This is a genomic window from Acinetobacter sp. TY1, from assembly GCF_048551395.1.
GTDB lineage: Bacteria > Pseudomonadota > Gammaproteobacteria > Pseudomonadales > Moraxellaceae > Acinetobacter.
This window is the reverse complement of record NZ_JBLYZK010000021.1, coordinates 1-53,614: the sequence shown is the minus strand read 5'-3', so window position 1 is coordinate 53,614 and position 53,614 is coordinate 1. Positions and strand designations below refer to the sequence as shown.

The window sequence follows — 53,614 nt, the reverse complement described above, 5'->3', positions numbered from 1 at the left end:
TGCATTCTACAGTATTTTTTATACCACGCAATACCTTTTTTAAATTATTTTCTTAATTCGTGTTTGAGTGGTTGTTTATTAGGCAAAATACAACTTTTCATCTATTTTTAAGTGCAATTGGGGCAATATTAGCAATTTTATTGTTATTTTTTTCATCATCATTCTGTTCTTGCCAGAGTAATGGTCGCACATCGATATATTCACAATAGCCCGCACTACCCTCCTCCACTTCATTATTGATCGTTAATTGGTAACAAAAGCTTCCAACATAGCCTGCACCTAAACCAAATTTAAAATCTCCACGGCTTCGGCCATATAAGTGAATATCATATTCAGCATGTTTCACTTCCCATTCAAATTCACGAGGGAGATACATTTCTTGTCGATTTGGTGTAGTTACTTTCGGATAAACCCGATGAACATTGAAGCTAACCTGTTCATCAATAAAAATAGGGGATTTATGATCTGCTGATCGTAAATACATACGCGACTGAATGATCTGATTAAATTGATTTTTTAATTGAATCAAAATAAGTTGCTGTTGATTTTTCAAATGAATCATTTGGTAGGTATAAAAGCATATCGGTAAATAAAGCACATTGATTGCACGCGCATATTCAAATGCACCTTGATGGTTAATCTCAAAAATTTGATTTTTATATCGAATAGAACCCTGACATTGACAAAGCAGTGACCAGTGATCATAAATACCAATTTTTAAACGATTGAACTGATGAATGATCGGCTGTGTTTCGATATTTAAATTGACCTGTAACTCATCATCATTCCGCTGTAAATGAAATCTAGGAAATGCACCACTTAATTGTTGTTTTTCGCCAAATTGAAAAAGTGTGTCCTTAAAGTGGCATTCATTCTGTTGAGAATAATTATGGATATGTCCTGTCATTTGTGGACTACTACTACTCAACACAAAAACAGTATCTAAGGGATTTGTAGAAATAGCGCTTTGATTACGCAAAATAGGAATATTGGGTTGCCCCGTGAGTGCTTTAAAATTGAAATAGTGTAATGGTGATGGTAAATCGGGAAGTATTAATCCTTGGTAAATAATTTTGTACCACCCCTTAACAGGATGGTAAGCGAGATCAAGCGGGAACCGCTCTGACTTAAGCTGCTTAGATTCATTGGATGGATGCATAAACAGCTTCATAATCAGGCTCCTTTTATCCCGCCCTATATTTCAAAATCTCTGATCTCATTTTTAGATTTTATTTATGCTGATTTTCGTGCCATAAAGGTTGTTACAAATCCTGATAATGCATAAATAATTGAAATAACCAAAATTCCTACAGGAATGTTATACGTCATTGCAGCAAGAATAAATACAATAATAGGTAAAACGAAAAATGGCACACGACTACGATCGACTGTTTTAAATGAGTAGTACTTGATATTGGAAATCATCAATAAACCGACTGCAACAATAATCACAGCATTTACAGTTTGAATAGCAACATCTTTTAAATCGAAAATAAGCGGGAAATCTCGCCCAACCCAAACTAATGATACAATCATAATGGCGGCAAGCGGACTTGCAACACCAATAAAGTAGCGTTTATCGACCACACCAATTTGCACATTAAAACGTGCTAAACGAAATGCAGCACAAGCTGTATAGACAAAACATGCAGCTAAGCCAATACGACCTAAATCATGCAAACTCCAACTATACATAAGAATAGCAGGTGCAACACCAAATGCTAACAAGTCAGACAATGAATCAAACTGCTCACCAAAGGCACTTTGCGCACCAATCGCACGTGCAACTCGACCATCTAAACCATCAAGTAACGCTGCAATAAAAATAGCATAAATTGCTTGCGTATAATCGCCATTCATACTGGCAATAATCGAGTAAAAACCTGACAACAACGCTGAGGTTGTAATCAGGTTCGGCCACAGATAGATACCACGACGCTTCACTTTATTACCTTCTTGCGTATGCTCTTCTTCTTCCACTTCAAACGTAATGCCATCGAAACTCGTTTGCGCTTCTGAAGCTTGATCGCTTTCGGGTTTATTTGTATTTGTCATTTTCGGATCCTACATGTGACCTTATTGCTTTTATTAAAAATTACTCACCAACCAACCAACGAACAGCGGCATGTCCACCCGTATCCTGCATACGTAAATGCGGGAATAACCATTGTAATGCTTCGTCAGCGTCTTGAGAGAATTTCCATGGTGGATTGATCACAAGTAAGCCACAGCCATTTAAACCAACTGGCGTATCATCTGGCCATACGCAAATTTCACATACCAACTGACGGCGAATACCCGTTTTGATCATTTTTTTCTCAAAACGTTCAATCATGGCACGGTCTTTAATTGGATACCAAACTGCAAAAACACCCGTAGGCCATTTTTTGTAAGCAGCAACCATCAACTCAACAAGTTGTGGGAAATCTTTACGTTCTATTTCGTAAGGTGGATCAATCATCACCAAACCACGTTTTTCCTTCGGTGGAATCACACCAAGTAAGCCTTCATAAGCATTACGTTCATGTAAGCCTGCACGCTTATCACGAATATTATAGTAGAGCTGTTGAAATACATCGCGCTGCATTTCAAAAATAGTCGCTTTATCAATATCACGCATGCCTTCAAGCGCAAACCATGGTGAACCTGGGTATGCACCTTTACCTGAACATGCACGCATATCTTCAACAACCTTAAGATATTGCTTTACGCCTTCAGGAGCATTACGTTTAATAGAATCATCAAGTTTTACAAGACGATGAATACCATTTAAAAACTCACCCGACTTTTGTGCTTCTGCTGTTGATAGATCGTATTTGCCCGCACCACCATGCGTATCGATATAACGATAAGGTTTATCTTTCGTGTTAAGACGCGAGAGTAGCTGTAGCAACAATACATGCTTCATGACATCGGCAAAGTTGCCCGCATGGAAATGGTGACGGTAATTCATGTTTCAATTATTCCTGAGTTCAACCGCTATTTTAGCACGAAAAAACATTTCTTCATCTTTCCACATTTGTTCTAAACTATTAGCTTGAATTTTTCTGTTGTTTTATTGGAATTTTATGGAAGCTACACTCCTCCCAGAGTCTTGGAATGTTGATCAAATTCTCGATGATCTTGATCAGCATGGTTTTACTTTTATTGACAATGCTTATCCATTTAGCTATACCCAACAACTTGTTGAAGAATGTACTTCAAATCTTAATCTTTTTCGTGAAGCTGCCATTCAAAATGGTGTCGTTAGCAATATTCGTAGTGATCACATTCTTTGGATTAATGAAGAATTAAAGATCGCTCAACAACATATCAATGCCCTTCAAGCACTTTCTCAAGTCTTAAATAGAAGTTTTTACTTAGGTATTCAAGAAGTCGAAGCTCATTTTGCCTGTTACAACGCAGGTGAATTTTATGCCTTACATCGAGACAATCCTCAAGGTAAAAATGGTCGTATTATTTCAACTGTTTACTATTTGCATGAAGCATGGCGAGCAGAATGGGACGGACAATTACGTTTACAAGACAAAAATAATCAATGGCATACCATTGTTCCGAAACCAAATCGTATTGCGATCTTTCAAAGTGACTTATTGCATGAAGTAATTGAGGCAAAAGAACAACGCCTATCAATTACAGCATGGTTACGTACTCAAACCATTTGAGTTCAATCAAAATTTATTTGATCAAGCCACACAAATAAATCAAGGAAATATTGATGAAGTTTAAACCAATATTTCCTCGCATTTTAATATTTTGACCTCGAAAATATTCAATAGCACTTATATTTTCGTACAGATTTTAAAAATTTGCTGCTTGTTCATCTACAAACTTAAATTTATATTCATGTTGAATACTCGCCATTGGCATTCGTATTTGCATGTTTTTATGATTTAATGTCGCCTCTTCAAAAATATATTGAAAGACGTTAGGCTGTGTCCAGGTAAATCCATTTCATCCATATGCAAAAACATGTTATCACCAGCTTTAAACTCTTCATCAAGCTGAGTCTGAATCATATTATGGAAATCTTTAAACTTACCTACTCTTTGTCCACTTTTAGTCACTTGACCTTGTGTTTCTTGTAAAATAACTTGAGTTACATCAGAACCTTTTAGTGCACCAACAAGCGTATTTGTCATTAAACTCACGCCTTCTAAACTCGGTATAGCCGTTGCAGTTTTAGCAATAACAGCAATGTCACTCACTGCTCTTTTCAAAGAAAACTCTTTTAAATTTGTACGCTTTAAAACCTGCTCTAGCCGACCATTGGTCATGGGCTTATATTCACGGTCATTAAAAGTTAAACGAACCTCATTTGGCTTAAATTTTATTCTTTCACTTGAGTGGTTACGCACCACAACAAAAAAGGGTAAGCCTTTTCCTTGTAAGCGTTGATATTGAACAGTATTTTCATTCGCACGTCGCACAATAACTTCAACCCGATTTGCTTCCTTGCCAACCGTATCTTTCAAAGTCACCGTATAACCTTGAGCAACTTGATTATTCATCATGGTTGCAAACTCAGGAACCTTCTCTGTTAAAATTTGATTAATATTTTCTGACTCCAATGACACCCCCGCATTGCCTCATAAACATCATTCGCCATCGTATGCCCACTACAAAGCAACAACCAGCCCATCCCTAAGCCATAAATATTCAGTTTCATTTTTTTGTTCATAAAAACCCCACTACAAAAATAAAAAATAAATAACACAAGGAAACAAAATACTACATCAATCATATTTTTTGTTTGTTTTTTAAACACAATCACTTGATATTTAGTAACAAATTAATTTTTATTTTTTAGAAAAAATTACTATTAAACTGATAATCGCTAAAATATTAAACACACTTAAAATACAGTTTCTGATTGACAAGGGGTTTAAATCACAGACATCAGCCTTATTATAATGAGCAGAACTAAAGAGGATTCGGACATGTCTGTAAATACAACAAATATCATCTCGCGCATTGGTGAAACGGATCAATTGTATTTGACAAACAATTCACCCGAACTTGCACTTGAACGTGGGGATTTACGCTTAGAGCTTGCAACAATAAGCCATTCTAAACAGGAACAAATCCACTTCCTGCAAGAAGCGATTGTGTTACTTGAAACAGCTCGAGTTGAATACGAAGAAATGCCAATGGCGTTGTATGTAAAACTTTCTTTGCATTTGGTAAAGGCCTATATGATCTTTTTCGAAATTACTAAAGAAACGCGTTATGCCTTAATTACACAGCAAATTTTAAAACCATTAACCGTGAATGAAGATGCAGATATTTATTTTTTCTTGGCTTATGCTGCTGTGAGTAAAAATGAAATAGCTATGACTCGTCATTGGATTGGTAAATATTTAAAAAATCCTGCACATGATCCTGCATTGTTGCAGTCACACTCAGCATTTCACTCTGTACGTGGTGCCGAATGGTTTCCAAAAGTGCTTCCAAGTTAATCAATATAGAAATGTGTAAAGTTTAAAAATAGAAATGGCTCAGAAATGAGCCATTTTTTGTTGCGCTTGGGGAAAGTTAAACAGGTTGGAGTTTATAAGCATCCATATGTAATTGCTGATTAAGCTCATCAACCCAAATCGCCCAATCATCATCTTGTACCAAATGACTAATTAATAATGCACGCTGACTTTTATTCCAAAAAGGTGCGTCATGTAATGAAACATTTGCAGGAAGTTGATGTGTACGAATGTACAATTCAATTGCTGCGGGACTGTTTGCTAAACCGAGTTGTGAAAACAGTAAATCCAAGGATGGTTTTTGTTGTGTGAGCATCCTACGCCCTCCTTATCAATTGTTCTGTATTTTCATATTATCCTAACTGATAAATTGATTAAAAAAAAGCCCAATTTTGATTGGACTTTTTTTGTATTTTTACCACTTATTTTCTTAAATTTTTAATACGTTCAGCTTTAATATCTTTATTTAATAACTCGTTTAAATTATCAATCACGATGGACCACTCATCATCTTTTTGCCAATGACTCGATAAAAATTGCTTTTGGTTTTCTGTCCAAAATGGCGCTAGATGCATCAAAGTACCTTCAGGCAATTGATGTTCCTCAATAAACTGATCAATTGCATCTGATTCAGATGATAAGCCCAATTGCTCAAATAATAATTCTAGAGTCGGTTGCTGATCAAACATATCAAGTATTCCTCTTTCTTTTCAAATTATTCATTGTGATCTTTAAAATATGAAGCTTTGCCTAATTTGTCTGCTCAGTTCGCTGTCTATTCTTGTAATTTTTTGTTGAATCCATTTTTAAAAAAGTGATTCGAAATAAAAAAGCACCCTAAAAGGGTGCTTTTTCTAACTCAATCTTTCAAAAGATTAAATTATTTAATCATGTCAGCAACTGCTGCACGTTCGCCTTCTAACTCATCTAGAGTGAAATTGATACGCTCACGGCTGAATTCATCAATTTCAAGACCTTGAACGATTTTGTATTCGCCATTTTCAGTTGTTACAGGGAAACCAAACATAACGCCTTCTGGAATACCATAAGAACCGTCAGAAGGAATACCCATTGTTACCCATTTGCCGTTTGTGCCAAGAGCCCAATCGCGCATATGGTCGATTGCAGCATTTGCAGCAGACGCAGCTGAAGACAAACCACGTGCTTCGATGATCGCAGCACCACGTTTACCAACAGTTGGAAGGAATACATCTTTGTTCCAAGCAGCATCGTTAATTTTGTCTTTTAAGCTTTCGCCGTTTACAGTTGCAAAACGGTAGTCAGCATACATTGTTGGAGAGTGGTTACCCCAAACTGTCATTGTTTCGATATCAGAAACTGCAACACCAGCTTTTTGAGCAAGTTGAGTCAACGCACGGTTGTGATCAAGACGTAACATTGCTGTAAAGTTTTTCGCTGGAAGATCTGGAGCAGATTTCATTGCAATGTAAGCATTTGTATTTGCAGGGTTACCTACAACAAGAACTTTAACATCACGGCTCGCAACTTCGTTGAGTGCTTGACCTTGACCAATGAAGATTTCGCCATTTACTTTAAGTAATTCAGCACGTTCCATACCAGGACCACGTGGACGTGAACCAACTAAAAGAGCGTAATCTGCATCTTTAAATGCAACTTTAGGATCATCAGTACCTACCATACCTTCCAATAATGGGAAAGCACAGTCGTCAAGTTCCATCATTACGCCTTTAAGCGCAGCTTGAGCTTTCTCAAATGGAACTTCTAATAATTGCAAAATAACAGGTTGGTCTTTACCAAGCATTTCACCGCTAGCAATACGGAATAATAGGCTGTAACCAATTTGACCTGCGGCGCCAGTAACGGCAACACGAACTGCTTGCTTCATCTAATTATCTCCAATTGAGGATATTCAATGCGATTAGATAGTTAGTCTATCCAATCCAATCATCTTAAACGTCCAAGATTGTACTCCAATCTTTTCGGTTATGCATTTAAAAGAAAATGATTTTCAACAAAAGTATAATAAAAAAATCAACAGTTAATTTATCATCGATAAACTCAATATGAGCCTTGAACGCTAAATGAGCTTGGACAATTTGAAACGACATGACTAGAGCATTGCTTAAACTGACCATTCACCTTATAACAAACCTGTACTTCTGTAAGTACAGGAGTTGAACGCAAATTTTGGCAATTAAAACGTATACCATTGACTGTTAAACCTGGATTTAAACGAATAAATTGAGCACGTAAAGCGTTGTGTTGTACTTGCTTATTTTCAGAACCCGTTAAATCAGCAGGAATCTTTAAACGATCTGCAAAATTAATCAATGTTCTAAAATACTGACTTGCATTAGAAGGAATACACCCCCCCACACTACGCCATAACTGAACACGTGCGCTTTCTTCAGGCATAACCCGTGCAACAACTTTAGCTTGTAATGGTGATAATGTTGCCGATGTATTGGTCGAACAATCTGCCTGAGTCGTTTCAGGCAACAAACCAGTAACAGTCAATGAATAACCTTCCAAGCATTTTCGTTGCTTCTTCTTGCTACTATCCATTGCACAGACCGCAGGTGTCATTTGCACCTGCATGACATATCCTTGAACAACAGGTGCAGCAACAACATTTCCAGCACTAAAACAAAAAAGACCTGTCATAGCATAAAGCCATGCATTAACCTTTTGCTTCAAAGACTTAAAAATGTTGTACTTCATTTTACGATTTCCAATATCTCAACTGTTGTCATCACATGATCAAAAATAATTTACTGAATGCTTCGCATTGGAATAGTCGGCATTCTACTTTCAATAATTTGTGGCCCTTGCCCAAGTAAAATGCCGTAATGCGTGGCATTAGTCATGACATTTTTTACATAGTCACGTGTTTCACTCAAAGGAATCGATTCAGTATATTGATCGGCAGATAAACTTTGATAATCGGGTTGCCATCTCTTGGCACGATTGGGTCCCGCATTATAACCTGCTGTTGCAAGTACGGGGTTACTACTCAGTTGATTTTGAATCATGGATAAATAAAACGTACCGTAGCGAATATTGGTATTGGTATCCGTCAATGCAGCAGGATTATAAGTTTCCCCCATTTGCTTCGCGACCAATTTAGCAGTGTTTGGCATAATTTGCATTAAACCGCCTGCTCCAACATGCGAACGTGCGGCACTCACAAAACGACTTTCTTGACGCATTAAACCATATGCCCAAGCAGGATCAATACCTACATTTCGACTATGGCTAACTACAGTTGCCTGATGTGGTGTTGCATAACGATAGGTATAGTTATGTTTTTTCTCGGTACGATCTGCTGCATAAATTGCACGATCATACCACCCCATATCACTTGCACGTTTCGCTGCCGCAAGTAATAAGCCATCATCATGTTTCAAATAAGCTTGACGAACTGCCCAGTTCCATTCACGTGTTGTATAGACCGCAGGTGCGTCAATATTTCGTAAAGCAAAAGCACGACGGAAATGAATATCTTGATTTAAACGTGTCTGATCACTCACAGAAGGTTGCTCTTGCGGTGCAGAAGCATTGTAACGTTGCCCAATTCGATCTTTTGCAAGCAAATTATGATAGTCCTCACCTGACATGGCAAGTCGTTTATAAATCTCTTCTGCCGCTTTTTTAGAGCCTTTATCGCCTCGCTGTTCAGATGCTCGAGCAAGCCAATACTGCCAACGATCTTCCTGCCGTTGTGTCATGCTCATACTATCAATAGCACGAATCACGCTCTCCCAAGAACCAAAACGAATGGCTTGACGTGCATAAACTTCTGCTTCTTCGGAGCTAAAAGGAACGCCATAACTTGCATCAAAGTTTTGTAAAACTTCACGGTTGAAATTATTTTTCATCACCGTTGTACCACCAATATAACCAACGGTTCTGTAAATATACTTTTGTACATCGGCAGGTATGCCCTGTACCAATCGTGGTACAGACTGCATTGCAGAAGTTAAATCTGTATCGGCAGCACGCCCGAGTGCAAATACTAAATACGCATAGTCTTGCACGTTATTTTTAGGCGCACTCCATAAGTAGTTCAATGGATTGGCTTGAATTTGATTAAACTGCGCCAAGGATAAAGTTACGCCTATACTCTGTGCTGTTGCAATTGCTTGCCCTGACTGCCCTGCACGTAACTGTGCATATAAACGTTGTTGGCGGTCTTGTTGTGTCATTAATGGACTAGTCAGCATTAAGCGCCCCAAGCCTATACAGGATTCGGGTTGTGAACTCGTATTGAGCCACACATCTTTAAACTCGGCATAGACCAATGAGTCGCCTGTTTTCGCACGGACTTGTGCAACGGCACAGCTTTCAGCCTGATCGGCATTGGTCACATAAGGTAATACAGGTTGGGCATTGACATAATCTGCTTGTTTTACTTTTTCTTCAACATAATCTGCAGAGAGCTTTTCTGCCATTGCCGATTGTGGATAACGCTGAGCGAAAGCGACAATGCTCGATGATGGTTGAAATGCCAAATTTGAATTCAATGACCAATATTCAGGATAATATCCGAGCGCATCATTTTGCATGGCATAACGATATTGCTCCAATGCTGAAGGGTTACTGGCATTACGTAAAGCATCATTAAATTGCTCTTCCGCTGCATGCGTAAGTTGAAATCCAGTACATGCCAATAAACCGAATGCATAAGACTTTAATTTTTTTTGATTGATTACTTCATTTAACATTGTTTTATTCACAACCATTCTTTCATTTTGCATGACTTGCCCATTATTCTAACTTGGCACGTATTTGTGCTTAGTTTAATTATTCTAATCCATTTCTACTGTTCTGTTATGTAACCTTATGATTCATATTTAATAATAGTCTTCATTTTTTATTCTTATTTTTCAATTTCAAAGCGATTTAGATAAAGCATAGGTCTTTGTGATGAAATGCTGTAAAATAATGCGCTTTTCGATGTTCACGAAAATATCACATCGAAACACCCGATTATTTTAAAGTTTAATTTTTCTGAAATTTAATTACAGTTATAGGATAAATACCTCCATGACGGTTGAAACCTTCATCCCTACCGCCCAAGCTGCCTCAGAAAACACTGTTATCCAGCCACAGCACATCCCACTCGATGGCTCAGTCAAAAAACTGTATATCGAAACTCAAGGGTGTCAGATGAATGAGTATGACAGTCATCGTATGGCAGATTTATTGGGTGATTCGCACGGTTATGTGCTGACCAAAGACCCTAAAGATGCCGATATTCTATTAATGAATACCTGTTCAATTCGTGAAAAAGCGCAAGAAAAAGTGTTTTCTGAATTGGGTCGCTGGCGCAAACTGAAAGAAAAAAATCCTGACCTGATCATAGGTGTTGGTGGTTGTGTTGCCTCACAAGAAGGTGACAACATTCAAAAACGTGCCAACTATGTCGACATGGTTTTTGGTCCTCAAACATTGCACCGTTTACCGCAAATGCTAGATCAACATTTTGATCAAGTTGAAAAGCCAAAGAAAGAAAAAATCAAATTAGTTGATATTTCATTCCCTGATATTGAAAAATTCGACTTCTTGCCTGAGCCTCGTGTTGAAGGCTATAAGGCCTTTGTTTCGATTATGGAAGGCTGTTCAAAATACTGCTCTTTCTGTGTTGTACCGTATACACGCGGTGAAGAAGTTTCTCGTCCACTCGATGATGTATTGGCAGAAATTGCGGTTTTGGCTGAAAAAGGCGTGCGTGAAATTTCATTGCTCGGTCAAAATGTCAATGGCTACCGCGGTGAAACCTTTGAAGGTGAAATTTGCACCTTCGCAGACCTCCTTCGCCTTGTTTCAGAAATTCCAGGTATTGGTCGTCTACGTTATACGACATCACATCCACTTGAATTTAATGATGAATTAATTCAATGCTACCGTGACTTACCACAAATGGTTTCACACCTTCATTTGCCTGTTCAAAGCGGTTCAAATGATGTATTACAAGCCATGAAACGTAATCACACGATTGATGTATATATCGAAAAAATTGCCAAACTACGTAAAGTCCGCCCAGATATGCATTTGTCTTCAGACTTTATTATTGGTTTCCCAGGTGAAACCGATGCGCACTTTGAAGAGACCTATCAGTTTATTCAAGATTTAGACTTTGACCATTCTTATAGCTTTATTTATTCAAAACGTCCAGGTACGCCTGCATCAGAGCTGCCTGACAGCACACCTGAAGATGTGAAAAAAGAGCGTTTGGCAAAAGTTCAACATTGGATCAAACAATCAAGTATTGCAAAAACAGATGCCATGCTCGGTACGGTTCAACGTGTCCTTATTGAAAATGTATCCAATAAAGATCCTAATCTTTTGGTTGGTACCGCAGATAATACACGTTTAGTTACTTTTGTCGGTGATGCCTCTTGGATTGGACGCTTTGCAGAAATTGAGATTACTGAAATTAAAACTTTAAATTTAGTTTACGGTGAACTCTTGAATCTTGAGCCTGACGTGACGTAATGTAAGAGCATAAACTTTTTTATAAAAAGGATATCTCTTGACGACAGCGATTCGACGTACGGTAGCTTTCCCGGGTATTTCACTTGACCGTTTACAAAGCATGCTCGGTGCTTATAACGGTCATTTGAAACAAATCGAACAACGTTTACAGGTCAATATTTCCAACCGTGGTGACAGCTTCTTTATTGATGGTGATTTAGAAGTTGTAGAACGTGCTGAAAACTTATTGCAACGCCTCTATGCAGAAGCCGAACTTTCACAGCCGATCAGTGCAGATACCATTCACTTAATGATTCAAGGCAGTCAAACTGAGCATGAATTGCAAGATGATCTTGTTGATGATGATGCACATTCAGGCTTAGATGACGTTTGGTTACAAACACGCAAAGGTCGGATTAATCCACGTGGTGCCAACCAAAAGCGCTACGTGCAACGTATTTTAAACAGTGATATTTCTTTCGGTGTTGGCCCTGCAGGTACGGGGAAAACCTATCTTGCAGTTGCAGCGGCAGTCGATATGCTTGAACGCAATGAAATTCAACGTATTCTTTTAGTCCGTCCTGCGGTTGAAGCTGGTGAAAAACTTGGTTTCTTACCCGGCGATTTAACTCAAAAGATTGATCCCTATTTACGCCCACTTTACGATGCCTTGTATGAAATGCTCGGTTTCGAGAAAGTGGCAAAACTGATTGAACGCCAAGTGATTGAAGTAGCTCCGCTCGCCTATATGCGTGGTCGTACCCTCAATCATGCTTTTGTTATTTTAGATGAAGCACAAAACACAACACCTGAACAAATGAAGATGTTTCTGACGCGTTTAGGCTTTGGTTCTCGTGCAGTTATTACCGGTGACATTACCCAAGTCGATTTACCACGTGGGCAACAATCGGGCTTAGCACATGCACTACGTGTAATTGAAAAGATTAAAGAAATTCATGTTACTCACTTCCATTCTCGTGATGTTGTGCGTCATCAATTGGTACAAAAAATTGTTGAAGCCTATGAAGGATGGGATAGTGAACAATATCGTTTAAGTGCTGAAGCACGTGCTGAACGTAAAGCACGTCAAGACGCCTTAATCTCCGACAATGATGCTAAAGCAGATCAGCAGCATCAAGATTAAACTTAAGGATGCATTTTGAAACTTAGTCTATCGCTACAACAAGATTTTCAAGCCGCTGAATTGGTCTTAAAACGTGGTGGTATCAAGAAAGTTGTAGAAACGACATTACGTTTTATTGGCACACAAAGCGACTGTGAAATGGGCATTGCCTGTGTCGATAATGCGGAAAGCCACAAACTCAATTTGGAATATCGTCAAAAAGACAAACCGACCAATGTTCTGTCTTTTCCAAGCGATCTACCCGATGAAATGGCACAGATTTTAGACACATTCCCAATTGGTGATTTGGTCATTTGTATTCCTGTCGTTTTACAAGAAGCTATTGAACAGCAAAAAACACCCATTGAACATTTCACTCATATGCTCGTACATGGCACATTGCATTTGATGGGCTATGACCACGAAACCTCAGAAGAAGATGCTGAAGAAATGGAAGCATTAGAAATTGAGATTTTAAATAAACTTGGCTTTGAAAATCCGTACACTGTAAAAGAAAATTGATTTTTAATATCAAATTTATTCATCGCTTTTCCTGTGCTAAACACATGCCAGAGTACATAGGAAAGCGATGAAGTTTCAACTTTACGCTGTAATCATCTACATCAATGCTGAATCATGTCGATGCACATGTGTGTTAGCTTAGTAATGCGGTGGACGATCTGAATTTGGATCAAAACTCGCAATACCTTCTGACAAATCAGATGATTCAATCCGTTGATAAATTAATTGCATTTGTTTCTTTAAATCAGCAATTTCCGCATTTTGTTTTGCAACCTGATCATTCAGTTGATCAACTAAATCGTCCAAAAATGCAATTCGGACTTGCAAATCTTCTATGGGTGCGGAAAATGACGCCTGATTATCTACACTTTTATCTTTAGTCACTTTTAGTCCTCATTGGGGAATTTTCAGGAAACAGTATGGCCTATATTACGTTAAGGGATGTCCAACTTGCATTTGGTGGACCAGCCCTGCTCGACGGCGCGAGCTTCAATTTAGAACGCGGCGAACGAGTTTGTTTGATTGGTCGTAACGGTGAAGGTAAGTCTACTTTACTCAAACTCATTGAGGGAAGTTTATTGCCTGATCGTGGTGAAATTGCACTACAAAATGGCATCACCATTTCCATGCTTGCACAGGATGTCCCAATGGACTCGGGCAAGGTGGCTGACATCGTTGCCGATGGTGCAGGCGAAGCTGCAACTGTACTTAGAGCATACCATGAAGCGAGTGATGCTTGTGTACTTGGCGATATGGATGCTTGTGATCGTATGGGCGAGCTACAGCATAAGATGGATCAGCTTGATGGTTGGGCACTTGAAACCAAAGTCAATTCTATTTTAAGTAAAATGGGCTTAGACCCTGATGCCGATCTTGCCGATTTATCGGGAGGTCGTAAACGTCGTGTACTTCTTGCTCGTGCACTTTTGACGCAACCAGACGTATTACTGCTTGACGAACCAACCAACCATTTGGACGTTGAAAGTATCGAATGGTTAGAAAAATTCTTACTTGATCAAAACAATTTAACTTTACTTTTCATTTCGCATGACCGTTCATTTGTAGACAGCATTGCAACGCGTATTGTAGAGCTTGATCGTGGAACTTTACGAAGTTATGAAGGTAACTATTCACGTTACTTAGAACTCAAAGCTATGCAAATGGAAGCTGAAGAAAAGCAAAATGCTTTATTCGATAAAAAGCTTGCAGAAGAAGAAGTTTGGATTCGACAAGGCATTAAAGCACGTCGTACCCGTAATGAAGGTCGTGTACGTGATTTAAAAGCATTGCGTGAAGAATCTAAAGCGCGTCGTTCACAGCAAGGTAAAGTGAACATGGCAACCCAAGATGCCAATCGTTCAGGTAAAGTAGTCTTTGAAATTAATAACTTGAGTGTGACTTTTGGCGACAATGCACCGATTATCAAAGATTTCTCTGCATTGGTACTTCGTGGCGACCGTATTGGTTTGGTGGGTGACAATGGTGTGGGTAAAACAACCCTTATCAAAGCCATTCTAGGTGAGCAAGAACATACTGGTACAGTCAAAACAGGTACACAACTTGAAGTGGCGTATTTTGACCAATTGCGTAATGCACTTGATCTTGAAAAATCAGTAAAAGATAACGTCTCTGAAGGTTCAGATTTTGTTGATGTAAATGGTGGCCGTCGCCATATTTACAGTTATTTGCAAGATTTCTTGTTCTCACCTGAGCGTGCTCGTACACCTGTAAAAGCATTGTCGGGTGGTGAACGTAACCGTATTTTATTGGCTAAATTATTGCTTAAACCATCAAACTTAATTGTGATGGATGAACCGACCAATGACTTAGATATGGTGACTTTAGAGTTACTTGAAGAAATGTTGGGCGGTTATAAAGGTACATTACTCCTCATCTCACATGACCGTGCTTTCATGGACAATGTCGTAACATCGACTTGGGTCTTTGATGGTAAAGGCCATATTGACGAGTACATTGGTGGTTACCAAGACTATTTAGAACAGCGCCCTGACCAAACTACAGTTGATCAAAAATCTGCTGTAAAAAAAGCCATTGCTAAAGCTGAAGCTGCTACAACTCCTGTTGAAGCCCCTGCGAAAAAAGTAAAGTTGAGTTATAAAGATCAACGTGCTTTAGAACAACTTCCTGCTGAAATGGAAGCGCTTGAAAAAGAGCAAGCTAAAATTAATGCACAACTAGCCGATGGTTCTTTGTTTGTATCTGACAATGATAAAGCCATGAAGCTGTCTGCACGTTTGGCTGAAATTGATGAGCAATTGCTTGAAAAAATGGAACGCTGGGAAGAATTGGAAGAAATGACCAAAGGTTAATTTTTCGTTATTTAAACCCTGCTATTTGAATGGAAAATGCTTTCGAGCATTTTCCATTTTATGAATATAAAAATAGTCACAATACATTCAATATGAATAGCCTCAAAAATTAGAAAAAAAAAGATAAAAAATTTTCTTCGGGCATCTTTCACTGCATTTTTTAACATTTAATTTAACCAAAATAAAAAGTTAAATTTCAGCCAAGTTTCTAGTAATTTTATTGGCTCAACAGTGGGTATTGCTATTTGGTTTGTAATGTCTAAGGCTAGCTTTCTTCATATGTACTATACCAATTTAGAATATTTATTTTTAGTATCGAGTATTTTTATGACCACATCAAATTGTGTAATCTTTAAAGCTTCAGAATATACGTGTATTGCTTGTTTAGCTTCTTGATCGTTACCGTTTATGACATCAATCATCATACAATTGACGGTGCAATATTATGCATGATTGATTGGTTGCTTGATGGCTTTTTTCATTGAATATACTTTAATAAAACTGGCACACTGAAAAGAACAATCTGAATAAAAGTGCAACTATTATCAAGCATTACATTAAAATGAACTTAAAAAAACAACCACATTACTATAGTCCTCATATTTACCTGATTTTATTCGCAATCTGATAATATTTTTCTACATTGACTCCATGATACTTTCACACAAATATTAGAATATGTATTTATCGAATCCAGTTCGGATTTCGAAAAATGAAGAGCAAAGATCATGAAAAAATTAACATCTGGTTTATTAATTGCATTTACTACCGCTATTTTCGCAGGCTCTGCAATGGCTTCAACTCCAACACAACATGCCACTGAAAAAACATCGAGTGTACAAATGACCAAACAGCATGAGTCAGCAATACACAAACACGAAGGTCACAAAAACATGAAACATACATCAGTTGCCGCAAAAAGTTCAGAGGAAAAAACCTTAGCTAAAAAATAATGTCTAGATATTTTGCTTTCACAATACGCTTCGCCACAGTTACTCCAGATTTCTGTGGCGGCGTTTTATTTTTATATTTAGTGCTTTAATATCTTATTTAATATCTAATTTTTCGGTCGGTTTGGTTAACCACAAAGACATTTTTCTCAGTAAATTATCAAAAAATGATTGTTGCAACAGCCAACACGTCAATATAGACAAGACCATGCAGATACCAATTTCAGCATAAATATTCAAATTGAGTTTCAGATAACGGGCAATCAGAATCACGACAAAACCATGCAACAAATATACAGGCAAAGTATTTTTCCCTAATTTGACCCAACGTGAGCCCAATGTTTTGCTTAGGGCAAAAATAGCAAACACTCCTAATGTAGATATCAACATATAAAAACTACGAATCAAAGTTCCATCTACGGCACTGACTTTCAATTGTGCATAGCTATAACTACCATATAGCCAAGAGGATTTAACCTGCGCAAAATATACTAGACTTGCAATCATCAATAAAATGATGAAACCCAGAATCCATACTTTATGAAACTGTTGGATTTTATGAATAAGCGTCTTTCCATACATCACTCCGATCATAAAAAATGGGAAAAATGTGAAAATCCTTCCTACCGAATATTGGTAGTTGTTCCAAGGGCTTAATCCAACCAATAAGCATAAAATAATCGATATCGGTACAGCAAAATGTTTAAGCTTCATTAAAAAATGTGCCAAAACCGTCCATACAATCATGCCTTGCAAATACCATAAAACCCAATATGGTCGTTCAAAAATATGCCAATTAAGCTGAAATTTACCTGACCAAAGTGCATCGAATAATGGAAAAAGCAGTTGAAATGGAATATATAAGGCTATAAAAAAAATGATATTTTTAAACCATTTATTATCTTTATAAAATAAACCTGAAATAAAAATAAACGCTGGCATATGAACAAAATAAATCGTGCCCAATAAGACATGATCAATCGGATTGCCCCACCCAATCATACATTCTAAAAAATGCCCAAAGACCACTAAAAAGATCAGAACGGCTTTAGTTGTATCTAAATAGTGATCTCTCATACGTTGGCTTCTATTCAATATTTGGATATTACAGCGTTGTTTATGAAATTATAAGCGGAATAAATCATTCATCACACATCTAAAACCGCCTGAAAAATATCACTTAAAAAAATACAACACGTAGTATTTTCAGCTTTAAAAAAGGATCATGCTACACTCAACATGTTTTCCCCTATTTAATCATTTTGATGCAATGAGTAAAAAGCACAACTACCAACCTGGGCAATTTTATTGGGCGTTCCTTCATCCTCGCTATTGGGGTATTTGGGTGGCGATTTTATGTTTGATGATGCTTGCAATATTACCTTGGGCAATTCAGCATCGTTTAGCAAAAGCATTGGGCAGTTTTGCCTATGACAGACTAAAATCACGTCGTAAAACTACCATTCGAAATTTGGAAGTATGTTTTCCCGAATGGCCACCTGAAGAAGTGCAAAAAAATGCACGTCTCGTTTTTATCGATATGATGATCGGGATTTTTGAAACCTTAAATGCGTGGTACTCGCCTAAATGGTTTAAAAATCGAGTCACTGTTGAAGGTTTAGAGCATCTGCATAAAGCACAGGTCGAAGGTAAAGGTGTGCTACTTTTAGGTACACATAGTACTTTGCTCGATGCAGGTGGTTATCTATGTACTCAATTTTTTGAGCTTGATGTGGTATATCGCCCACAAAACAATCCATTATTAGACATGCTGATTTACCGTTGCCGTAGCACAATTTATAAAAATCAAATTGACCATGACAATATGCGTGGTTTAATTCGTAATCTTAAAGATGGTAATGCTATTTGGTATAGCCCTGATCAAGATTTTGGTCTAAAACAAGGGGTTATGGCACCTTTTTTTGGTACGCCTGCTGCAACTGTCACGGCGCATCGTCGTTTGTTAAAAATGTCTCAAGCTGTTGCCATTCCACTATATTTTTATCGTTATGGCGATATTAAAAATCCACAATACAAAGTCATCCTTGAGCCCATTGTTGAGCCTTTACCGAGTGAAGATGAGTTAGATGATGCAACTCGAGTCAATAAAATTATTGAAAATCAACTTCGCATTGCCCCAACCCAATATATGTGGTTTCACCGTCGTTTTAAAACACGACCTGACAGCTATGACAAAATTTATTAACAATCGATCCAATGAACAACCATCCAAGCCAACACCTGTAAAGGAAAAGCCATGAAAGTAATGCAACTTCTACCTGAATTGAACAGTGGCGGTGTGGAACGTGGAACACTTGAAATTGCTCGTGCGCTCATTGCCGATGGTCATGAATCTATTGTCGTTTCAAATGGTGGACGCTTAGTTCCTGCACTTGAACAAGAAGGAACAACGCATTTAACCCTACCTATTCATAAAAAAGCTCTTTCGAGCTTGTGGCAAATTCGTCCATTACGAAAACTGATTCTTCAATATCAACCTGATGTGGTGCATGTGCGCTCTCGTGTACCTGCATGGCTCACACATTTTGCATTAAAGGGCATTCCTGTTGAGAAGCGCCCACATCTCATTAGTACCGTACATGGTTTTTATTCGATTAATCGTTATAGTCAAATTATGACTCAAGCTGAAAAAGTCATTGCTGTTTCAGATAGTGTGGTCAAATACATTACCGATCATTATAAAAATTGCCCACCTGAAGATATTGTACGCATCTTTCGAGGCATTGACCCTCAAGCATTTCCACATGGCTATCAACCACCCGCACAATGGTTCCATCAGACTTTTATCGATTTTCCTCAATTGGAAAATAAATTTTTAATTTGCTTACCGGGACGAATTACACGTCTCAAAGGACACGAAACACTGATCGCATTGGTTGAAAAACTACATCAGCAATATCCACAACTTCATGCGGTTGTCGTCGGTGGTGCTGATCCTAAAAAAGCTGCATATTTAGATGGGCTTGAAAATACCATTCAAAGTAAAGGACTTCGAGATCAAATTACCTTTGTCGGTCATCGTTCAGATATTCGTGAATGGCTTGCGATGAGTGATCTAGTGTTATCACTTTCTAATCAAGCAGAAACCTTTGGCCGTACAGCACTCGAAGCTCTTTCTGTCGGTACACCTGTTGTGGGTTGGAAACGTGGTGGCGTTGCAGAAATTTTATCTCGTCTCTATCCGCAAGGTTTAATTGAGGTTGACGATCAAACCGCTCTATTTGAAGCAGTACAATTGCATATTGATAACCCTCAATACGTTGCTCCTGTTACCCAATTTAGCTTGAAAGATATGTGTGATCAGACCATTCAACTGTATAAACGTGTGGCTCAAGGTAACTGATTTCTATTTTTCGATACAAATTTTAATATCTATTCAAATATAAATTAGGTACGCTTTTAATTGCCGATGATGTTGGAAATATCATATGGCGTATTTCAAGTAAATAAGCACTAAAATATAATGAAAAGCGTGATTTAAAATGGTGATTCGTCACCATTTTTATGCCTACTTTTTGCTCATCTCTTCTTTTATGATCAGAGTATCTATATCAGAAAATCTATAAAGCAAAACCCGAGTTCTGCATCCTGCAAAACTCGGGTTCTATGAGGTTGTGCTTTCAAATCTTATTGTTATTTTACGATATCCATACCGTCATCATATCCATGATATCTACATTCAGCGTCATCTTCCATATGGGACTTTCCATTCCCGTCTCCCTTGCCGATGAATATAGATTAAGCTGATAGATGTCCTTACACTATCCGCTATGGACTGAAATCGATGTAAGCATATGCGTACAAAATTCAAAATTTTCACGTTATTTCTGTCTAACAATTTTTACAACAACCAATTCATTTATAATCTTTTGCAATTTCATCTGTGACCATTTTTTCTTCTTTTTCAGCCTTTTCAATACCTTCCTGAATTGCTTGCTGTGCTTCTTGTTCATCAGCATCGGTTTGTTCTAATTCTTCCTGAATTTTCTCAAATACTTTTCCTGTTTGTAAAATCACATGAATTGGAAAATGATCTGAACCAATAAAAGGTAATCGCTCCATTTTAACTAAAGCAAAATCATTACTGTGAAAAACATGATCGAGTGACCACCTTAAAAACCAATAATTGGCATGAAAAGTATTGACATATTTACGCCCAACTCGAGGATCAAGCAGACCACTAATACGCTGAAACAGTCGTGTTGTTCGCGACCAAGCAACATCATTTAAATCTCCCATAACAATACAGCTTTCATCACGGTCTTTGATTTGATCTCCCACAATAAGTAACTCAGCATCACGTAAAGTCGAATCTTTGGCTTCCGTTGGACTTGGTGGTTTTGGATGTAAGCAATATAAACTGACAGGCTGACCTGATGGCAAAATCACAGTACAGTGAATAGAGGGTATTTCATCACTGAGAATAAATTTCACATCGATATCTATTAGTTTTAATTTGCTGTACAAATGCATACCGTACAAATTATCTAAAGGTATAGGTACACGGTAAGGATAATCTGATTCAATGGTCGATAAGGCATTTTGCCAAATCTGATCAGTTTCAAGAGTTAAAACTAAATCAGGTTTGTGCTTTGTAATTTGTTCAATGAGTAAATGATATTGGGTATTAGGTGTTAAGACATTCGATACAATCATTGAAATTTGTCGATTTACATCTAATTGTTCAGGACGTACTTGAGCAACTTGCTTCTTCCAAACAAACGTATAAGGCAATACCATTTTCAATTGGTAAGCCAAAGCCGCTATAAGTCCCAGTAAAACTATTTCTCGGATTAAATCCCAAGGTGCTTGCCAAAAAATTAGAACAATCAAAGTAAAAAAACCGACTGCTAATATCTGTAAGCGTGGAAAATCTGCACCTCGAAACCACCACTCATCTCTCGGAATAAGTGACCAAAAACTCAGCCAAATGACAATACCTGCGAGAATTTCAATTCCGATCATTTGTTGTCATCCTCATATTCTCATTTTTTTATTGATTCATAAATTTATATCAATTTTCCATGTAACATAAACAAGATATATTGCACAATATAGTTGCTGTTTTCATTGTGTTGCGCTTGCAGTTAAGCGCACTTTTGATACACTCGAAACCCCTTTAATTTTTTTATTAACGCACCGAGGCACAATGACATGAAAGTAGGTCTGGTCGGTTGGCGCGGGATGGTTGGTTCTGTCCTGATGCAACGTATGGTTGAAGAAAATGATTTTGCTCACTTCGAGCCATTTTATTTTTCTACCAGTAATGCAGGTGGTGAAGCCCCTGCATTTGGTGGTAAATCTGCTCCAGCACTTATGGAAGCGACAGACATTACCAGTCTGAAGCAAATGGATGTCATTATTACCTGCCAAGGTGGCGATTATACTTCTGAGGTTTTTCCAAAGCTAAAAGCTGAAGGTTGGAATGGCTATTGGATTGATGCTGCATCTACCTTACGGATGGATGATGAAGCAATCATCGTGCTTGACCCAGTCAACATGAATGTCATTAAAGATGGTTTGGTGAATGGCACTAAAACATTTGTTGGCGGTAACTGTACAGTTTCGTTGATGTTGATGGGCCTTGGTGGTCTATTCCAAAATAATTTAGTGGAATGGGCAACCTCGATGACATATCAAGCTGCTTCAGGCGCAGGTGCGCAGAATATGCGTGAATTGATCAACGGTATGGGTTATTTGTATAACAACACCAAAGACCTTTTAGATGATCCTAAATCACCCATTTTAGATATCGATTCTAAAATTGCAGCACTGCAACGTGGCGAAGGTTTCCCTTCTGCAAACTTTGGCGTGCCTTTAGCAGGTTCACTCATTCCTTATATCGACAAACAGCTTGAAAGCGGTCAGTCGAAAGAAGAATGGAAAGGTCAAGTTGAAACCAACAAGATCTTAGCAACATCACAAATCATTCCAATTGATGGTCACTGTGTGCGTATTGGTGCAATGCGTTGTCATTCTCAAGCATTAACATTAAAGCTGAAGAAAGATGTACCATTGAACGAAATCGAAGATATATTACGCAATGCCAACCCGTGGGCGAAAGTTGTACCAAATACACGTGATGCGTCTATGACAGATTTAACACCTGTTGCAGTAACGGGTACTTTATCTGTTCCAGTTGGTCGTTTACGTAAGTTGAACATGGGTAAAGAATATCTGGGTGCATTCACTGTAGGTGACCAACTTCTTTGGGGTGCAGCAGAGCCACTTCGTCGTATGCTTCGTATCTTAATTGACTATAAAAATGCTTAAATCTTTTTGTATCTGATACGAAACGAAAAGCCGATCACATTAGATCGGCTTTTTTTATGTAACTAGATGGTAAATATTTTACATTTCCATAACAGCTAGGTATTGTATACTTTTGCTGATCCGAACTTCATCTGAGCAATGGATAGAGATGACTGTATATAACAAATTAAAAATCGCCATTTTAGCCATTATTTCATCGCAGACTTTTGCGATTACCATTGATCCCATTCAGGTTCAATCGGGTTCTGGGGATTTATTGTATGCGGAAATGAAATTCCGTCATTCTGACCCAAATGCGCGTATTGAAGTTGGGCTTGCTGAAGCAAATGACCTGATGACTATTGGCGTTGCACACCAACCGCCTGGACATTTAAACTTTTTCACTAGACGTACCGGTGATGGCAGTGGTGTCATTGTAATTACCTCATCACGTCCTGTGGTCGACTCTGAACTGAATATTTTGCTTAAAATTAAAGAAGGCTCAGCAACCCATATTCAACAGGTTAAAACAGCACTAAAGCGTAGTCGTCCTGTAGCAGAACCTATTTCCTCAGGAACTGAAAAAGCACTGATTCCTCAGATAATTGTCAGCGAAAAAGATATTCAATTGAATTTACCAAGTAGCTCACAATATCAGGCACTCAATACTGCATCTACATCTGTTTCAACATCTGTACAAAGTAATACTTCTGCTCAATTAAGTACGCCTGTTGCCATTAGTATTACGCCGTCACACATTACGCCATTGGTCACTCAAAAATCTGCGCCTCCTTTAATGAATTCAACAGCTGTTATAAATTCTGAAAAATCAAATGCAACTGTGTTTAATCCTCAAGTGACACCAACAATAATATCAACACCTCAAGCTACAGTTCAGCCTGAAACAAAAGTGGCTGTTGAACAAGTCTTACCTACTCCTGAGCAAAATCAAGCGACTCAAAAGAAAAATCCTCAGGTAGAAGAAAAAGCAAAAACTACAACGACCAATAAGCAATCAAGTCAGCAAACAGCATCAAATAAGACCAATACTGCAGACAAGCATATTGTTCAAGCCAATGAGTCATTATGGAGAATCGCATCTCGTATTGCATCACAAAGCAATCAAAGCGTGCCTGAGGTGATGCGTCAGATCAAAGCCAATAATGAACATGCATTTATTCAAGGTGATATCAATCGTATTCGTCGTGGTGTTGCATTAAATCTATCAAATAGCGCCCAAACAGCGACAAAAAATACAAGCAAACAAAAAGCGATTATTCCACCAACAACACAGAAACAGTCGGGTAAAGCTAAATATCGTTTAGGACAAGATGAAATGAGCCTTGTTGCTGATAACAGCCTTGATGCTACACATGGGAAATCGAAAAAAGATCATCAGCAAAATCAAACAAATGCGGAATTGTCTACAAAAGTTATGACATCCCGAGAAAAAACGGTTAAATTACAGAAGAATGTATCTGAGTTAGCACTAGCTTTACAGCAAAAAGATCAAAGAATTCAATTGCTGAATGCAAGGCTTGCGCAACTACAGCAACAATTGCAGCAACAGAATCGTAGTAAAAAGTCTGCACAGTAATTTATTAATATTTTAAATAGACTTACACATCTATTGTTTGGTTTTTTCTTGGCAGAAAATGCGATAAAAATGATGAATAGTGATGATGTTAGTTTCATGAATAAAGTTCATTGATCTCAATGAAGGGGTTAAAATATGTTGTATGTGATTCCTTTTGTAGTACTACTTTTAGTACTCATCGTGCTGAAAAAGCGCGAATCGGCAAATAAGGAACAAGCTGAAAAATCGAATAAAGCAAGTAGTAGAAAGTCGACCAAAAAAAATACTACACGCTCAACACAAACTCGGCAGACTCAATCCAAAGTCGTCGAAGATGCCGTTGTTATTCAAAAACAGACAACACCATTAAAAGCCGACTTCAAAAAAAATATTGAACGCTTAATTCAAGAAAAAAACTATTTTTCTGCTGAAGCAAAAATCAATCAAGCATTGAATCAAGATAACTCACAACATGAGTTGTATTTATATTTACTTGATGTTCATCAAGCACATAAAGATGATCTAGCTATTGATCAGTTGCTAAATCATATTCGCTCACTCGGCTTAGAAGATATTTCAGCACAAGCTAACGCTAAACAAAAAGCTTATGAAGAGCAAGTTAAAGAATCTTCATCAGATGGTATTGATTTTGATCTTCCAGCAAGTAAAGCTGAGCCAGTAACGCAAAATACACAATCTGCTGCTGCTTTTGATGCGTTAGTCAGTCCAAATACAACAACGGCATCACCAAGTAATAGTTTTGATCTATTACAGTCAGAGCTCGATACTGAAAAATCAGCATCTGTACAACAAACTTCCGTTCCAACGCTTGATTTTTCACAAGAGCTCAAAGAACCTCAAGTACAAGAAAATCAAGCAGAGATTAAACCTCTAGATTTTAATTTCAGCTTAAATTCAGATACCCCAAGTGTGACTGAAGCGCCTGTTGAACCTGTCGCAAAAGCAGTAACATCTGATATTCAACCTTTAGAATTTAGTTTTGATCTGGCACCAAAAACCGAAGAATCCCCTGTCATTGAAAAAGCGGCAACCGTTATTGATCCAACGGACAGTTCTCCTGAGTTTCAACTTGATTTGCCTGAGCCAATTACGCACGATGCTGTAAAGCCTGCTTCAACAGAAAATATAGCTCCGCAAATTGACAGTAGCCTAGATTTTAACTTTGACATTGCAAAAGAAGTTCCGCAAGAAGTATCAACAACAGAACCAAGCCTAAGCCTTGATTTTGAACCAAGTGTTACTGAGCCTGTATTATCCGAACCAACAGAAGAAATCGTTGCAACTATACCAGTTTTTGATACTCAAAGAGCTGAGCTTGTACCTGAATCAATTCCTACAGCACAAGCAAGTAATGATCCACTCGTACAATCATTCCCTGAGCTATTATCTATCGATGATGCTCAACTCAATTTGGATTTGGCAGAAAAGTATATTGAACTCGGTGTCTATGACTCAGCACGTCAATTATTGAATGGCACTCAAGATTACACCCCTGCACAACGTGAACAGTCAGAAAATTTACTGAGTCGCATAGCTTCTTAAAAAAAATCGATTTAAGATAAAGCAGTCATTTATGACTGCTTTTTTTATGCTGATGAAGAATATGAATAAAATTGCCTTAATCTATATGGGTGGAACTTTTGGTTGTATTGGTGAACCACTAAGCCCGATGCCTGAATCGACCTTTATTCCGCAGCTACAACAGCTATTGCCCACAAAATATCAAACTATAGTAAGCTGCTTTCAAGCCGCCTCGATTAAAGACAGTAGTGCTTGTACGGCTCAAGATTGGTTGCAACTGATTCAGCAGATTCAAACCTTACAACTGCAAAATTTCCAACACTTTATTATCATTCATGGTACAGACACACTCAGTTATGCATCAGCAGTCTTGGCACAGTTTTTACAACAGTCATGCCACGTTATTCTTACAGGAAGCCAATTCCCACTTTTAAATATTGAAGGAACAGCTCTTCGTTCAAAGACGGATGCCTTAGATAATCTCAATACATCACTTGAAGCAATAACTCAAATTAAAGCAGGTGTCTATCTTTCTTTCCATCAACAAGTTTTTTATGCACAAACAGCCTTTAAAGTGCATACAACCGACTTAAATGCCTTCAATGGCATAGCTATTCAGGAAGAGTACCAAGATTTCTCTAGTAAAGCTTTATTGCCTTTACACGTTGAAATGATGCATATCGAAAAAGCAAACATGCTCAATATCATCAATTGGATGATGTTACCAATTGAAAAAGATCAACTTAGCCAAAATTTAAAACAACTACTCAATCAAGTACCTGACTTCCTAATTATTCAAGCCTACGGTACAGGAAACCTAGCAGTAAATGATGAAATTATAAATTTATTTCAGCAATTACGTACACTCGGTTGTCAAACCATTCTCACTACACAAGTTCTACACGGCGGAATAGATCAACGCTATGCAATTAGCCAGTGGATTAAAGAAACAGGCATTTTATTGAGTAATTCACATACTCAAGCCGATCTTTATGCCAAAATTCTGAAAATTTATTTACAATACCCCACTTCGGAACAATGGCATGACCATTGGCAATGATCATCCTGAATAGAGGTTTTTATGCAACGCTTTGCAATTGGAATTGAGTTTTGTGGTATGCGGTTTAAAGGTTGGCAAACTCAACAGGCGGGCGTGCGTAGCATTCAAGAAACCTTAGAAAAAGTACTTAGTACCATTGCCGATGAACCAATCATTTTACATGGTGCGGGTCGTACCGATGCAGGCGTACATGCTACCAATATGGTCGCTCACTTTGATACCAATGCTATTCGCCCACTAAAGGGTTGGTTGATGGGAGCAAATAGCCAACTTCCTAAAGATATTTCGATTCAATGGATTAAAGAAATGGATATGGATTTTCATGCCCGTTTCAAAGCCAAATCTCGTCGTTATCGTTATGTGGTTTATCAGTCACCAAGTCGCCCTGCACTACTCTATAAGCAAGTGACCCATGCCTATTATCCGCTCGATGTTGATAAAATGATTGTAGCTGCGCAAAAGTTTGAAGGTACGCATAACTTTGAAAGTTTCCGTGCAGCAGCCTGTCAATCCAATCAACCTGTACGTCATGTCAGCCATTGTCGATTGATTCGTCATGGCAACTATCTAGTGTTAGATATTCAGGCAGATGGCTTCTTACATCACATGGTGCGTAATATCATGGGCTGTTTATTAGAAGTGGGGCAAGGTCTATATGATGTTGATCATATTGATGAAATTTTTGCAGCAGAAGATCGTAAAGCGGCAGGTATTACTGCTCCACCCGATGGTCTATATTTTATTCAAGCACATTATCCTGAGCAATTTGAACTACCTCAACAGCCTTTAGGACCACATTGGTTGAATATGCCTGAGTAACTTCAGTATATTTTAAATGCTTAATGGGAAAATTATTCCCAATGGTTTATTAAATCTACCGAATTGTTCATTCATTTATTTTTCTCAAACAATAGCCCAATAAAAAAGCTCCGAATATTACAATTCGAAGCTTTTTTGAGTATCACAATTAGAAATATTAACGCTGTTTACGCTTTCTATACTCCACAGGCGTTTCATTCGTCCACCGCTTAAATGCTCGGTAAAACGTACTCGGCTCAGAGAAACCAGTTAAATATACAATGCGTTCAACACTTTCACTCGTATTCGCTAAGAGTTTTTTTGCAAGACGACAACGATAATCCGACAAAATCTGCTGAAAACTTGTGTTTGCCTCAGACAACTGAGTCCGTAAACGACGTGGCGTAATACTGAGCTGTGCAGCAACGGTTTCAAGTGTCGTCTCGCCACTTTCTAAAGTTGAACCAATCGCACGGCGCACTTCACCGACCAAATCATAACGTGCCAATTCTTGTAATTTCTCAATCGCAAGTTGTTCATGCAATTGCAGAAGTTCAGGTTCGGCTTGCCACAGCGGATAATCCAAAATGGAAGGATCGAAATACAAACGGGTTTCTTTCTGCCCTAAACTCACGGGGCATTCATAGACTCGAAGATATTCTTCATCTGCTGCACCTTCAGTAAAGTTAAAATCGATATAGATCGGCTCAAAACGACCTTCAGTAATAAATTTAAAAAATCGAAGAATACCCGATAGCGCACATTCAGAAAAATGCCGATTAACAATATTTTCCGCCCAAGGTCGTACACCATTGGTTAGATAACAACGACCGTCTTCCTGTACGAGCGTAGCATGAAAAGCATCACTAATCAGACGCTGATAGGCAAGTGCCCTTTTTAGCCCTTCACCGAAGTTTTCACTTGAAATAAATAAGTGCTCAATCACCTGCCCTCTATACAAAGGCAGATGCTCACCAAGATATAAACCAATGTCTGGGTTTTTACTGACTTCTTCAGCGGCTACCCAAAATGCATATTGTGCATTTAAGGGCGTTCGTGCATTTTGGTCGACTTGATTCAGAGCGACACCCGCTTTTGTTAAAATTTCTTCTGTTGGCAATCCCGCACGTCGGATTGCTTGATAGCCTAATCGTAAAACAACCGAAGCATCCGTTAGCTGACTCACGCAGTCCCCTTCCTTGTATCTTATTCATTATACTTAAATCAGAGATTTTTAGATTACAGTCGATTGACCAAACTGACAACAGTTATTGGTATTTTTTTGTAGAAATTGTTTCATGATCAGTTCGATTAATTAGGATGCATCTGGCACCTGTAAACCTCCATTTGTCTTGTTTTTTTCAAAAAAATTGCCTATAATTTGCCCCTTTCCAATTTGATCATCAGGTAGGCTATGGCCAATAAAGAGGAACTTATCGAGTTCGAAGGCGTTGTCACCGAAACGCTTCCTAATACTATGTTCCGTGTACGTTTAGAAAACGGTCACGAAGTAATCGCCCACATTTCAGGTAAAATGCGTAAACATTATATTCGTATTTTAACTGGCGATAGTGTTAAAGTCGAAATGACACCATACGACTTAACAAAAGGTCGTATTACTTATCGTGCACGCTAAGTCTTAGCAAGCGAAAAGCCACTTTATTAGAGTGGCTTTTTTCATTTACGCCTAGCGCCTATTTAAGCGTTAGATTTTCTACGCCTGTATAAAATCAATTAAAGTATTAGTTGCGCAGTACATTGGTCTTACATCCCACAGTATTACACTCGCGAATGCGCTCTATTAACCACGCATTACGTTCTTGAGTTTGCTCTAAATTACAATTTACAAATACTCTACGTTCCTCGTTATCTGAACATTGCGCATCACGCTCTCGAATCCAAGCCAATTGAGATTTTTTTAAAATACTTTTTTGTGATGTATTTAATTTCCCTTGTAATAATTTATAGTTTTTATTCAGCTCTGCATCAGCACTCGCAAAAATCTTATTTGTACAGTAAATGTCATCATAAGCATTCCGTGCATTTTCGCAGTTATCGGCAAATGCCATGTTTGAACCCATCAACATGAATACACCGAGTAACATTGACTGACCTAGACGCTGAACGGGAGCGTTCATTTTTATTAATGTTTCCATCATTCATTCTCACTTTTTTTATTTGCTGTACTTTGATGTAACCCCGCTACATCAGGATCAATTTTTTAAAAATCACTGAATATAACCAATAATCAGAATTTTCATCACATTTATATTTTAAGCAGAGTTTATATTCTATTATGTTGTTTATTGTGTATTCACTTGCTCTAGAAAAAGGTGGTGGTGTATGAATTGGAAAATATCAATAGCCTCGCTATGTAGTATGGCTGTTTTAACGGCTTGCCAAACTTCTCAGCCTACAAATTACATGCAATTGGACAAATATCTCAACAGCTTCATTGGTCAAGATAGCCAAAAAATTCAACAGCAAATTGATTTTAAATCTCTAGGATATCAAGCAAACCCCACACCCCAACTGACAGACTCAACGCTGACTTATATTATTCTTCGTCCCGTGAACATTCCCATTACTGTCACTCCAACTGTCGGTGTTAATGCAGCAGGCGTTCCCGTAATTCGCAATGATCCTTCAAGCTCACCAACGTATGATATCAATTTCAACTGCAAAGTGATTTTCAATTTGAAGAACAATATCGCTCAGTCAATTGATTATTATGGTAAAGCATGTTGATTTAAGCATTCGAAATATCAAAATATCGCCATAAAAAAACACAGCCAAAGCTGTGTTTTTTTATTCAATTGAAGCTTTAGGTGAACTTAGTTCAATGCTGCAACAACTGCTTGACCCATTTCAATTGTACCGACTTTTTTCATCCCTTCTGACATGATATCGCCTGTACGTAAACCTTGATCTAAAACGCTACCTACTGCATCTTCAATCGCTTTTGCAGCAGCTTCTTCACGGAATGTGTAACGAAGCATCATGGCAACAGAAAGAATCGTTGCTAATGGATTGGCAATGTTTTGACCTGCGATGTCTGGTGCTGAACCATGACATGGCTCATACATCCCTTTACCATTTTCATCTAAAGATGCAGATGGCAACATACCAATTGAACCCGTTAACATTGCTGCCTCATCAGATAAAATATCACCGAACAAGTTACCTGTAACGATCACATCAAACTGTTTAGGCGCACGCACCAATTGCATTGCAGCATTATCAACATACATGTGTGAAAGATTGATTTCAGGATATTCTGCTTCTTTCATTGCCGTCACAGTTTGTTTCCAAAGCTCAGTCACTTCAAGGACATTGGCTTTGTCGACTGAACACACTTTACCACCACGTAAGTTCGCCATATCAAAGGCAACTTTTGCAATACGTTTGATTTCAGATTCTGAATAAACGTCAGTGTTAAAGCCCTGTTTTTCACCGTTTTCTAATTCACGGATACCACGAGGTTGACCAAAATAGATTCCACCTGTCAATTCACGAACAATCAGAATATCTAAACCTGCAACAATTTCAGGTTTTAAGCTTGATGCATCGGCAAGTTGTGGATACAGAATCGCAGGACGTAAGTTTGCAAATAAATTCAATTCACTACGAATTTTCAATAAACCACGTTCAGGACGAATTGAACGTTCAATAGCATCCCACTTTGGACCACCCACTGCACCCAATAAAATTGCATCGGCTTTTTTCGCCTGTTCTGCAGTTACTGCAGGATACGGTTCGCCATGTGCATCAATTGCCGCACCACCAAGTAAACCTTGTTCCCATGTCAATCCAAGGTTGAATTTATCATTTACAGTCGTTAAAACTTGTTCTGCTGCTTTAACAATTTCAGGGCCAATTCCATCGCCCGCTAAAATTAAAATTTGTTTTGACATGAGTGTTTCCATTTGAGGTTTCAGTATCAAATTTACTGAAGAAGTTTAAATTTTTTGTTCAATGTATTCACTCACTCCCGTCACCACATTATAAGGACGACAGAAACGGCGAATAACCCGAGTGTTTTGCAACAAATCTACGCACAATGGTGGTGGCGCAGACACATTCAATAAACTACCGCTATTTTGTTTACGGTCACGGTACATTTTGAATGTATATTTTTGATTGGCTTTAAACCGATGGATCACATGGAATACTTCAGCATGTTGCTGTGATATTGGGTAAAAGCGAATGACTAACTCATGTTGCTTCGCTGGAACGTACAAATAAAGTTGCTTGTTTAACTCTGTACTTTCCGTATATTTCACCCAGCCACGTTTTACAGCATCTGAATTAATTCGTTGTGTTTTTTCATTCACAACAATCAAATCATCCAAACGACCAAACTGACAGCTTTCAGCACCACTACAGTAAATCTGCACAGTATTCTGATTTACATCACTTTTACTGTCAGGGTGTCCTTTAACAGCGTCAAACATTTGACACGCACCTAGCACACTACTGCCAAATACCATCAAAAGACTATAAGCTAAATTTTTGGTCATTGTTTCTGCCCAACCTCACTCAATGAGTGCATACATTGATTTCTTATGCACGTCATGTTAGCAAGAGTTCGGCATTCAAGCCATGTAAAATTAACCTTTGATTTCAGTAAAGACCCAAGGACGTGATTGCTTGGTTTTCGCCTCATAGGCTTTAATGTCATCTGACACTTGTAAAGTTAAACCAATGTCATCAAAACCATTTAACAAACAATGCTTACGAAATGGGTCGACTTCAAATTTGAAGCTTTCGCCATTTGTAGTACGGACTTCTTGCGCTTCAAGATCAATTGTTAACTGATAACCTTCATTGGCATTACATTCTTTAATTAACTGATCGACAATTTCTTCAGACAAAATTACAGGCAACATGCCATTTTTAAAGCTGTTATTGAAGAAAATGTCTGCATAACTTGGCGCGATTACAGTACGAAACCCATATTCTTCCAATGCCCACGGCGCATGCTCACGGCTTGAACCACAACCGAAGTTTGCACGTGTAACAAGAATCGTCGCACCTTGATAACGCGGTTGATTCAATACGAAATCTGGGTTTTTAGGACGTTTTGAGTTGTCTTGCCCTAAAAAGCCTTCATCTAAATAACGTAATTCATCAAATAAATTTTCTCCAAAACCTGTACGTTTGATTGATTTCAAAAACTGTTTTGGAATGATCAAGTCTGTATCGACATTGGCACGGTCTAATGGTGCAACGATACCTTGTTCAACGGTATATTTTTTCATGGTCAATCTCGTTATTTAAATCTCAGAGAAGATGACATTTGTTTAATCATCTCATTCATTTTATCTTTCTCTGATACAGGATAATCAAAGTGGACGACTATAGCCTCTCTATTTTTTACGACAATATGATCATAAAAAATGTTACCCGAAGAAGTATATCCACTGATGGTATAACTGTTCTGCTTCTTTCTTTGATAAGTAATGGAATTCTCTTTAGAATACTCTGATTTTAAAGATGCTAAATATTGCTGATCTGAGTCATAGAATACGCCTGGCGCATGTGTTCCATACGCCCGAATATCTGCTTTACTACCTACCAATTTGAAAATTCGTCCATCGCCATTAATAGATTCTGGATATTGAGTTTTCAATGATGATGGGTAATCAACACAAAACTGAAAACGTGGATTACAATATGTACTCGCATTTACCCATGTAGAACAACTCAATAAAGCGATACACAAAAATCCTATTTTCATATTGAGTAGTCTATTCAAAAGATTCTCACATCAACAAAGTGACCTGCGATTGCTGCCGCAGCCGCCATTGCAGGACTCACCAAATGCGTACGACCACCATTCCCCTGACGGCCCTCAAAGTTACGGTTTGATGTCGATGCACAATGCTCACCCGGTTGTAATTTGTCAGCGTTCATTGCCAAACACATTGAACAACCTGGCTCACGCCATTCAAAACCTGCTTCGATTAAGATTTTGTCTAAACCTTCCGCTTCCGCTTGCGCTTTCACTAAACCAGAACCCGGAACCACCATCGCTTGTTTAATGGTAGATGCCACTTTTTTGCCTTGAGCAACTTCCGCAGCAGCACGGATATCTTCAATACGTGAGTTCGTACAAGAACCAATAAATACACGGTCTAATTGAATATCAGCCAATGCTTGACCTGCTTCTAAGCCCATATAGCTATAAGCACGCGTCCAATCATTGCGCTGTACGTCATCTTTGGCTTGTTCCAAAGTCGGAACCGCTTGAGTTACAGGAATCACCATCTCAGGCGAAGTTCCCCAAGATACTTGGGGTTCAATCTCTTCACCTTGTAATACTACAACGGTATCGAAATGTGCGCCTTCATCAGAAACCAAAGTATTCCAATATCCAACTGCGGCATCCCACTCTGTACCTGTTGGCGCATAAGGACGATCTTTCACATAGGCAATGGTTTTGTCATCGACAGCGACCATACCAACTCGTGCACCACCTTCAATTGCCATATTACATACGGTCATACGACCTTCAATTGACATATCACGGAATACTTGACCACCAAATTCAATCGCATGACCTGTACCGCCTGCCGTGCCAATTTTTCCGATAATTGCCAATACAACGTCTTTCGATGTCACGCCTTGACCTAACTTACCGTCAACACGAACCAACATATTCTTCATTTTCTTTTGAACTAAGCATTGAGTTGCCAATACATGTTCAACTTCTGATGTGCCAATACCGTGTGCCAAACAACCAAATGCACCATGTGTCGCAGTATGTGAATCGCCACATACAACCGTCATACCTGGTAAAGTTAAACCTTGTTCAGGGCCAACAACGTGTGCAATACCCTGACGAATATCATTAATTTTAAATTCAACAATATTAAAGGTTTCACAGTTGTCATCCAAAGTTTGTACTTGGATACGTGAAGTATCATCTTCAATACCCGCAATACCTTGTTCACGCTCTTTTTTAGAGGTTGGAACGTTGTGGTCTGGTGTTGCTACATTTGCACTTAAGCGCCACGGTTGACGATTGGCAAGTTGTAAACCTTCAAAAGCTTGTGGAGAAGTCACTTCATGCAATAAATGACGATCGATATAAAGTAATGCAGAGCCATCATCTCGTTGTTTTACTAGATGGTCATCCCATAATTTGTCATACAACGTCTTTGGAACTTGCGTTTTTGGTATTTGATTTTTTGCTTGTTGGTTTTCGCCTGCCATGTCGAAATGCTCCACTGGACTGGGTAAATTCTTTCATTAAACTGATTATAGCCTCGTTTTTACATAAATCTAATTTATCATTTTTATTAATTTAAAAACTTTTTGGAATTATTAAGTATCATAAATGAAGAGTTAAAAAAATGCATTTACAAAACCAATCACTATCAATCAAAAATTCTTTTTTACTTTATAGATGATAATGATTATTATTTAAATAAATCCAAATTAGATGATAATCCTTATGGCTCGTATTCAAAACTTTGTTCAAAACAATCAACGTATTTTCAAAAAAACATTAAGCTATTACATTATGCACATCACGGTAGCAATGCTCGTGGCATATATCATTACAGGTAATTTTTGGATGGCACTGACTTTAAGCCTAGTTGAACCCACAGTTCAAGCCGTTGCATTTTTCTTTCACGAAAAAGTATGGATTGCCAAAGATCGTAAAAATGCCATCAATCATTAATTTTTATGGATTATCAAATGGAAATCACATAAATAAAAATCGTCATCGCCTACCATTAGGGATGGCTTTTCAATATTGACTAAATAATCTTCAATAAAAAAACTTTTCAAGAATATACTTTAAAGTCCAATACCTTCATAAATAAAAATTATTTTTAATCACTACTTCCACAACTACTGCAACTGCTACACGGTGAAGATGAATCTGAATCACTTTGATGAGATTGATCAGAGTCTGTTGTTGAGGATGACGCTGTATTTGAAATATCTGAAAATGATGAAGTCGCCGATGAACAAGATGAAATCGTACTACGTCCTTGTGAATGAATGTGTTGAAACAATGTCGTAATAACTACCATATTAAATGTGATCCCTCTCTCCCAAGCCGAAACTTGATCCGCTAAAAATAAACGTGGTATATCTTTTGGTTGCTGCTGATCGAGTCGATACAATGAACAGCTCACCACCCACGTATTTAAAAGTTGTTGATTTTGGATGTTTTTCTGCATTCGATTGGGTGCTGTTTGATGTGGCTTATGTAACAACTCAAAACCAAGTATGTTCTGACACATTTGCATATAAAATTCAGGAAATTGTTCTAAAAGTAAATGCCACAATGCATCAACTGCATGTGAAGGCATTGCATAAGACTGATTTTTAATAATATGTAATGCCAAATAGTCTTTAAATGATTCTTCCACAAAAGGCTGATTGATCACATGGAACTGGGGATATTTTTGACGAAATGCAATCCAAATATTATCTGGCAAGTTAAATTGATCTAACTTTTGTATTTTTTTCATCCGCTTAAATCGCCATATCCCCCAAATTAAAAATGCAATAAACCAATACACCAGAATGAAGCTCAAATACGGAAAAAAATAACTGAGCAACAAGATAGGAATCGCACTCAGCATTGCGATTTTTACAAAATTTTGCCAATTTGTTCGATAGCCATAACGAAAAAATTGAGCATTCGAGTTGAACTGATATGAGGCTTTTTGTCTTTGCAAAGGTGAACTCATTTTTTATTTTTAGTGTTTTATTAAGTTAGCCTAAATCTCAAAATGACAGTTAAAAAAATTGTAAATATCTTCTGTACAGTCAATAAACCTGAATTTTTACTCACAAAATGTATGTTTTTTAAATTTTTACTTTGATTTATTCTAAAAAATTCTAAATAATAAAATTAGCATAAAAAATATTTATGGATGGTAGCAATGAACTTAGCAGCTTTCGAAGCATTTGTAAGAGTAATGGAAACTGGCTCCATTTCGATGGCAGCAGATCTTCTATTTATTACTCAACCCGCAGTGACAAAACGTATTCATAGCCTCGAAGATTATTTCGGAGTAAAGCTTTTTGAATCGGCAGGTCGTGGCGTACAAGCGACCCATGCCGCACACTCACTTTTGCCTAAAGTCAAAAATTGGCTCAATGAGCTCGGTGATATTCACCATACCCTAAGCCATGAACAAGGCGAAGTTCGGGGCAAATTAAAAATTGGAACGAGTCATCATATTGGTCTACATCATTTGCCTGCACATTTGAAAAAATATGTACAAAAATTTCCTGAAGTTAAACTTGATGTTCATTTTGTCGATTCAGAACAGGCACATGAACAAGTCCTTGCTGGTGATTTGGAGTTGGCATTTTTAACTTTACCGCCTCAAGGTGACGAGCGTTTAAAATATATTACTATTTGGGAAGATCCACTGATCTTTGTAGTTGCTCCGTTTCATCCCTTAGCACAAAAAAATAATTTAAAACTTGAAGATTTAATTGAATATCCAAGTTTATTGCCTGCAGCACAAACATATACGACACAAATCACCTTGACTGAGTTTGAACGCCAAGGCTTAAAACCAAAAATCACGATGAGCAACAATCCATTAGAGTCGATCAGAATGCTGGTTTCGATTGGATTAGGATGGTCTGTACTTCCGAAAACATTATTGAATCAAGATTTAAAACAACTCGATATTCCGCTAGAAATGAACCGTCAATTGGGCATGGTATGGCATCCTTCAAGAACTCAATCACGTGCCGTTCAAGAGCTCATTGAAATGATGAAATAATCTGTGACCTCGAGCAGTTCTATTGAATTGCTCGAATCATTTTTTAGCCACCATAAAATATTCCAACTCCAATCAATAGAATAATCAAAACAAATAGCGACCAAGCAAGTACAGGATTTGTACCACCTTTTTCCTGAGCTTCTTCAATCCCCCTCACGGATGTGGTTAATTTTTTATCTACAAAATTTTTATATAATCCATTCCCACTCAATCCCAACGTCACAGCTACAGCAATTGAAATTGCACGATCAGTAGAGTCAGATATTTCTACAAAATCGGCAAAAATGCCGTAAATAATCATGAACGCAATATAGATAAAGCCATACGCATACATTTTTCGATAGAATAACCAGATTGGGCCAATCAAAAAGGCAGCGATATTGAAGCCCCCTTTGGGTTTTAATGCTTCTAAATTTTGGAATTTTTCTTGATAATAACTTTGATATTTCTTACCGATAAAAGCAGCATACAATTCATCTTTTTTTGACTGATGCGTAACGGACTCAGATTCTGAAAATGGTGGCGGGATAACAGGCTTTTCTAAATCCATTCATTATTCCTCTTGTTATTTATTGTCATTAAATAAAAGCAGAACAACACTTAATGTTGTTCTGCTAATTTAAAATTTAATTTTTATTTCACTGAATCTTCATGCAATGCTTCATTCAATTGGTCAACTACAATTGCCCAAGCGCCATCGGATTTAATTTTTTCTGCTAAAAATTGACGTTGTCCATCCGTCCAAAATTCTGCATCAATAATTAAAGTATGCGCATCTAACTGATGACTTTCAATAAAATTTTGAATGGCTTGTTCGCTTGAATCTAAACCCAATTGTTCAAATAAATTAGTCATACGTGGACGTACTTGGTTCATTGTTATTGCTCTCATCTGTTTATAAATTTATTTATTCAACATATCATTTTTAAACCTAATGTGAAGTACAAAATATTAATTTTTATAAAATTTTACAAAAGTACTCGAAATTTTATTCTTGTTTTCAAATAAAAAAACAGAACGAATGTTCTGTTTTTCACTTCTTTTAATAATGATTTGAATAATATTTCATTGCAACCTGATTAAATAGACCAATCTTGAATATCCCAACCTTGCTCTTTTGCAAGTATTTCAAGACGATCATCAGGATTAACCGCAATGGCATGATCTGCATATTCCAATAGAAAACGGTCATTGATTGAATCTGAATATGCCCATGATTCTGTTACATCACGAGCTTCAAGCCATTGATCTAACCGCGTCAATTTTCCTTTTTGATAACACGGCACATTAATCACTTTCCCAGTGTACTTGCCATCTTTTATTTCAGCATTCGTGGCAATAATTTCAGTGATCCCAAATTCACGGAAAATTGGTGCAGTAATAAAATCTGAAGTTGCAGTAATTCCCACCAACTGATGCCCTGCATCTTTATGCGCTTGAATGGCTTTAAAACCTTCTGGACGCATTTGTGCACGAATGACTTTTTTCATAAACAATTGATGTAATTCTGTTAAATATTCATTGTCATGTTGAGTCAAAAACTCAAAAACAAATTCATTATAAGCAATTGGATCCAGTTGACCTGCTTTGTAATCCTCATAAAACTTGTCATTCATGGCACGATGTCGAACCGCATCCACCAAGCCTTCATTGACCAAGAACTCTCCCCAAGAATGGTCAGAGTCGGTATTAAGTAAGGTGTGGTCTAGATCAAATAACGCCAGTTTCATGAAAATACCTGTTTAATCTGAAAATAAAGAAAAATTTTGTAAATCTATTTCCGCATGACGCAAGAAATTCGTTAAGATCATAGCAATTTTACAACATTATTACTTTGGCTTTGTCGCGTTGGATAAAAATGTGAGTGTCCCCATATACAAAGTCAGAAATATTATTAATTTTTAGGTGCCAAATGATCGATTCAGAAGGTTTCCGACCGAATGTCGGGATCATTTTGGCAAACGATAGTGGACAAGTTTTATGGGCAAAACGCATTGGTCACAATGCATGGCAATTTCCTCAAGGTGGAATCCAATTTGGAGAAACACCTGAGCAAGCGCTGTATAGAGAACTGCGGGAAGAGATTGGTCTCTTACCTGAGCATGTCCAAATCATAGCCCAGACAGATGATTGGTTACACTATCGTTTGCCCCTTCGATACATTCGGTCTGATTCAGATCCGATTTGTATTGGACAAAAGCAAAAATGGTTTTTATTAAAACTCACAGCTTCAACGAAAAATATTCAGTTGAATTTGTCTGATCCGCCAGAGTTTGATCAATGGCAATGGGTAAGTTATTGGTATCCATTGGGTCAGGTGGTGAATTTTAAACGAGATGTTTATCGTAAAGCCATGATGGAGCTGTGTATGCATCTCCCAAAGCCTGAGTACGAAAACTCATCCAAAATGTGAATGATTTTTCAAAAAAGTGCTGTTATAACTACAGCACGATAATATTTTTATAAAATAATTGACTATTATTAAGGGAGTATACATTCATGTCTAACATGCAACTTGACACGTTAAGGCGTATTGTCCAAGAGATCAATTCGTCTGTCAGTTTGCATGAATCCCTTGAAATTATGGTCAATCAAGTATCTCAAGCCATGCATGTTGATGTATGTTCAATCTATTTACTCGATGAACGCAATCAACGCTATGTACTTATGGCAACCAAAGGGTTAAATCCAGAATCGGTTGGGAATGTTTCTCTTCAACTCGGTGAAGGGCTTGTAGGCTTAGTCGGTCAACGTGAAGAAATTGTCAACTTAGACAATGCATTCAAACATGAACGCTTTGCTTATTTTCCTGAAACGGGCGAAGAAGTCTATAACTCATTCCTTGGCGTACCTGTTATGTACCGTCGCAAAGTGATGGGTGTACTCGTCGTCCAAAATACTGAACCTCAAGACTTTAGCGAAGCTGCTGAATCATTCCTTGTCACCCTATGCGCACAGCTTTCAGGCGTTATTGCACATGCACATGCTGTGGGTAATATTGATGTTTTCCGTAAGCCAAGCAATTCATCTAACTATAAAACCTTTCAGGGATCATCGGGTGCGGGAGGTATTGCACTTGGTCGTGCCATCATTCTCTATCCACAAGCAGATTTATCAGCAGTACCTGATCGTGATGCCGATGACATCAGCGAAGAACTTGCTCTGCTCGATCAGGCGATTGAATCTGTTCGTGTCGAAATTCGTTCGCTCGATGACAAAATGCAAGACTCTCTCATGGCAGAAGAGCGTGCGCTTTTTAGCGTATTCTTGCGTATGCTCGATGAAAATAGCTTACCTGCGGAAATCAAAGAACTCGTCCGTGATGGGAGTTGGGCTCAAGGTGCAGTCAAAGATGTAATTGAACGTCATGTTGCCCTTTTTGCTCAAATGGAAGATGACTATTTACGTGAACGAGTTTCTGACTTAAAAGATCTGGGACGTCGTATCCTTGCTGCATTACAAGAAGGTGATACCAGCCACAAAGAAATCACCTCTGAAAGTATTCTCATTGGTGAAGAAATTAGTACTGCTGCATTGGTTGAACTTCCAGTCGATAAAATAGCAGCAATTGTTACTTCTGAAGGTGCCGCCAACTCACATATGGTGATTGTGGCACGTGCGCTTGGTATTCCAACCGTTGTTGGTGTAACTGAACTTCCGATCAATACGCTTGACGATGTTGAAATGATTGTCGATGCCTATCAAGGGCGAGTATTCATTAATCCACCTCGTCGTTTGCGCACACGTTACAAAGAAATTCAAAAAGAAGAAGAACAAATTGCCAAAGATTTAAAGCAGTACGAAACTAAAGATTCAATCACCCCTGATGGCGTTGAGGTCAAACTTTATGTCAACACAGGCTTGATGATTGATGTGGTACGTGGTGTACAACGTGGTGCAAAAGGCGTTGGGCTATATCGTTCTGAAATTCCATTTATGCTTCGTGATCGCTTTCCGGGTGAAGAAGAACAACGAGCAATTTACCGTCAACAGCTAAGCCACTTTGCCAACAAACCTGTGATTATGCGTACCCTCGATATTGGTGCGGATAAAGACTTACCTTATTTTGAAATTGAAGAAGAAAACTCAGCACTTGGATGGCGTGGTATTCGCTTTACACTTGATCATCCTGAGATTTTTTCTTCACAAATTCGTGCCATGCTCAAAGCCAGTATTGGTCTGAATAATTTACATATTTTGCTGCCAATGGTCACGAGCGTCAGTGAAGTTGAAGAAGCACTTTACTTACTTGAACGTGATTGGATGGCAGTTCAAGAAGAAGAACAGGTCAAAATCAATAAGCCTAAAATTGGCATTATGGTTGAAGTACCAAGTGTACTTTTACAAATTGGTGAATTTGCCGAATTGGTTGATTTTTTCTCTGTCGGTTCAAACGATTTAATTCAATATTTGTTGGCAGTTGACCGTAACAACTCTCGTGTTTCGAGTGTTTACTCGCACTTCCATCCTTCGGTATTACGTGCTTTAACTCGCTTAGTCGAAGAGTGTCATAAATATGATAAACCAATTAGTATCTGTGGTGAGATGGCGGGTGATCCCCTGTCTGCGATTTTACTGATGGCGATGGGCTTCAATACCCTATCAATGAGTTCGAGTAATATTCTACGAGTACGTAAAGCGATTTGTCATGTACCGATGAGCGATGCCCAAAAACTACTTGAAGAAGTGGTCAAAATGAATAATCCACTGATGGTGAAAAGTTGGATGGAATATTACTTCCGTCATCACGGTCTTGCAGATATGGTAAAATCAAATCGAATGATAAATATTTAATTTTTATATGGAAAATATAAATTTAAGCCAAACGATGATTAGAAAATAGCGTGTATAAAAAAGGGAGATAATCTTGCGAATATCTCCCTTTTTTATGTTTTGTATAACCTCGTTTTGTATTTTTCTTTCGATCTACAAACACTTGGCTTTTATTTACATCAAACATATGTTTTGCCACAAAGTTATGAATTACAACTTCGGGCATAGCTTTTTTCTTTGCCATTTTACTCACCATTTTTCAGTTCAAACATCATCAAGACGTTGAACATATAATGGGCTTTTTTGTAGAAAATACAAGTTAATTTCAAATGTAAAATGTCATCTATCAGACAGCTAAATCAATAATTCTTTATACAATAAACTCAATGCTAAAAAGCTCATCATCAATGCAAGACTTTTCAATAAAATTTTTTGCACTTTTATATTTTTGAGTACTTGTTTCAGACGAAATGAACAGAAAATATAAAGTCCACCGACTAATATTAAAGTCAGTATCGTTACAATCGTCAATAATATACTTTTATCCTTAATTGAAACTGAGCTAAAAATAGCAGGGACTAATGCTAAATAGAATGAAATTGTTTTTGGATTACTCAATGTAATCAACAATCCATCTCTATAAGCTGTGATTGCTTGGTCTGTATTGAATGCCAAGGGAACTTCTAGTAAATCCCCTTTAAAGCACCAAAATTGAAAAGATAAATACAATAAATAAAGACTAGAGAATATCACCAAATAAAAAGCAAAATCTGGACTCAATTGATTTAAATAACCCAATAAAAAAATAGAAACAGTTAAATACAGAATATCGCCTGTGATCAGCCCCGAAAGCATGACCACACCTGCTCGATATCCTTGCGACAGTGTCTTAAACATTAAGCCTGTCATACTAGGACCTGGAAGAATTGCAGCTAAAAATAAGGTCATGAAGTAAATTAGAAATTGATGAATATGTTCCATTTGTTACGATTTATCTAAAAATAATAGGACTATTTTTAGATAAATGAGCAGGTAAAACCGATCTATTTATTCCAAATTTTATTCAAAAAAGGGTATAAATAACCTATAAATTTCAGAAAACTGGAAAGTTTATGACTTTTTCAAAAATTGATAAGACCGATGCAAAAATATTAAAGCTACTACAATATGATTCTCGTATGAGTAATGCAGAACTTTCTGAAAAAATTGGTATGTCAGCATCACCTTGTTGGCGTCGAGTAAAACAACTCGAAAATACTCAAGTGATTAAAGGTTATGGTGTATTACTCGATCGGAAAAAAATTGGCTTAGGGGTGATGGTTTTTATTCGTGTTTCAATTGATAGCCATAGTGAAAAAGAAGCTAAAAAATTTGAAGAGGAAGTGAGCGCCTTAGAGCATGTTGTCGCTTGTTATAGTATTGGTGGAGATGCCGATTTTTTACTTCAAGTCGTATCGCCTGATTTAGATACCTATGCAGAATTTTCTATGTCTATTATTCGTCGTCTACCGGGGATTAAAGAAATGCAAAGTATGTTTGTCTTAAAAGAATTAAAGCCCTTTTTAGGTTATCCGATCAATCCTTAACTCATACAAATGAGCAATAAAAAAAGCTCAAACCAAAATTTGAGCTTCATTAATATTTTAAACAGCCAATGCCCGATCTAAAATACTTTCAACATCAACAACTTTGGCATCAATCATGCCCACCACTTGCCCATGAAATTCGCTATAACGCGTGGCAATAAAGGCATTGGCAACAAAATCAGGGGCATAACGTTTCAGCAAAACTGATTGCGCAAGAATAGTTAAACGACTAACTAAACTCCGTCCCATAAATTGTAAATCATCGGGAGATTGTTGGAAGAGCCTGAATAAATTTTGTAGTTCATTTTGCAAAGTTTGATCTGTACTTGCCGTTTGAGCCAAGTCTTGAAATAAAATGTCAATCGACTCACGATCTCGTGCAATTGCCCGAAGTACATCAAGACACATCACATTACCCGAACCTTCCCAAATGGTATTGACTGGTGCTTCTTTAAAAATCCGAGCCATGATGCCATTATCGACATAACCATTGCCACCAAAGACTTCCATCATTTCCCCTGTCAATTCAACAGCACGTTTGCAAATCCAAAACTTAGATGCAGGCGTCATGATGCGCTTCCATGCAAGCGACAAAGCATCATCACTTTCATAGCAATGTGCTAGGTGGAAACTGAGTTGCATAGCAGCTTCTGTTTCTAAAGCCAAATCGGTCAAAACTGCTTGCATCAAGGGCTGTTCTGCCAAATGTTTACCAAAGGCTTTACGCTGACGAGTATAAGCAAGACATTGCACCAATGCTTGACGCAGTATGGCACTTGAACCGACTGAACAAGTGAGCCGAGTATAATTCGCCATTTCAATAATGGTCGGAATGCCACGCCCTGCCTCACCAATCATGATGCCCCATGCTTCTTTAAATTCAACTTCCGAGCTTGAGTTACTGCGATTTCCAACTTTTTCTTTTAAGCGTTGAATGTGAATATTGTTCTTGGTGCCATCTTCTAACCAACGAGGTACAAAGAAACACGCCAAACCATCTTGTTCAGTTTTCGCCACCACCAAATGTGCATCGCACATCGGTGCAGAGAAAAACCATTTATGTCCTGTGAGTAAGTAGGGTTTGCCCCGACCTGACTCAGCGATAGGAATCGCCATCGTTTCATTGGCACGAACATCTGAACCGCCCTGCTTTTCAGTCATCCCCATGCCCATCCAAATCGATTTCTTTTCAGCAATAGGAATGTCACGTTCATCATATTCAGTCGATAATAGCTTTTTGCCTATTTTTGCCCACAACTCAGGCTCATTTTGAATCAGTGGAATACTACCTAAAGTCATAGAATTTGGGCATAAATTGCCACATTCAACTTGTCCACTGAGAAAAAATCGTGCTGCCCAATCGACCCATTTTGAGGTGGATTGTGAATGCTTAAATGGATAAGCATGGGTGTCAAATTGTCGATTTAATCCCATCCATTTATGCCATGCAGGATGAAATTCTAGAAAATCTATACGACGTCCTCGTGCATCGAAATTATATAAAATTGGTGTGTGTTTATTGGCTAAATCTGCATATTGGTAATATTCTGTTGAACCGACAATTTGTGCAAACCTAGTCAATACCTCCTGATCTTTACTTTCGTAACGTTGCAATATTTCTTGTAGAACCTGATCTGTTGCAAATAGATTATAGTTTTGCAGTTCATCAAATTGGTTACTGATTTGATGGGTCATCCATGCATTCATTTTTTGTATTTCCTATACACTTTTGTCTAGATTAAATTATGTATCTCACCAAAAATTTACCACATTTCACATATATAAAAATATCAATAATTTCAAAGCTAAATTTACATTCAAAAAAACAAAAACCGCCCGAGGGCGGTTTTTTTAAGATTTAAATCAATTACTTCACATCAAATCGGTCTGCGTTCATCACTTTTGTCCAAGCAGCAATAAAGTCTTTTACAAACTTTTCTTTATTGTCATCTTGTGCATACACTTCTGCATATGAGCGAAGAATTGAGTTAGAACCAAATACTAAATCCACACGTGTAGCTGTAAATTTAGTTTCACCTGAAGCACGGTCAACAATGTTGTATGAGTTCTTACCTGTTGGTTTCCAATTAAACTTCATGTCTGTTAAGTTCACGAAGAAATCATTGCTGAGTACGCCAACATTGTCAGTCAATACACCATGTTTCGAGTCACCATAATTTGCGCCTAGAACACGTAAACCGCCAATTAAAACCGTCATTTCAGGTGCTGTTAAACCAAGTAGTTGTGCACGGTCTAACAATAATTCCTCAGGTTGAATCACATAGTCTGTTTTAACAAAGTTACGGAAACCATCTGCTTTCGGTTCGAAATCTTCAAATGAGTAGACATCGGTTTGTTCTTGAGTTGCATCGCCACGACCCGCAATAAACGTGACATTGGCATTTACACCTACCGCTTTTGCTGCTTGCTCAACTGCCGCTGAACCACCTAAAACAATCAAATCTGCAATGCTGACTTTTTTCGCAAGACCTGTTTGAATTTCTTCAAGTTTCGTAATTACTTTGGCTAAACGAACAGGTTCGTTACCTTCCCAATCTTTTTGTGGTGCAAGGCGAATACGTGCACCATTTGCACCACCACGGTAATCCGAACCACGGAAAGTCCGTGCGCTGTCCCATGCTGTTGCAATCAATTCAGCCGAAGTTAAACCGCTATTTAATAGTTTAGCCTTTAATTCAGCCACTTCAGCATCAGACAACGTGTAGTCTACTGTTGGAATTGGGTCTTGCCAGATCAAATCTTCACTCGGTACATCTGCACCCAAATAACGTGATTTTGGCCCCATGTCACGGTGCGTCAATTTAAACCATGCACGTGCAAAAACATCAGCCAATTTATCAGGATTATTGTAGAAATCTTCAGCAATTTTACGGTATTCAGGATCAACTTTCAGTGCCATATCGGCATCTGTCATCATTGGATTACGACGTACATTGGGGTTATGTGCATCAACAGGTTTATCTTCTTCCTTAATATTGATCGGTTCCCATTGTTTTGCACCCGCAGGACTCAATGTTTTTTCCCATTCATACGTAAATAGTAGGTATAAAAATTCATTGTCCCATTTAGTCGGATGCGTTGTCCAAGCGCCTTCTAAACCACTCACCATGGTATTGCCTGCATTACCGGTACCTTCAGAGTTATGCCAACCTAAACCTTGGAACTCTACATCTGCACTTTCAACATCTGCACCTAAGTTTTCTGCTTTACCATTACCGTGCGCTTTACCTACAGTATGACCACCAATGGTCAAAGCTACAGTTTCTTCGTCATCCATTCCCATACGGTCGAATGTTACACGCATATCTTGTGCGGTACGTAGTGGATCTTGTACACCATCCACACCTTCAGGATTGACATAAATTAAACCCATTTGCACTGCAGCAAGCGGATTTTCTAATGAAGAACGATCTTTATCATCTTTATAACGATTTTCTGTAGGAGCAAGCCATTGTCGTTCTTCCCCCCAATAAATATCTTTTTCAGGATGCCAAATATCTAAACGACCACCGCCGAAACCAAACGTTTTTAAACCTGCGTCTTCATACGCAACCGTTCCAGCCAAAACAATCAAATCCCCCCAAGAAATTTTATTACCATACTTACGTTTGATTGGCCAAAGTAGTCGACGACCTTTATCGGTATTAACATTATCAGGCCAACTGTTTAGTGGGGCGAAGCGTTGATTACCTGTATTTGCACCACCACGACCATCTTGCTTTCGATAAGAGCCGGCCAAATGCCAAGCAGTACGTACAAACATACCAATATAACTACCATAATCGGATGGCCACCAATCTTGACTGCTGTTAATAAGTTCACGAAGGTCTTGTTTAATTGCTTCTAAATCGAGTGAATTAAAGGCTTCTGCATAATTGAAATTTGGATCAAGTGGATTCGTTTTTGTATCGTGTTGAGAGAGGATATCGAGATTAAGGGCGTTGGGCCACCAATCTGTATTGTTGGTGCTGGCTACGTTAGTTTGTCCACCTTGTTGATGAAATGGGCAACCCGAAGCTGGCGTATTCTTATCCATATTTATTCTCCATATACAAGTCAAAAAAGATCAAAAAAATGTGTAGGATTACTGCTTTACTTTTATTAACATACCCTCTTTCTCTACAAAGCTACAGCAAAATTAACGAATAAAAACAATCGGATTATTCAATTTAAAATATTAAAAATAAATGACTTTTTATTTTTCATAAAGTTAAGTCACACCTGTATATCAATATATTTAATCCGGCACTTTATTTTAATTTATTGCTTATAGTGATCTACTTTTACGGAAAAACCGATACTCATCTTGAAGTATAAAAATGAGAAAATATGTACTTTTAATAATCAATATTTCCGTATGCTCAAATCTAAATTAAGTTTTTGTCGTAGAGAGAAAGCATGCGATATAATATTGATAGCATCACACAACAACACGATATTATTTTATTTGATGCTATTTGTGTGATTTGTAATGGTTGGGTGAAGTTCCTCATTCAGCATGATCAGCATAAAAAATTCAAATTGGCATCTGTACAATCGCCACTTGGTGAAGCCATTTTAAAACACTACGGTATGTCAACTGAACATTACTCAACCATGATGGATATTTGATGCCTCGTCCATTACGAGATTTTCTATATCTACGTATTACTCTCAATCGTTATCAATTATTTGGTACAACCGATCAATGCTTATTGCCTTCTGCTGAAAATAAACAACACTTTTTAGAGTCGGTGGTGCTTATCAATGGAGAAATCACTACGTAATATTTTATGGACAATTCACATTACTTTGGCTGTGTTATGGGTGTATCAAGGATTGATTCCCAAAGTTTTATACAAAGCACAAGATGAACAATACATTTGGTAGCAACAAGGCTTTGATGAGCTTATATCATTAATATTAATGCAATTTTCAGGCTATATCGAAATTATATTTGGAATGCTTTTTCTCGTTTTTAAACAAAGTAAGATACTGCATTTTTTGAATATACTTAGGATGCTCGGACTCAGCTTATTGATTGCAATCATTGACATGCGTTATTTTCAAAATGCTTTTAACCCCTTTGTAATGAATATGGCGATGGCTTCATTATCCATTATTGCATTCCAATTACTTCAAGCAAAAAACCCTAAACTCTAAAAAACAGAACTATTCACATACTTGCTCTCATTTTGTACGAAAATAAATATTTCCCTTAAATTTATAACGGTTAAATATTATCTTTAAAGCACAGGAATTTACGATCACTTTAAAGATATAAAATTTTCATTCGCCGCCCATTTTTGACTTTTGAATATCCCAACTACACTACCATTTTTCGCCCTTCCCTTAGGCAATAAAATGGATTTGCCATTTTTGAAAAATGAGTCATGGCTTGATGTAAATCATGTTCAGGTTGTTCTCTGCTTTCATCGGTCAACTGAAAAGTCCGATAATGAATCGCCAATGATCGCTTGGCTTGTAAATCTAAATGTGCTTGAAATGCATCTTGAGGATTCATATGCATATATTTCATCAAAGCACGAGGCTCATACGCACCAATGGGTAATAATGCAATGCGAGGTGTACCGAGTCGTTTTTGAATTTCTTTAAAATGTGCCGAATACCCTGTATCACCAGCGAAGAAACAATGCCCATGTGGTGATAACACTGAAAAACCACCCCAAAGTGCGATATTTTGATCACGTAAACCGCGTCCCGAACCATGCTGTGCAGGTGTATACACAATTTTAAGATTTTTAAATAATGCTGTTTGCCACCAATCCATTTCAATCACATGAAACTCTTCAGGCAAATAATTACGGTTACCTAAACCTGTATAAATAGGCATAGAGAACTTGTTATTCAACCAACGAAGCGAAGCCAAATCCATATGGTCATAATGGTTATGACTTAGTAAAACTGCATGAATTTCAGGTAATTGTTCTAAGGCGATTCCCGCAGGAATAACACGTTTTGGACCACGCCCTTGTTTGGGACTCACATATTCTGCCCAAACAGGATCGGTTAAAAAATTATAGCGACCAATTTGCAACAATACCGTGGCATGACTAACAAACCAAATTTGCCAATCATGATCTTCAGCATTTGGGCGATTTTGTGGCAAAGCCCGTTTAGATGCATAGAAATCTGTCGCTTCTTGTTTAGAGTTAACATTCCACGTTGAAGACTTTCGAGTACCAAGCCATTTCAATAAATTCCAACGATTCAACTCGTCAGGGCGGCGTAATTCATTTAAAAAACGCTCACCATTATGATGATTTGATGCGAGTACTTGAAATTTTGGTCTATACCAACTATGTGACAAACAGTTTTCTGTTTTCAACATATAGGTTAAAGATTTTCCTGTATGCACATCCAATTCTTGTGATTGTTGTACTTCACTCTTTTCCACAATGGATTCCACTTCAATATCTTTCGACATGATTACTTTAAACGCCTTTTCATTTTTCTTTGTCAAATGCCTATCATCTTAAAGATTACCATTTATTACATGTCATCGTATAATCTAACCATCAACTGTCGTTGTTCTAACACTTATTCAATCCTTTCAATTTTCAATTCGGAAGCAAAATTTAAGTGATTGAAATACAACCAAACAATTCATACATAATTTATTGTTTATACTGTACGAATAGATTTTTACAACTAACTTTTAGAACAAGAACATAGCAGACCTTTAACATAAATGCTTCACCTATCCTGCGGTATATACAAATTTGCATCATTCACGCAAACAATTGTAAAACTAACAAAAAATGCCTGATATATAGTTTTTTTGTCAGAATATGACATTTTTTAACGAATGACTTAGCAAGTTATTCGTTCAAATTGATTTCACCCCTACTTTCCTATCATATTAGCCAAATAGAGCATTCTTTTTATTTATTTTTTGTTTATTTTCACAATTGAGTGAACCATTTATGAAACCGGATTTCACACAGATTCTCAGTACAAATTCTGATGATCATCCAAAATTATTAAAAATATGGGAATCCGCTGTCAGAGCAACACATCAATTCCTAAGTGAACAGCATATTTTTCAAATCCGTGATCTGATTATTCAGCACCATTATTTTGATCACGTGCAACTCTATCATATAGAATTCGATGGAAAAATCGTTGGTTTTATGGGTCTAGCATATGAAAAAATTGAAATGCTTTTCGTTGAACCTAAATATTTCAAACAAGGTATTGGTTCAACCTTATTAGACCACGCTTTATCACTTGGTATGACGGAAGTTGATGTAAATGAGCAAAATTATGGCGCTTTAGCTTTTTATCAAACGCGATGTTTCCAACAAATTGCTCGTTCCGAGTTAGATGCTGAAGGTAATCCGTTTCCAATTTTACATTTAAAGCTAAAGTAAAGAGCACCCTCCTGATCTATCAAGGCAAAAATCAAATAATTATATTAATGAACATTTTTTATTTTACGATTTAATATTCACTAGAGTATAAATATTTTTAATGAGAGCCTAATGCTTATATTGGGCTCTTTATATTTCAATCCAACCTAATACTCAAATATCACCAATAAAGTGACTCAACTCGCTTCCTTCAAACCTTCTTAATTTAAGAAAAAAGTACACTACAAGGTATCTTTATCATAAATTTAATTGACCTAAGAACAACTTAAAATACAGTAATAACGATTTTTTATTTATCATCCATCGTTTAAATCTATCTTATTTTTTTATTCTGTTTTACAAGTTTAAAAATATAATACTTACGAGAAAAAGAGGATCCTAAGATCCTCTTCATTTATATATTCTTTTTAGTAATTAAAAGAAAAGCTGATTGTTTTTCAACAACTGATCTAGTGTGATATCAACATCTTTTAATGTTAAGAACTCAGTAGAATTATACTTCGTACCCGCAGCCCCATCACGATCGACAGACAATACCGTATCTTTACCACCTGTCGTATTATCAACCTGTTTAACCGAAATAAAGTTACCAATAGTCGCATTAGTGACACCTTTGTTTTCAGACAGCATTTGCATGATATTAATGGTGTCTTTACCACCTGTCGCATCATCAACACCAAAACCAACCCAAGTATCATGACCATTGTTCATATTCGCAGGATCTGACTCATGAACACTACCAGACAGAATTTTATAAATCACTGTATCTTGACCACCATTTGTTGTATCAAAATGATCATCAAACTCTGTGCTCGTATAGGTGCTATCTACATTTGCTGCTGGTGGTACAACAGTGATATTAAAGTCTTTCGAATAACCTGATGTCACCGCTACTCTATCTGGACCTTCATACGTTACTGCATAACTAATGGTATGTGCACCATCTGCTAAGTTTAGCTTAATATATGAACTATCACCCGCTATAACTGTGATTGGATTTGGATCATCAACACCATCAACTCTCAGATAATAGGTTGCCTTTGAACCGGCTTTAGGTTCAAGTTGCAATATCACCTCATTTGTCTGACTGATACCACCATTATCAACTATGGTATAGCTATTATTAGTGCCCTTCGCATCCACATAATCGAAAGCTTGGTTCAAGATCGGCAATGTGTTTTCAACATGATAAGCTAAATTCGCATTACCCGCATAATCTTGGTAACTACCCGCTGGTATATTCAAGGTATATGAACCTTTAAAGGAAGCAGGAATCTCCGCTGAGACTTTATTCCCATCCATCGTCCATTTCACACCTTCAATTGGCTTACCATTGATGTCCACAATATAAATACTGTCATTCGTCGTCGCACCAGGTGTTGTACCATAGAAGCGGACCGTATCGAGTTTGACACGCAGATCCACACCTGCAGCTTCACCAACGTTGAAATGCAACGAATTTTGTTCAAATTCAGCTTTGTAGTCACGGAAAGTACTTGCATCAATAATATTATTATCGTATTTCACAATAATAAGATCTTCAAGATTTGAAGGATCATCCGTATTTGCTCGAACATTCCCGACCTTATCTGTTTGTTCAACATAATAAGCGTCTAAAGCACCTTTATCAGCCCCCCCAATCACAACCTTATAATCCGAGTATGTCCAATTACCATTCACATCAACAACGGTTGAACCGATAGCTGAGCCAGTCAAATAGTTAAAGATCGTTAGGACTGCACCAGGTTCACCAGTACCCACAAAAACTGGAGCTAAATCATTCGATGCATATATTGGTTTATTGATACTTCCAAGATCCCAACGCATAACCTCTGACTCATCCTTTGGATCATTACTATGCGGAATCAGAATATTGCCTTCCAAACCACCAGTAACGTTATCTAAGATTTGAACCGTACCGGGTTTGTCGGAGAGTCAATATTCTGAGAGACTATCCCGATGAAAAAACCAAACTATACCCCCG

53 protein-coding genes and 2 pseudogenes are annotated in these 53,614 nt (G+C 37.7%); 25 read left to right on the top strand and 30 right to left on the bottom strand.

What is annotated here, in order from left to right:
- Positions 1–97: 97 nt before the first annotated feature.
- The 3 genes from ACK2M2_RS12030 to ACK2M2_RS12020 all read right to left on the bottom strand — a co-directional run bounded on the left by ACK2M2_RS12030 (position 98) and on the right by ACK2M2_RS12020 (position 2,953).
- The gene (locus ACK2M2_RS12030) at positions 98–1,171 is read right to left on the bottom strand and encodes a DUF6670 family protein (protein WP_419348751.1); all 1,074 of its coding nucleotides are present in this window, start codon (positions 1,169–1,171) and stop codon (positions 98–100) included.
- Positions 1,172–1,233: 62 nt separating this feature from the next.
- Positions 1,234–2,055 carry a CDP-diacylglycerol--serine O-phosphatidyltransferase gene (gene pssA, locus ACK2M2_RS12025; protein ID WP_409512323.1) on the bottom strand — a complete coding sequence of 274 codons (822 nt, stop codon included), beginning with the start codon at positions 2,053–2,055 and terminating at the stop codon, positions 1,234–1,236.
- A gap of 40 nt (positions 2,056–2,095) precedes the next feature.
- Positions 2,096–2,953 (bottom strand): 23S rRNA (adenine(2030)-N(6))-methyltransferase RlmJ, encoded by an 858-nt coding sequence (locus ACK2M2_RS12020; RefSeq protein ID WP_419348748.1) that lies wholly within the window; start codon positions 2,951–2,953, stop codon positions 2,096–2,098.
- Between the two features lie 115 nt (positions 2,954–3,068).
- Between ACK2M2_RS12020 and ACK2M2_RS12015 the strand changes: the two genes are divergently transcribed.
- Entirely contained in the window at positions 3,069–3,665 is a 597-nt protein-coding gene (locus ACK2M2_RS12015) for a 2OG-Fe(II) oxygenase (RefSeq protein WP_409512325.1), read from the top strand.
- 228 nt (positions 3,666–3,893) lie between these two features.
- Here ACK2M2_RS12015 and ACK2M2_RS12010 read toward each other — a convergent pair whose 3' ends face one another.
- The gene (locus tag ACK2M2_RS12010; RefSeq protein ID WP_419348745.1) at positions 3,894–4,571 is read right to left on the bottom strand and encodes a hypothetical protein; all 678 of its coding nucleotides are present in this window, start codon (positions 4,569–4,571) and stop codon (positions 3,894–3,896) included.
- Positions 4,541–4,681, bottom strand: coding sequence for a hypothetical protein (locus tag ACK2M2_RS12005; protein WP_419348742.1), 141 nt, complete (start codon positions 4,679–4,681; stop codon positions 4,541–4,543). Before ACK2M2_RS12005 ends, ACK2M2_RS12010 begins: the two co-directional genes overlap by 31 nt.
- Before the next feature lie 259 nt (positions 4,682–4,940).
- Between ACK2M2_RS12005 and ACK2M2_RS12000 the strand changes: the two genes are divergently transcribed.
- Complete coding sequence (locus tag ACK2M2_RS12000) at positions 4,941–5,459, top strand: hypothetical protein (RefSeq protein WP_409512327.1); 519 nt, start codon at positions 4,941–4,943, stop codon at positions 5,457–5,459.
- Positions 5,460–5,535: 76 nt separating this feature from the next.
- Here the strand turns inward: ACK2M2_RS12000 and ACK2M2_RS11995 are convergent, their stop codons facing one another.
- From ACK2M2_RS11995 to ACK2M2_RS11975, 5 genes are all read right to left on the bottom strand, one after another.
- Complete coding sequence (locus ACK2M2_RS11995) at positions 5,536–5,793, bottom strand: DUF2789 family protein (RefSeq protein WP_409512328.1); 258 nt, start codon at positions 5,791–5,793, stop codon at positions 5,536–5,538.
- A 106-nt stretch (positions 5,794–5,899) separates the two neighbouring features.
- Positions 5,900–6,166, bottom strand: a complete 267-nt coding sequence (locus tag ACK2M2_RS11990) for a DUF2789 family protein (RefSeq protein WP_419348738.1) — start codon at positions 6,164–6,166, stop codon at positions 5,900–5,902.
- Between the two features lie 191 nt (positions 6,167–6,357).
- Positions 6,358–7,344, bottom strand: a complete 987-nt coding sequence (locus tag ACK2M2_RS11985) for a malate dehydrogenase (RefSeq protein WP_409512330.1) — start codon at positions 7,342–7,344, stop codon at positions 6,358–6,360.
- A gap of 173 nt (positions 7,345–7,517) precedes the next feature.
- Complete coding sequence (locus tag ACK2M2_RS11980; RefSeq protein ID WP_419348768.1) at positions 7,518–8,123, bottom strand: ribonuclease I; 606 nt, start codon at positions 8,121–8,123, stop codon at positions 7,518–7,520.
- 107 nt (positions 8,124–8,230) lie between these two features.
- Positions 8,231–10,183, bottom strand: coding sequence for a transglycosylase SLT domain-containing protein (locus tag ACK2M2_RS11975; protein ID WP_419348765.1), 1,953 nt, complete (start codon positions 10,181–10,183; stop codon positions 8,231–8,233).
- Between the two features lie 322 nt (positions 10,184–10,505).
- On the opposite strand from ACK2M2_RS11975, the gene miaB reads away from it, so the two are divergent.
- From miaB to ybeY, 3 genes are read left to right on the top strand one after another with little or no spacing between them, the layout of a single operon-like run.
- Positions 10,506–11,957 carry a tRNA (N6-isopentenyl adenosine(37)-C2)-methylthiotransferase MiaB gene (miaB, locus tag ACK2M2_RS11970; RefSeq protein ID WP_419348735.1) on the top strand — a complete coding sequence of 484 codons (1,452 nt, stop codon included), beginning with the start codon at positions 10,506–10,508 and terminating at the stop codon, positions 11,955–11,957.
- A gap of 37 nt (positions 11,958–11,994) precedes the next feature.
- Positions 11,995–13,080 (top strand): PhoH family protein, encoded by a 1,086-nt coding sequence (locus ACK2M2_RS11965; RefSeq protein ID WP_419348732.1) that lies wholly within the window; start codon positions 11,995–11,997, stop codon positions 13,078–13,080.
- Between the two features lie 15 nt (positions 13,081–13,095).
- Positions 13,096–13,581, top strand: coding sequence for an rRNA maturation RNase YbeY (ybeY, locus tag ACK2M2_RS11960; RefSeq protein ID WP_409512333.1), 486 nt, complete (start codon positions 13,096–13,098; stop codon positions 13,579–13,581).
- Positions 13,582–13,719: 138 nt separating this feature from the next.
- Here the strand turns inward: ybeY and ACK2M2_RS11955 are convergent, their stop codons facing one another.
- Positions 13,720–13,965, bottom strand: coding sequence for a SlyX family protein (locus tag ACK2M2_RS11955; protein WP_409512334.1), 246 nt, complete (start codon positions 13,963–13,965; stop codon positions 13,720–13,722).
- A 35-nt stretch (positions 13,966–14,000) separates the two neighbouring features.
- Here ACK2M2_RS11955 and ACK2M2_RS11950 point away from each other — a divergent pair, with 35 nt between their 5' ends.
- Positions 14,001–15,911, top strand: coding sequence for an ATP-binding cassette domain-containing protein (locus ACK2M2_RS11950; RefSeq protein WP_419348729.1), 1,911 nt, complete (start codon positions 14,001–14,003; stop codon positions 15,909–15,911).
- 728 nt (positions 15,912–16,639) lie between these two features.
- Positions 16,640–16,864: a hypothetical protein gene (locus ACK2M2_RS11945; protein ID WP_419348726.1), complete on the top strand. Its 225-nt coding sequence runs from the start codon at positions 16,640–16,642 to the stop codon at positions 16,862–16,864.
- A 93-nt stretch (positions 16,865–16,957) separates the two neighbouring features.
- On the opposite strand, the gene ACK2M2_RS11940 is transcribed toward ACK2M2_RS11945, so the two are convergent.
- Positions 16,958–17,938, bottom strand: coding sequence for an acyltransferase family protein (locus tag ACK2M2_RS11940; protein WP_419348723.1), 981 nt, complete (start codon positions 17,936–17,938; stop codon positions 16,958–16,960).
- A 193-nt stretch (positions 17,939–18,131) separates the two neighbouring features.
- Between ACK2M2_RS11940 and ACK2M2_RS11935 the strand changes: the two genes are divergently transcribed.
- Both ACK2M2_RS11935 and ACK2M2_RS11930 read left to right on the top strand, forming a co-directional pair.
- On the top strand, positions 18,132–19,067 hold the full coding sequence (locus ACK2M2_RS11935; protein WP_419348762.1) for a lauroyl acyltransferase: 936 nt from the start codon (positions 18,132–18,134) through the stop codon (positions 19,065–19,067).
- A 51-nt stretch (positions 19,068–19,118) separates the two neighbouring features.
- Positions 19,119–20,225, top strand: coding sequence for a glycosyltransferase family 4 protein (locus ACK2M2_RS11930; RefSeq protein WP_419348721.1), 1,107 nt, complete (start codon positions 19,119–19,121; stop codon positions 20,223–20,225).
- Between the two features lie 512 nt (positions 20,226–20,737).
- Here the strand turns inward: ACK2M2_RS11930 and ACK2M2_RS11925 are convergent.
- Positions 20,738–21,847, bottom strand: coding sequence for an endonuclease/exonuclease/phosphatase family protein (locus ACK2M2_RS11925; protein ID WP_419348718.1), 1,110 nt, complete (start codon positions 21,845–21,847; stop codon positions 20,738–20,740).
- Positions 21,848–22,036: 189 nt separating this feature from the next.
- On the opposite strand from ACK2M2_RS11925, the gene asd reads away from it, so the two are divergent.
- The 5 genes from asd (at position 22,037) to truA (ending at position 28,131) form a co-directional block, all read left to right on the top strand.
- Positions 22,037–23,155: an aspartate-semialdehyde dehydrogenase gene (gene asd / locus ACK2M2_RS11920; protein WP_419348715.1), complete on the top strand. Its 1,119-nt coding sequence runs from the start codon at positions 22,037–22,039 to the stop codon at positions 23,153–23,155.
- A 148-nt stretch (positions 23,156–23,303) separates the two neighbouring features.
- The gene (locus ACK2M2_RS11915; protein ID WP_419348712.1) at positions 23,304–24,731 is read left to right on the top strand and encodes a hypothetical protein; all 1,428 of its coding nucleotides are present in this window, start codon (positions 23,304–23,306) and stop codon (positions 24,729–24,731) included.
- A 135-nt stretch (positions 24,732–24,866) separates the two neighbouring features.
- On the top strand, positions 24,867–26,273 hold the full coding sequence (locus ACK2M2_RS11910; protein WP_419348709.1) for a hypothetical protein: 1,407 nt from the start codon (positions 24,867–24,869) through the stop codon (positions 26,271–26,273).
- A gap of 61 nt (positions 26,274–26,334) precedes the next feature.
- Entirely contained in the window at positions 26,335–27,312 is a 978-nt protein-coding gene (locus ACK2M2_RS11905; RefSeq protein WP_419348760.1) for an asparaginase domain-containing protein, read from the top strand.
- Positions 27,313–27,333: 21 nt separating this feature from the next.
- Positions 27,334–28,131: a tRNA pseudouridine(38-40) synthase TruA gene (truA, locus tag ACK2M2_RS11900; protein WP_409512344.1), complete on the top strand. Its 798-nt coding sequence runs from the start codon at positions 27,334–27,336 to the stop codon at positions 28,129–28,131.
- 157 nt (positions 28,132–28,288) lie between these two features.
- On the opposite strand, the gene ACK2M2_RS11895 is transcribed toward truA, so the two are convergent.
- Complete coding sequence (locus ACK2M2_RS11895; protein WP_419348705.1) at positions 28,289–29,296, bottom strand: AraC family transcriptional regulator; 1,008 nt, start codon at positions 29,294–29,296, stop codon at positions 28,289–28,291.
- A 228-nt stretch (positions 29,297–29,524) separates the two neighbouring features.
- Here ACK2M2_RS11895 and infA point away from each other — a divergent pair, with 228 nt between their 5' ends.
- Positions 29,525–29,746, top strand: a complete 222-nt coding sequence (gene infA / locus ACK2M2_RS11890) for a translation initiation factor IF-1 (protein ID WP_001284370.1) — start codon at positions 29,525–29,527, stop codon at positions 29,744–29,746.
- A gap of 106 nt (positions 29,747–29,852) precedes the next feature.
- Here infA and ACK2M2_RS11885 read toward each other — a convergent pair whose 3' ends face one another.
- Complete coding sequence (locus ACK2M2_RS11885) at positions 29,853–30,215, bottom strand: lysozyme inhibitor LprI family protein (RefSeq protein WP_419348757.1); 363 nt, start codon at positions 30,213–30,215, stop codon at positions 29,853–29,855.
- Positions 30,216–30,453: 238 nt separating this feature from the next.
- On the opposite strand from ACK2M2_RS11885, the gene ACK2M2_RS11880 reads away from it, so the two are divergent.
- A complete protein-coding gene (locus ACK2M2_RS11880) occupies positions 30,454–30,858 on the top strand; it encodes a hypothetical protein (protein WP_419348702.1) in 405 nt (134 codons plus the stop codon).
- A gap of 86 nt (positions 30,859–30,944) precedes the next feature.
- Here the strand turns inward: ACK2M2_RS11880 and leuB are convergent, their stop codons facing one another.
- The 5 genes from leuB to leuC form a co-directional block, all read right to left on the bottom strand.
- Positions 30,945–32,024, bottom strand: coding sequence for a 3-isopropylmalate dehydrogenase (gene leuB, locus ACK2M2_RS11875; RefSeq protein WP_419348699.1), 1,080 nt, complete (start codon positions 32,022–32,024; stop codon positions 30,945–30,947).
- Positions 32,025–32,069: 45 nt separating this feature from the next.
- A complete protein-coding gene (locus tag ACK2M2_RS11870; protein ID WP_419348697.1) occupies positions 32,070–32,630 on the bottom strand; it encodes a hypothetical protein in 561 nt (186 codons plus the stop codon).
- A gap of 90 nt (positions 32,631–32,720) precedes the next feature.
- The gene (gene leuD / locus ACK2M2_RS11865; protein ID WP_419348695.1) at positions 32,721–33,371 is read right to left on the bottom strand and encodes a 3-isopropylmalate dehydratase small subunit; all 651 of its coding nucleotides are present in this window, start codon (positions 33,369–33,371) and stop codon (positions 32,721–32,723) included.
- An 11-nt stretch (positions 33,372–33,382) separates the two neighbouring features.
- Positions 33,383–33,850 carry a hypothetical protein gene (locus tag ACK2M2_RS11860; protein WP_409512350.1) on the bottom strand — a complete coding sequence of 156 codons (468 nt, stop codon included), beginning with the start codon at positions 33,848–33,850 and terminating at the stop codon, positions 33,383–33,385.
- 14 nt (positions 33,851–33,864) lie between these two features.
- Positions 33,865–35,328, bottom strand: a complete 1,464-nt coding sequence (gene leuC, locus ACK2M2_RS11855; protein ID WP_419348692.1) for a 3-isopropylmalate dehydratase large subunit — start codon at positions 35,326–35,328, stop codon at positions 33,865–33,867.
- Between the two features lie 235 nt (positions 35,329–35,563).
- Here leuC and ACK2M2_RS11850 point away from each other — a divergent pair, with 235 nt between their 5' ends.
- Positions 35,564–35,800 carry a DUF2061 domain-containing protein gene (locus tag ACK2M2_RS11850; RefSeq protein ID WP_409512371.1) on the top strand — a complete coding sequence of 79 codons (237 nt, stop codon included), beginning with the start codon at positions 35,564–35,566 and terminating at the stop codon, positions 35,798–35,800.
- 154 nt (positions 35,801–35,954) lie between these two features.
- Here ACK2M2_RS11850 and ACK2M2_RS11845 read toward each other — a convergent pair whose 3' ends face one another.
- On the bottom strand, positions 35,955–36,824 hold the full coding sequence (locus ACK2M2_RS11845) for a hypothetical protein (protein ID WP_419348689.1): 870 nt from the start codon (positions 36,822–36,824) through the stop codon (positions 35,955–35,957).
- A gap of 195 nt (positions 36,825–37,019) precedes the next feature.
- Here ACK2M2_RS11845 and ACK2M2_RS11840 point away from each other — a divergent pair, with 195 nt between their 5' ends.
- Positions 37,020–37,877 (top strand): LysR family transcriptional regulator, encoded by an 858-nt coding sequence (locus ACK2M2_RS11840; protein WP_409512353.1) that lies wholly within the window; start codon positions 37,020–37,022, stop codon positions 37,875–37,877.
- Between the two features lie 43 nt (positions 37,878–37,920).
- On the opposite strand, the gene ACK2M2_RS11835 is transcribed toward ACK2M2_RS11840, so the two are convergent.
- The 3 genes from ACK2M2_RS11835 to ACK2M2_RS11825 all read right to left on the bottom strand — a co-directional run bounded on the left by ACK2M2_RS11835 (position 37,921) and on the right by ACK2M2_RS11825 (position 39,607).
- On the bottom strand, positions 37,921–38,427 hold the full coding sequence (locus ACK2M2_RS11835; RefSeq protein WP_419348686.1) for a DUF2628 domain-containing protein: 507 nt from the start codon (positions 38,425–38,427) through the stop codon (positions 37,921–37,923).
- An 83-nt stretch (positions 38,428–38,510) separates the two neighbouring features.
- Positions 38,511–38,753 carry a DUF2789 domain-containing protein gene (locus ACK2M2_RS11830; RefSeq protein ID WP_419348683.1) on the bottom strand — a complete coding sequence of 81 codons (243 nt, stop codon included), beginning with the start codon at positions 38,751–38,753 and terminating at the stop codon, positions 38,511–38,513.
- A gap of 203 nt (positions 38,754–38,956) precedes the next feature.
- Entirely contained in the window at positions 38,957–39,607 is a 651-nt protein-coding gene (locus ACK2M2_RS11825; RefSeq protein WP_419348681.1) for an HAD family hydrolase, read from the bottom strand.
- Positions 39,608–39,789: 182 nt separating this feature from the next.
- Here ACK2M2_RS11825 and ACK2M2_RS11820 point away from each other — a divergent pair, with 182 nt between their 5' ends.
- Both ACK2M2_RS11820 and ptsP read left to right on the top strand, forming a co-directional pair.
- Positions 39,790–40,290 (top strand): RNA pyrophosphohydrolase, encoded by a 501-nt coding sequence (locus ACK2M2_RS11820; RefSeq protein ID WP_409512357.1) that lies wholly within the window; start codon positions 39,790–39,792, stop codon positions 40,288–40,290.
- A gap of 86 nt (positions 40,291–40,376) precedes the next feature.
- Entirely contained in the window at positions 40,377–42,671 is a 2,295-nt protein-coding gene (gene ptsP, locus ACK2M2_RS11815) for a phosphoenolpyruvate--protein phosphotransferase (RefSeq protein ID WP_419348677.1), read from the top strand.
- Between the two features lie 22 nt (positions 42,672–42,693).
- Here ptsP and ACK2M2_RS11810 read toward each other — a convergent pair whose 3' ends face one another.
- Together ACK2M2_RS11810 and ACK2M2_RS11805 are read right to left on the bottom strand one after the other, a co-directional pair.
- The gene (locus tag ACK2M2_RS11810; protein WP_419348674.1) at positions 42,694–42,894 is read right to left on the bottom strand and encodes a DUF7230 family protein; all 201 of its coding nucleotides are present in this window, start codon (positions 42,892–42,894) and stop codon (positions 42,694–42,696) included.
- Positions 42,895–43,004: 110 nt separating this feature from the next.
- Positions 43,005–43,631, bottom strand: a complete 627-nt coding sequence (locus ACK2M2_RS11805) for a LysE family translocator (RefSeq protein WP_419348671.1) — start codon at positions 43,629–43,631, stop codon at positions 43,005–43,007.
- Between the two features lie 131 nt (positions 43,632–43,762).
- Between ACK2M2_RS11805 and ACK2M2_RS11800 the strand changes: the two genes are divergently transcribed.
- Positions 43,763–44,236, top strand: a complete 474-nt coding sequence (locus ACK2M2_RS11800; protein WP_409512361.1) for an Lrp/AsnC family transcriptional regulator — start codon at positions 43,763–43,765, stop codon at positions 44,234–44,236.
- A 57-nt stretch (positions 44,237–44,293) separates the two neighbouring features.
- Here the strand turns inward: ACK2M2_RS11800 and ACK2M2_RS11795 are convergent, their stop codons facing one another.
- Positions 44,294–45,943, bottom strand: coding sequence for an acyl-CoA dehydrogenase family protein (locus ACK2M2_RS11795; RefSeq protein WP_419348668.1), 1,650 nt, complete (start codon positions 45,941–45,943; stop codon positions 44,294–44,296).
- A 160-nt stretch (positions 45,944–46,103) separates the two neighbouring features.
- The gene (gene katG, locus ACK2M2_RS11790) at positions 46,104–48,293 is read right to left on the bottom strand and encodes a catalase/peroxidase HPI (RefSeq protein WP_419348665.1); all 2,190 of its coding nucleotides are present in this window, start codon (positions 48,291–48,293) and stop codon (positions 46,104–46,106) included.
- A 362-nt stretch (positions 48,294–48,655) separates the two neighbouring features.
- Between katG and ACK2M2_RS11785 the strand changes: the two are divergent.
- From ACK2M2_RS11785 to ACK2M2_RS11775, 3 genes and pseudogenes are all read left to right on the top strand, one after another.
- Positions 48,656–49,023: pseudogene (locus ACK2M2_RS11785) on the top strand (thiol-disulfide oxidoreductase DCC family protein).
- Positions 49,004–49,126: a hypothetical protein gene (locus ACK2M2_RS11780; RefSeq protein ID WP_409512364.1), complete on the top strand. Its 123-nt coding sequence runs from the start codon at positions 49,004–49,006 to the stop codon at positions 49,124–49,126. Before ACK2M2_RS11785 ends, ACK2M2_RS11780 begins: the two are co-directional and overlap by 20 nt.
- An 18-nt stretch (positions 49,127–49,144) precedes the next feature.
- Positions 49,145–49,399: pseudogene (locus ACK2M2_RS11775) on the top strand (DoxX-like family protein); the annotation flags it as partial.
- A 163-nt stretch (positions 49,400–49,562) separates the two neighbouring features.
- Here the strand turns inward: ACK2M2_RS11775 and ACK2M2_RS11770 are convergent.
- Positions 49,563–50,588, bottom strand: a complete 1,026-nt coding sequence (locus ACK2M2_RS11770; protein WP_419348754.1) for an MBL fold metallo-hydrolase — start codon at positions 50,586–50,588, stop codon at positions 49,563–49,565.
- Between the two features lie 595 nt (positions 50,589–51,183).
- On the opposite strand from ACK2M2_RS11770, the gene ACK2M2_RS11765 reads away from it, so the two are divergent.
- Positions 51,184–51,630, top strand: coding sequence for a GNAT family N-acetyltransferase (locus ACK2M2_RS11765; protein ID WP_409512365.1), 447 nt, complete (start codon positions 51,184–51,186; stop codon positions 51,628–51,630).
- Between the two features lie 414 nt (positions 51,631–52,044).
- On the opposite strand, the gene ACK2M2_RS11760 is transcribed toward ACK2M2_RS11765, so the two are convergent.
- Positions 52,045–53,514 carry a type I secretion C-terminal target domain-containing protein gene (locus tag ACK2M2_RS11760; RefSeq protein ID WP_419348662.1) on the bottom strand — a complete coding sequence of 490 codons (1,470 nt, stop codon included), beginning with the start codon at positions 53,512–53,514 and terminating at the stop codon, positions 52,045–52,047.
- Positions 53,515–53,614: the final 100 nt, after the last annotated feature.

Excerpts from the sequence above, each read along its gene's own strand:
- ACK2M2_RS11935 (WP_419348762.1), top strand. The coding sequence starts at position 18,132 with ATGAGTAAAAAGCACAACTACCAACCTGGGCAATTTTATTGGGCGTTC.
- ACK2M2_RS11825 (WP_419348681.1), bottom strand. The coding sequence starts at position 39,607 with ATGAAACTGGCGTTATTTGATCTAGACCACACCTTACTTAATACCGAC.
- ACK2M2_RS12030 (WP_419348751.1), bottom strand. The coding sequence starts at position 1,171 with ATGAAGCTGTTTATGCATCCATCCAATGAATCTAAGCAGCTTAAGTCA.
- ACK2M2_RS11840 (WP_409512353.1), top strand. The coding sequence starts at position 37,020 with ATGAACTTAGCAGCTTTCGAAGCATTTGTAAGAGTAATGGAAACTGGC.
- infA (WP_001284370.1), top strand. The coding sequence starts at position 29,525 with ATGGCCAATAAAGAGGAACTTATCGAGTTCGAAGGCGTTGTCACCGAA.
- ACK2M2_RS11940 (WP_419348723.1), bottom strand. The coding sequence starts at position 17,938 with ATGAGAGATCACTATTTAGATACAACTAAAGCCGTTCTGATCTTTTTA.
- ACK2M2_RS11950 (WP_419348729.1), top strand. The coding sequence starts at position 14,001 with ATGGCCTATATTACGTTAAGGGATGTCCAACTTGCATTTGGTGGACCA.
- ptsP (WP_419348677.1), top strand. The coding sequence starts at position 40,377 with ATGTCTAACATGCAACTTGACACGTTAAGGCGTATTGTCCAAGAGATC.
- ACK2M2_RS11910 (WP_419348709.1), top strand. The coding sequence starts at position 24,867 with ATGTTGTATGTGATTCCTTTTGTAGTACTACTTTTAGTACTCATCGTG.
- leuB (WP_419348699.1), bottom strand. The coding sequence starts at position 32,024 with ATGTCAAAACAAATTTTAATTTTAGCGGGCGATGGAATTGGCCCTGAA.
- ACK2M2_RS11995 (WP_409512328.1), bottom strand. The coding sequence starts at position 5,793 with ATGCTCACACAACAAAAACCATCCTTGGATTTACTGTTTTCACAACTC.
- asd (WP_419348715.1), top strand. The coding sequence starts at position 22,037 with ATGAAAGTAGGTCTGGTCGGTTGGCGCGGGATGGTTGGTTCTGTCCTG.
- ACK2M2_RS11905 (WP_419348760.1), top strand. The coding sequence starts at position 26,335 with ATGAATAAAATTGCCTTAATCTATATGGGTGGAACTTTTGGTTGTATT.
- leuD (WP_419348695.1), bottom strand. The coding sequence starts at position 33,371 with ATGAAAAAATATACCGTTGAACAAGGTATCGTTGCACCATTAGACCGT.
- ACK2M2_RS12020 (WP_419348748.1), bottom strand. The coding sequence starts at position 2,953 with ATGAATTACCGTCACCATTTCCATGCGGGCAACTTTGCCGATGTCATG.
- truA (WP_409512344.1), top strand. The coding sequence starts at position 27,334 with ATGCAACGCTTTGCAATTGGAATTGAGTTTTGTGGTATGCGGTTTAAA.
- ACK2M2_RS11820 (WP_409512357.1), top strand. The coding sequence starts at position 39,790 with ATGATCGATTCAGAAGGTTTCCGACCGAATGTCGGGATCATTTTGGCA.
- ACK2M2_RS11975 (WP_419348765.1), bottom strand. The coding sequence starts at position 10,183 with ATGTTAAATGAAGTAATCAATCAAAAAAAATTAAAGTCTTATGCATTC.
- pssA (WP_409512323.1), bottom strand. The coding sequence starts at position 2,055 with ATGACAAATACAAATAAACCCGAAAGCGATCAAGCTTCAGAAGCGCAA.
- ACK2M2_RS12015 (WP_409512325.1), top strand. The coding sequence starts at position 3,069 with ATGGAAGCTACACTCCTCCCAGAGTCTTGGAATGTTGATCAAATTCTC.
- ACK2M2_RS11885 (WP_419348757.1), bottom strand. The coding sequence starts at position 30,215 with ATGTTACTCGGTGTATTCATGTTGATGGGTTCAAACATGGCATTTGCC.
- ACK2M2_RS11945 (WP_419348726.1), top strand. The coding sequence starts at position 16,640 with ATGAAAAAATTAACATCTGGTTTATTAATTGCATTTACTACCGCTATT.
- ACK2M2_RS11830 (WP_419348683.1), bottom strand. The coding sequence starts at position 38,753 with ATGAACCAAGTACGTCCACGTATGACTAATTTATTTGAACAATTGGGT.
- ACK2M2_RS11765 (WP_409512365.1), top strand. The coding sequence starts at position 51,184 with ATGAAACCGGATTTCACACAGATTCTCAGTACAAATTCTGATGATCAT.
- leuC (WP_419348692.1), bottom strand. The coding sequence starts at position 35,328 with ATGGCAGGCGAAAACCAACAAGCAAAAAATCAAATACCAAAAACGCAA.
- miaB (WP_419348735.1), top strand. The coding sequence starts at position 10,506 with ATGACGGTTGAAACCTTCATCCCTACCGCCCAAGCTGCCTCAGAAAAC.
- ACK2M2_RS11835 (WP_419348686.1), bottom strand. The coding sequence starts at position 38,427 with ATGGATTTAGAAAAGCCTGTTATCCCGCCACCATTTTCAGAATCTGAG.
- ACK2M2_RS11925 (WP_419348718.1), bottom strand. The coding sequence starts at position 21,847 with ATGATCGGAATTGAAATTCTCGCAGGTATTGTCATTTGGCTGAGTTTT.
- katG (WP_419348665.1), bottom strand. The coding sequence starts at position 48,293 with ATGGATAAGAATACGCCAGCTTCGGGTTGCCCATTTCATCAACAAGGT.
- ACK2M2_RS11800 (WP_409512361.1), top strand. The coding sequence starts at position 43,763 with ATGACTTTTTCAAAAATTGATAAGACCGATGCAAAAATATTAAAGCTA.
- ACK2M2_RS11870 (WP_419348697.1), bottom strand. The coding sequence starts at position 32,630 with ATGACCAAAAATTTAGCTTATAGTCTTTTGATGGTATTTGGCAGTAGT.
- ACK2M2_RS11780 (WP_409512364.1), top strand. The coding sequence starts at position 49,004 with ATGGAGAAATCACTACGTAATATTTTATGGACAATTCACATTACTTTG.
- ACK2M2_RS11860 (WP_409512350.1), bottom strand. The coding sequence starts at position 33,850 with ATGAAAATAGGATTTTTGTGTATCGCTTTATTGAGTTGTTCTACATGG.
- ACK2M2_RS11880 (WP_419348702.1), top strand. The coding sequence starts at position 30,454 with ATGAATTGGAAAATATCAATAGCCTCGCTATGTAGTATGGCTGTTTTA.
- ACK2M2_RS11810 (WP_419348674.1), bottom strand. The coding sequence starts at position 42,894 with ATGGCAAAGAAAAAAGCTATGCCCGAAGTTGTAATTCATAACTTTGTG.
- ACK2M2_RS11805 (WP_419348671.1), bottom strand. The coding sequence starts at position 43,631 with ATGGAACATATTCATCAATTTCTAATTTACTTCATGACCTTATTTTTA.
- ACK2M2_RS12005 (WP_419348742.1), bottom strand. The coding sequence starts at position 4,681 with ATGAACAAAAAAATGAAACTGAATATTTATGGCTTAGGGATGGGCTGG.
- ACK2M2_RS11990 (WP_419348738.1), bottom strand. The coding sequence starts at position 6,166 with ATGTTTGATCAGCAACCGACTCTAGAATTATTATTTGAGCAATTGGGC.
- ACK2M2_RS11915 (WP_419348712.1), top strand. The coding sequence starts at position 23,304 with ATGACTGTATATAACAAATTAAAAATCGCCATTTTAGCCATTATTTCA.
- ACK2M2_RS11845 (WP_419348689.1), bottom strand. The coding sequence starts at position 36,824 with ATGAGTTCACCTTTGCAAAGACAAAAAGCCTCATATCAGTTCAACTCG.
- ACK2M2_RS12000 (WP_409512327.1), top strand. The coding sequence starts at position 4,941 with ATGTCTGTAAATACAACAAATATCATCTCGCGCATTGGTGAAACGGAT.
- ACK2M2_RS11985 (WP_409512330.1), bottom strand. The coding sequence starts at position 7,344 with ATGAAGCAAGCAGTTCGTGTTGCCGTTACTGGCGCCGCAGGTCAAATT.
- ACK2M2_RS11770 (WP_419348754.1), bottom strand. The coding sequence starts at position 50,588 with ATGTTGAAAACAGAAAACTGTTTGTCACATAGTTGGTATAGACCAAAA.
- ACK2M2_RS11795 (WP_419348668.1), bottom strand. The coding sequence starts at position 45,943 with ATGAATGCATGGATGACCCATCAAATCAGTAACCAATTTGATGAACTG.
- ACK2M2_RS11980 (WP_419348768.1), bottom strand. The coding sequence starts at position 8,123 with ATGACAGGTCTTTTTTGTTTTAGTGCTGGAAATGTTGTTGCTGCACCT.
- ACK2M2_RS11930 (WP_419348721.1), top strand. The coding sequence starts at position 19,119 with ATGAAAGTAATGCAACTTCTACCTGAATTGAACAGTGGCGGTGTGGAA.